49 protein-coding genes and 2 tRNA genes (1 of these 51 running past the window's edge) are annotated in these 57,671 nt (G+C 40.2%); 27 read left to right on the top strand and 24 right to left on the bottom strand.

Features of this window, described 5'->3' with window-relative positions:
• The 8 genes from proS to ABDZ97_RS07205 form a co-directional block, all read left to right on the top strand.
• A protein-coding gene (gene proS / locus ABDZ97_RS07240) for a proline--tRNA ligase (protein WP_343786011.1) crosses the window boundary here: on the top strand, nucleotides 1-551 show its 3' portion. It extends 925 nt beyond the left edge of the window; only the last 551 of its 1,476 coding nucleotides appear in the window; its start codon lies off the left edge, out of view; its stop codon occupies nucleotides 549-551.
• A gap of 9 nt (nucleotides 552-560) precedes the next feature.
• A complete protein-coding gene (locus ABDZ97_RS07235; RefSeq protein ID WP_343786009.1) occupies nucleotides 561-1,238 on the top strand; it encodes a hypothetical protein in 678 nt (225 codons plus the stop codon).
• Nucleotides 1,239-1,329: 91 nt separating this feature from the next.
• A tRNA-Glu gene (locus ABDZ97_RS07230) sits at nucleotides 1,330-1,401 on the top strand.
• Nucleotides 1,402-1,430: 29 nt separating this feature from the next.
• Nucleotides 1,431-1,502, top strand: a tRNA-Glu gene (locus tag ABDZ97_RS07225).
• Nucleotides 1,503-1,539: 37 nt separating this feature from the next.
• Nucleotides 1,540-1,791 carry a 30S ribosomal protein S20 gene (gene rpsT / locus ABDZ97_RS07220; protein ID WP_343786007.1) on the top strand — a complete coding sequence of 84 codons (252 nt, stop codon included), beginning with the start codon at nucleotides 1,540-1,542 and terminating at the stop codon, nucleotides 1,789-1,791.
• A 58-nt stretch (nucleotides 1,792-1,849) separates the two neighbouring features.
• Entirely contained in the window at nucleotides 1,850-2,518 is a 669-nt protein-coding gene (gene ung / locus ABDZ97_RS07215) for a uracil-DNA glycosylase (RefSeq protein ID WP_343786005.1), read from the top strand.
• A gap of 28 nt (nucleotides 2,519-2,546) precedes the next feature.
• Nucleotides 2,547-3,578 carry a uroporphyrinogen decarboxylase gene (gene hemE / locus ABDZ97_RS07210; protein ID WP_343786003.1) on the top strand — a complete coding sequence of 344 codons (1,032 nt, stop codon included), beginning with the start codon at nucleotides 2,547-2,549 and terminating at the stop codon, nucleotides 3,576-3,578.
• A gap of 10 nt (nucleotides 3,579-3,588) precedes the next feature.
• Entirely contained in the window at nucleotides 3,589-4,755 is a 1,167-nt protein-coding gene (locus ABDZ97_RS07205; protein ID WP_343786001.1) for an OmpA family protein, read from the top strand.
• Nucleotides 4,756-4,892: 137 nt separating this feature from the next.
• On the opposite strand, the gene ABDZ97_RS07200 is transcribed toward ABDZ97_RS07205, so the two are convergent.
• Both ABDZ97_RS07200 and ABDZ97_RS07195 read right to left on the bottom strand, forming a co-directional pair.
• Nucleotides 4,893-5,927, bottom strand: a complete 1,035-nt coding sequence (locus ABDZ97_RS07200; RefSeq protein WP_343785999.1) for an LIC11966 family surface protein — start codon at nucleotides 5,925-5,927, stop codon at nucleotides 4,893-4,895.
• Nucleotides 5,928-5,930: 3 nt separating this feature from the next.
• Nucleotides 5,931-7,931, bottom strand: coding sequence for a S41 family peptidase (locus ABDZ97_RS07195; protein ID WP_343785997.1), 2,001 nt, complete (start codon nucleotides 7,929-7,931; stop codon nucleotides 5,931-5,933).
• A gap of 322 nt (nucleotides 7,932-8,253) precedes the next feature.
• Between ABDZ97_RS07195 and ABDZ97_RS07190 the strand changes: the two genes are divergently transcribed.
• The 6 genes from ABDZ97_RS07190 (at nucleotide 8,254) to ABDZ97_RS07165 (ending at nucleotide 14,678) form a co-directional block, all read left to right on the top strand.
• A complete protein-coding gene (locus ABDZ97_RS07190; protein WP_343785995.1) occupies nucleotides 8,254-10,575 on the top strand; it encodes a TonB-dependent receptor in 2,322 nt (773 codons plus the stop codon).
• 11 nt (nucleotides 10,576-10,586) lie between these two features.
• Nucleotides 10,587-11,372 carry a DUF4249 domain-containing protein gene (locus ABDZ97_RS07185; RefSeq protein ID WP_343785993.1) on the top strand — a complete coding sequence of 262 codons (786 nt, stop codon included), beginning with the start codon at nucleotides 10,587-10,589 and terminating at the stop codon, nucleotides 11,370-11,372.
• Nucleotides 11,373-11,442: 70 nt separating this feature from the next.
• Nucleotides 11,443-12,822: a tRNA uridine-5-carboxymethylaminomethyl(34) synthesis GTPase MnmE gene (gene mnmE / locus ABDZ97_RS07180; RefSeq protein WP_343785991.1), complete on the top strand. Its 1,380-nt coding sequence runs from the start codon at nucleotides 11,443-11,445 to the stop codon at nucleotides 12,820-12,822.
• A gap of 157 nt (nucleotides 12,823-12,979) precedes the next feature.
• Nucleotides 12,980-13,267, top strand: a complete 288-nt coding sequence (locus ABDZ97_RS07175) for a hypothetical protein (RefSeq protein WP_343785989.1) — start codon at nucleotides 12,980-12,982, stop codon at nucleotides 13,265-13,267.
• Between the two features lie 81 nt (nucleotides 13,268-13,348).
• Entirely contained in the window at nucleotides 13,349-14,143 is a 795-nt protein-coding gene (locus tag ABDZ97_RS07170; protein WP_343785987.1) for a hypothetical protein, read from the top strand.
• A 76-nt stretch (nucleotides 14,144-14,219) separates the two neighbouring features.
• Nucleotides 14,220-14,678: a PaaI family thioesterase gene (locus ABDZ97_RS07165; protein WP_343785985.1), complete on the top strand. Its 459-nt coding sequence runs from the start codon at nucleotides 14,220-14,222 to the stop codon at nucleotides 14,676-14,678.
• Nucleotides 14,679-14,763: 85 nt separating this feature from the next.
• Here ABDZ97_RS07165 and ABDZ97_RS07160 read toward each other — a convergent pair whose 3' ends face one another.
• From ABDZ97_RS07160 to ABDZ97_RS07130, 7 genes are all read right to left on the bottom strand, one after another.
• Nucleotides 14,764-15,138, bottom strand: a complete 375-nt coding sequence (locus ABDZ97_RS07160; protein WP_343785983.1) for a GreA/GreB family elongation factor — start codon at nucleotides 15,136-15,138, stop codon at nucleotides 14,764-14,766.
• Between the two features lie 336 nt (nucleotides 15,139-15,474).
• A complete protein-coding gene (locus tag ABDZ97_RS07155; protein ID WP_343785981.1) occupies nucleotides 15,475-22,767 on the bottom strand; it encodes a PKD domain-containing protein in 7,293 nt (2,430 codons plus the stop codon).
• A gap of 205 nt (nucleotides 22,768-22,972) precedes the next feature.
• Nucleotides 22,973-24,391, bottom strand: a complete 1,419-nt coding sequence (locus ABDZ97_RS07150) for a TlpA family protein disulfide reductase (protein WP_343785979.1) — start codon at nucleotides 24,389-24,391, stop codon at nucleotides 22,973-22,975.
• 38 nt (nucleotides 24,392-24,429) lie between these two features.
• On the bottom strand, nucleotides 24,430-24,897 hold the full coding sequence (gene coaD / locus ABDZ97_RS07145) for a pantetheine-phosphate adenylyltransferase (RefSeq protein WP_343785977.1): 468 nt from the start codon (nucleotides 24,895-24,897) through the stop codon (nucleotides 24,430-24,432).
• Entirely contained in the window at nucleotides 24,884-25,426 is a 543-nt protein-coding gene (rsmD, locus tag ABDZ97_RS07140) for a 16S rRNA (guanine(966)-N(2))-methyltransferase RsmD (protein WP_343785975.1), read from the bottom strand. The genes coaD and rsmD overlap by 14 nt, the downstream gene beginning before the upstream one ends.
• The gene (locus ABDZ97_RS07135; protein ID WP_343785973.1) at nucleotides 25,417-26,166 is read right to left on the bottom strand and encodes a DUF3822 family protein; all 750 of its coding nucleotides are present in this window, start codon (nucleotides 26,164-26,166) and stop codon (nucleotides 25,417-25,419) included. The genes rsmD and ABDZ97_RS07135 overlap by 10 nt, the downstream gene beginning before the upstream one ends.
• 13 nt (nucleotides 26,167-26,179) lie before the next feature.
• Nucleotides 26,180-27,064, bottom strand: coding sequence for a hypothetical protein (locus ABDZ97_RS07130; RefSeq protein ID WP_343785971.1), 885 nt, complete (start codon nucleotides 27,062-27,064; stop codon nucleotides 26,180-26,182).
• 279 nt (nucleotides 27,065-27,343) lie between these two features.
• Here ABDZ97_RS07130 and ABDZ97_RS07125 point away from each other — a divergent pair, with 279 nt between their 5' ends.
• A complete protein-coding gene (locus ABDZ97_RS07125) occupies nucleotides 27,344-28,777 on the top strand; it encodes an ATP-dependent DNA helicase (RefSeq protein ID WP_343785969.1) in 1,434 nt (477 codons plus the stop codon).
• Here ABDZ97_RS07125 and ABDZ97_RS07120 read toward each other — a convergent pair.
• The 7 genes from ABDZ97_RS07120 to ABDZ97_RS07090 all read right to left on the bottom strand — a co-directional run bounded on the left by ABDZ97_RS07120 (nucleotide 28,774) and on the right by ABDZ97_RS07090 (nucleotide 34,558).
• Nucleotides 28,774-29,394 (bottom strand): class I SAM-dependent methyltransferase, encoded by a 621-nt coding sequence (locus tag ABDZ97_RS07120; RefSeq protein WP_343785967.1) that lies wholly within the window; start codon nucleotides 29,392-29,394, stop codon nucleotides 28,774-28,776. The genes ABDZ97_RS07125 and ABDZ97_RS07120 overlap by 4 nt on opposite strands.
• Nucleotides 29,395-29,410: 16 nt before the next feature.
• Nucleotides 29,411-30,319: a WD40 repeat domain-containing protein gene (locus tag ABDZ97_RS07115; RefSeq protein ID WP_343785965.1), complete on the bottom strand. Its 909-nt coding sequence runs from the start codon at nucleotides 30,317-30,319 to the stop codon at nucleotides 29,411-29,413.
• A gap of 151 nt (nucleotides 30,320-30,470) precedes the next feature.
• Nucleotides 30,471-30,821, bottom strand: a complete 351-nt coding sequence (rplS, locus tag ABDZ97_RS07110; RefSeq protein WP_343785963.1) for a 50S ribosomal protein L19 — start codon at nucleotides 30,819-30,821, stop codon at nucleotides 30,471-30,473.
• Nucleotides 30,822-30,941: 120 nt separating this feature from the next.
• A complete protein-coding gene (gene glyA, locus ABDZ97_RS07105; protein ID WP_343785961.1) occupies nucleotides 30,942-32,219 on the bottom strand; it encodes a serine hydroxymethyltransferase in 1,278 nt (425 codons plus the stop codon).
• A gap of 62 nt (nucleotides 32,220-32,281) precedes the next feature.
• Nucleotides 32,282-33,196 carry an NAD-dependent epimerase/dehydratase family protein gene (locus ABDZ97_RS07100; protein ID WP_343785959.1) on the bottom strand — a complete coding sequence of 305 codons (915 nt, stop codon included), beginning with the start codon at nucleotides 33,194-33,196 and terminating at the stop codon, nucleotides 32,282-32,284.
• 7 nt (nucleotides 33,197-33,203) lie between these two features.
• Nucleotides 33,204-33,974, bottom strand: a complete 771-nt coding sequence (locus ABDZ97_RS07095; RefSeq protein WP_343785957.1) for a C40 family peptidase — start codon at nucleotides 33,972-33,974, stop codon at nucleotides 33,204-33,206.
• A complete protein-coding gene (locus tag ABDZ97_RS07090; protein WP_343785955.1) occupies nucleotides 33,971-34,558 on the bottom strand; it encodes a DinB family protein in 588 nt (195 codons plus the stop codon). The genes ABDZ97_RS07095 and ABDZ97_RS07090 overlap by 4 nt, the downstream gene beginning before the upstream one ends.
• Before the next feature lie 205 nt (nucleotides 34,559-34,763).
• Between ABDZ97_RS07090 and surE the strand changes: the two genes are divergently transcribed.
• From surE to ABDZ97_RS07065, 5 genes are read left to right on the top strand one after another with little or no spacing between them, the layout of a single operon-like run.
• The gene (gene surE / locus ABDZ97_RS07085) at nucleotides 34,764-35,555 is read left to right on the top strand and encodes a 5'/3'-nucleotidase SurE (RefSeq protein WP_343785953.1); all 792 of its coding nucleotides are present in this window, start codon (nucleotides 34,764-34,766) and stop codon (nucleotides 35,553-35,555) included.
• Nucleotides 35,552-35,863 carry a hypothetical protein gene (locus ABDZ97_RS07080; protein WP_343785951.1) on the top strand — a complete coding sequence of 104 codons (312 nt, stop codon included), beginning with the start codon at nucleotides 35,552-35,554 and terminating at the stop codon, nucleotides 35,861-35,863. Before surE ends, ABDZ97_RS07080 begins: the two co-directional genes overlap by 4 nt.
• The gene (gene lpxB / locus ABDZ97_RS07075) at nucleotides 35,863-36,990 is read left to right on the top strand and encodes a lipid-A-disaccharide synthase (RefSeq protein ID WP_343785949.1); all 1,128 of its coding nucleotides are present in this window, start codon (nucleotides 35,863-35,865) and stop codon (nucleotides 36,988-36,990) included. The genes ABDZ97_RS07080 and lpxB overlap by 1 nt, the downstream gene beginning before the upstream one ends.
• Nucleotides 36,991-37,025: 35 nt before the next feature.
• Entirely contained in the window at nucleotides 37,026-38,207 is a 1,182-nt protein-coding gene (locus ABDZ97_RS07070) for a SpoIID/LytB domain-containing protein (RefSeq protein WP_343785947.1), read from the top strand.
• 13 nt (nucleotides 38,208-38,220) lie between these two features.
• Nucleotides 38,221-38,451, top strand: coding sequence for a hypothetical protein (locus ABDZ97_RS07065; RefSeq protein ID WP_343785945.1), 231 nt, complete (start codon nucleotides 38,221-38,223; stop codon nucleotides 38,449-38,451).
• Between the two features lie 35 nt (nucleotides 38,452-38,486).
• Here ABDZ97_RS07065 and fahA read toward each other — a convergent pair whose 3' ends face one another.
• Nucleotides 38,487-39,758 carry a fumarylacetoacetase gene (fahA, locus tag ABDZ97_RS07060; RefSeq protein ID WP_343785943.1) on the bottom strand — a complete coding sequence of 424 codons (1,272 nt, stop codon included), beginning with the start codon at nucleotides 39,756-39,758 and terminating at the stop codon, nucleotides 38,487-38,489.
• A 204-nt stretch (nucleotides 39,759-39,962) separates the two neighbouring features.
• Between fahA and ABDZ97_RS07055 the strand changes: the two genes are divergently transcribed.
• The 3 genes from ABDZ97_RS07055 to ABDZ97_RS07045 all read left to right on the top strand — a co-directional run bounded on the left by ABDZ97_RS07055 (nucleotide 39,963) and on the right by ABDZ97_RS07045 (nucleotide 42,445).
• Complete coding sequence (locus ABDZ97_RS07055) at nucleotides 39,963-40,886, top strand: toxin-antitoxin system YwqK family antitoxin (RefSeq protein ID WP_343785941.1); 924 nt, start codon at nucleotides 39,963-39,965, stop codon at nucleotides 40,884-40,886.
• Nucleotides 40,883-42,109, top strand: a complete 1,227-nt coding sequence (locus tag ABDZ97_RS07050; RefSeq protein WP_343785939.1) for a hypothetical protein — start codon at nucleotides 40,883-40,885, stop codon at nucleotides 42,107-42,109. Before ABDZ97_RS07055 ends, ABDZ97_RS07050 begins: the two co-directional genes overlap by 4 nt.
• A gap of 132 nt (nucleotides 42,110-42,241) precedes the next feature.
• A complete protein-coding gene (locus ABDZ97_RS07045) occupies nucleotides 42,242-42,445 on the top strand; it encodes a hypothetical protein (RefSeq protein ID WP_343785937.1) in 204 nt (67 codons plus the stop codon).
• Between the two features lie 60 nt (nucleotides 42,446-42,505).
• Here ABDZ97_RS07045 and ABDZ97_RS07040 read toward each other — a convergent pair whose 3' ends face one another.
• The 5 genes from ABDZ97_RS07040 to ABDZ97_RS07020 all read right to left on the bottom strand — a co-directional run bounded on the left by ABDZ97_RS07040 (nucleotide 42,506) and on the right by ABDZ97_RS07020 (nucleotide 50,265).
• Complete coding sequence (locus ABDZ97_RS07040) at nucleotides 42,506-45,604, bottom strand: efflux RND transporter permease subunit (RefSeq protein WP_343785935.1); 3,099 nt, start codon at nucleotides 45,602-45,604, stop codon at nucleotides 42,506-42,508.
• Between the two features lie 40 nt (nucleotides 45,605-45,644).
• Nucleotides 45,645-46,751, bottom strand: a complete 1,107-nt coding sequence (locus ABDZ97_RS07035; RefSeq protein ID WP_343785933.1) for an efflux RND transporter periplasmic adaptor subunit — start codon at nucleotides 46,749-46,751, stop codon at nucleotides 45,645-45,647.
• Between the two features lie 12 nt (nucleotides 46,752-46,763).
• The gene (locus ABDZ97_RS07030) at nucleotides 46,764-48,074 is read right to left on the bottom strand and encodes a TolC family protein (RefSeq protein WP_343785931.1); all 1,311 of its coding nucleotides are present in this window, start codon (nucleotides 48,072-48,074) and stop codon (nucleotides 46,764-46,766) included.
• A 104-nt stretch (nucleotides 48,075-48,178) separates the two neighbouring features.
• Nucleotides 48,179-48,973 carry a penicillin-insensitive murein endopeptidase gene (locus ABDZ97_RS07025; protein ID WP_343785929.1) on the bottom strand — a complete coding sequence of 265 codons (795 nt, stop codon included), beginning with the start codon at nucleotides 48,971-48,973 and terminating at the stop codon, nucleotides 48,179-48,181.
• On the bottom strand, nucleotides 48,970-50,265 hold the full coding sequence (locus tag ABDZ97_RS07020) for an NAD(P)/FAD-dependent oxidoreductase (protein ID WP_343785927.1): 1,296 nt from the start codon (nucleotides 50,263-50,265) through the stop codon (nucleotides 48,970-48,972). The genes ABDZ97_RS07025 and ABDZ97_RS07020 overlap by 4 nt, the downstream gene beginning before the upstream one ends.
• Nucleotides 50,266-50,487: 222 nt before the next feature.
• Between ABDZ97_RS07020 and ABDZ97_RS07015 the strand changes: the two genes are divergently transcribed.
• Both ABDZ97_RS07015 and ABDZ97_RS07010 read left to right on the top strand, forming a co-directional pair.
• Nucleotides 50,488-51,822: a serine hydrolase domain-containing protein gene (locus ABDZ97_RS07015; RefSeq protein ID WP_343785925.1), complete on the top strand. Its 1,335-nt coding sequence runs from the start codon at nucleotides 50,488-50,490 to the stop codon at nucleotides 51,820-51,822.
• Nucleotides 51,823-51,833: 11 nt separating this feature from the next.
• Nucleotides 51,834-52,115, top strand: a complete 282-nt coding sequence (locus ABDZ97_RS07010) for a GNAT family N-acetyltransferase (protein ID WP_343785923.1) — start codon at nucleotides 51,834-51,836, stop codon at nucleotides 52,113-52,115.
• 131 nt (nucleotides 52,116-52,246) lie between these two features.
• On the opposite strand, the gene ABDZ97_RS07005 is transcribed toward ABDZ97_RS07010, so the two are convergent.
• Nucleotides 52,247-53,485, bottom strand: coding sequence for an NADH:flavin oxidoreductase (locus ABDZ97_RS07005; RefSeq protein ID WP_343785921.1), 1,239 nt, complete (start codon nucleotides 53,483-53,485; stop codon nucleotides 52,247-52,249).
• A 155-nt stretch (nucleotides 53,486-53,640) separates the two neighbouring features.
• Here ABDZ97_RS07005 and ABDZ97_RS07000 point away from each other — a divergent pair, with 155 nt between their 5' ends.
• Both ABDZ97_RS07000 and ABDZ97_RS06995 read left to right on the top strand, forming a co-directional pair.
• On the top strand, nucleotides 53,641-55,254 hold the full coding sequence (locus ABDZ97_RS07000; RefSeq protein ID WP_343785919.1) for a T9SS type A sorting domain-containing protein: 1,614 nt from the start codon (nucleotides 53,641-53,643) through the stop codon (nucleotides 55,252-55,254).
• Nucleotides 55,255-55,391: 137 nt separating this feature from the next.
• Nucleotides 55,392-56,987 carry a hypothetical protein gene (locus ABDZ97_RS06995; RefSeq protein WP_343785917.1) on the top strand — a complete coding sequence of 532 codons (1,596 nt, stop codon included), beginning with the start codon at nucleotides 55,392-55,394 and terminating at the stop codon, nucleotides 56,985-56,987.
• A gap of 82 nt (nucleotides 56,988-57,069) precedes the next feature.
• On the opposite strand, the gene ABDZ97_RS06990 is transcribed toward ABDZ97_RS06995, so the two are convergent.
• Nucleotides 57,070-57,671: T9SS type A sorting domain-containing protein (locus ABDZ97_RS06990; RefSeq protein ID WP_343785915.1), on the bottom strand; the 602-nt coding region annotated here is incomplete at its 5' end.

Below are 57,671 nucleotides of genomic sequence, written 5' to 3'. Positions count from 1 at the left end.
AGTCGCAGGAAGATTTGGACGCTATTTCGTTGAAAGTAGCCGAGCTAAACGGAAAGCTTCGTGTTAAAGGGATTTCTGTAAAGTTTGATGATGACGACCAGAAACGTCCGGGATGGAAGTTTGCGGAATACGAAGCAAAAGGAGTTCCGGTTCGTGTTGCTATCGGGCCGAGAGATCTGGCAGAAGGGAAAGCGGAAGTAGCCCGTCGGGATACGAAAGAGAAGAGTTCTGTTAGCTGGGATGGAATCGAAGATTATATTGAAAATCTATTAGAGGAAATTCAGACTTCACTTTTTGAAAGAGCAGCTAAATTCAGAGAAGAAAATATACGCAAGGTAGATTCATACGATGAGTTTAAAAAGGTGATTGAACAAGAAGGAGGTTTTATTCTTGCTCATTGGGATGGTACAGAAGAAACAGAAGAAAAAGTGAAGGCTGATACACAGGCGACAATTCGTTGCATTCCATTAGAAATGCCAAAAGAAGAAGGGAAATGTATGGTGACAGGAAAACCCTCGGCTGGACGTGTGATTTTTGCAAAAGCTTATTAAACCGGAAAGATGAAAGAAGAAAACCCACATGAGCGTTTGGTGCATTTGTTGAAAACAAAGTCTGCTTTGAAGCAGGATGTTTTTCGGACAACGCATGAGCAGTTTGCTATGCTAAAGACACTGATTGAAGAAGAAATCGGTATCCTTCGTGCACAAATCGATGATGATCGGGTACGTCTTTCGGTAATGAATTCAAGTGAATACGAAATACAGGTGGCAGTGGGAAGTGATGTGCTCATTTTCCACATGCACACCAATGTCTTTCGGTTTGATGATAACCATCCGATCTGGAAAACCTCTTATCTGGAAGAAGATAAAGATCTTGGATTCTGTGGTATCATTAATATTTACAACTTCCTGTATGATTCTTTTCATTACAGCCGGCAGAATGACCAGGGGTACCTTATTGGGAGGTTGCTAATAAATAAGGAAAAGCATTATCTGATGGAGGGGAAGGGAGAAATCGGTTACCTGTTCCGGGATTTTGTGAATGGTGTTTTAGGGCAGGATGAATTGCGACAGATTATTCAGCGTACTTTCTGTCATGCTCTGGAATTTGATATCTATACACCTCCTTACGATTTGGTGAGTCAAGTGACTGTTTATGACATGCAAAACCTGATTTCTGATTTGAAATTGAAAACCGGTAAACGTTTGGGATTCAGGTTTGAAATGGATGAGGATTAAAAAAAGTTTATTTTTTTTTGATTTCTGCTTTGCGAATTCAAAAAACTCAGTTATATTTGCACTCCCAAAATTCACGAGGGATTGACATATTGGCCCATTCGTCTAGTGGTTAGGACGCCAGGTTTTCATCCTGGAAACAGGAGTTCGATTCTCCTATGGGCTACGATATTTTAGAATTGTTCATTGATTTTTGGCCCATTCGTCTAGTGGTTAGGACGCCAGGTTTTCATCCTGGAAACAGGAGTTCGATTCTCCTATGGGCTACAGAGTTTTACTCAAAATAAAAATTAGTTTAGAAATTATGGCGAATCATAAGTCAGCATTAAAGAGAATTCGTTCAAACGACGCGAAGAGAATTAGAAACAAGTACGTGCACAAAACAACACGTAACGCAGTTAGAAGTCTTCGTTCAATGACAGACAAGAAGGAAGCAGAAGCGCTTTTACCATCCGTTATCGGTATGTTGGATAAATTAGCAAAGAAAAATGTTATCCACAAGAATAAAGCCGCTAACCTTAAGTCAAGTTTGACGGTTCACGTTAATAACTTGTAAGAAAAAGAAGTAACGATATTCGGGAGATCTGTTGATCTCCCTTTTTTGCTTTGTACCTATGGCTTTTAACGATGTAGCACCCGACTGGAAAGAGTTTATTGAGACGGAGTTTGAACAACCCTATTTTAAGAAGCTGTCTTCTTTTCTGAAAGAAGAGTATGAACAGCATACGATTCTTCCTCCGAAAACGAAAATATTTGCTGCTTTTGAAGCAACACCTCTTCACAATGTGAAAGTAGTAATTCTGGGGCAGGATCCCTATCCGACACCCGGACACGCACATGGCTTGTGTTTTTCTGTCCTTCCGGATGTATTTCCACTACCAAAATCCCTGAATAATATTTATAAAGAAATTAGTTCAGACCTGAATCAGAACCCTCCAAAAAATGGCTATCTGATGCACTGGGCAGAACAAGGTGTTTTTCTGCTGAATACGGTACTGACGGTTCGGAAAGGAGATCCACAGAGTCATGCTAATCAGGGATGGGAGGAGTTTACCGACAAGGTAATCGGAAAAATAAACGATTTACCACATCCGGTTGTCTTTCTTTTATGGGGAAGTCGGGCACAATCCAAAAAGATATTGATCGATACTAAAAAACACTATATCCTTGAAGCTCCGCATCCTTCTCCGTTAAGTGCGCACAGAGGATTTTTCGGTTGTCGCCATTTCAGTAAAACAAACGCTTTTTTGTTAGAGCGTAATTTAGAGCCAATCGCTTGGTAAATCAAACAAAGCATTATTTTTGCATAGTATGAACTTGAAGAATGATTTGATACTCCGGGCTGCAAAAGGAGAGATGACGGAACGTTATCCCGTGTGGCTGATGAGACAGGCAGGAAGAATTTTACCTGAATACAGAGCGGTAAGAAATTCGCTTTCCGGGTTTAAGGAACTGGTAGAAACACCGGAACTGGCGGCAGAGGTGACTATTCAGCCGGTGGATATTCTGGATGTGGATGCAGCCATTATTTTTTCGGATATTTTAGTGGTTCCTGAAGCGATGGGGCTGGAGTACCAGATGATCGAGAAAAAAGGTCCCTGGTTTGAAGAAACGATACGTTCAATAGATGATCTGAAAAAAGTAGACCTTACTATCGATGTGGAAGAACGACTGTCCTATGTACTGGAGGCAATCAAAATCACAAATAAAGAGCTAGGAGGACGCGTTCCTTTAATTGGTTTTGCCGGAGCGCCCTGGACAATCTTCTGCTACATGACCGAAGGTCAGGGATCGAAAACATTCTCAATAGCACGAAAAATACTGTATACAAATCCGGCTTTGGCACACGAATTGTTAGAAAGTATAACAACCGTGACAATTGATTACCTGAAAGCACAGGTAAAAGCCGGGGCACATATGCTACAGGTTTTTGATTCCTGGGCAGGTATTTTGGGACCGGATCAATATGAGGAATTCGGTTTACGTTATTTGAAAAGAATTGCGGATGCGATTACGGAAGTGCCGCTGACTTTATTCTCGAAAGGAGCGCATCATTCGTACACAGCACTGGCTCACCTGGATTGTAATACAATAGGTGTAGACTGGCAAATAGATATACGAAAAGCCAGAGAACTGACAGGAGATAGCAAAACCTTACAAGGTAATCTGGATCCATGTGCGTTGTATGCTTCGCATGAAAACGTGGCTGAATACACAAATAAAATGCTCAATAGCTTTGAGAATAAAAGACATATTGTAAATTTAGGCCACGGAGTTTACCCGGATGTTGATCCGGAGAAGGTAAAAACATTTGTACAAACGGTTAAAGAATTTAAACGTTAAAATTTGAACTATGAAAAAACTGATATTGACTCTTCCTATGTTCGTCGCTTTTGGACTACTGGCACAGGAAGGTGAAAATCTTGTAGAAAACGGAGGTTTTGAATCGATTGATAAAACGGTCAAGAAGTTAGGATCTATCCAGAATGCGGTTGGGTGGACACATCCTACCGGGGCAAAATCAGATGTTTTCGTTCCAAGTAAAAAAGTACCGGATGTAGATACGGAAAATAACCCATACGGAGGAGAGATTGCTAATGAAGGATCAAACTACGCTGGGATTATAACGTATTCGCACAACAATAAATTACCAAGAACTTACGTAACAACCAAGCTTTCTTCCCCGATGAAAAAAGGGATGAAGTATTGTGTTAAATTCTACGTTTCTCTTGCTGAGCTTTCTAAATACGCATCCAATAATATTGCTGCGAATTTCAGTAAAAAAGAGTTTGGTACGAGTGAGAAAACATCGATTATTGATGAATCACACGTAGTGGATTGGGAAAACAAGATTTTCAATGCTACTTTCGGTTGGGATCGTGTATGTGGAACCTATACTGCTGAGGGAGGAGAGAAATTCATTACAATAGGAAACTTCAAGAGTAATGAGGATACAAGAACTGAGCGCGTTAAGAAAGCAGCAGGAGTAAGAGGTACGCAGACAATTTCGGCATACTATTATCTGGATAACGTATCTGTACAGTTATTGGGGAATGACGAAAAATGTGATTGCGGAGTTGATAAGGGAATAGATTTCGGATCGACGGTAATCTTCTCAAAAAGTGATTACTTCCGTGATAACATGACGCTCGAGGAAAAAGTAGAAGCGAGTACGATCTACTTTGGTTTCGGTCAGGATATGGTTACAGGAGCAGCAAAACGTGACCTGGATCGTCTTGTTAAACTTATGGAAGAAAATCCATCTATGCGTTTGAAAATAGAAGGACACTCTGATGTTGAAGAAACAGCAATGGAAGAAGAGAAACCGGGAGTTTTCAAAGGGATTTCTCAGAAGCGTATCAACGCTGTGATCAAATACCTGATGGAACAGGGAGTTAATGATCTTCGTCTGGTTGGTTCAGATAGTGGAGATCGCAAGCCTTCGGATAGTTCTGAAACTTCGGATGACGAATTGAAACAGGCCAAGAATAGAAGAGTAGAGTTTAGAGTGATTAAATAAATTCCAGACTTTTAGATACTAAAAGGCTATCGCATCGCGGTAGCCTTTTTTGATTACACTTTGTATGAAACTTGAGGAAATAAAACAGCCCGTAGATTTTTCTACGGGCTGTTTGCATTGTAAATTCTGAATTCCTATTACTTCACGTGCTTTGACGTAAAACGGGAAGTTGATTTGTTCCAGTTGTCCAATTGTTTTGAACGCATACTGTTTAACTTCTCATTGGTTGCATTATAGTTTTGTGTGCTATTGTTGTAATCGGTAATCGCTGCATTGTATTTTTCAATAGCTTCTTTGGTCTGTTCTTTCTTGGATAGCTTTTCAAAGGCTTGCTGCGTTTTTTCGAATAGTTCTTTTTTAAGATAGAAATCCGTTAAAACAGGGAAATGCTTCTCAGCTTCTTCCTGATAAAATTCAAGAATAGCTATACAACTTTCTTTTAGTGAAGCATCACCATCAAAGTTGCTGATCGATTTAAGTTTTTCAAGTCCTTCCTTTGCAAACTCAGCAAGAGAATTTTTGTTTTGTTCCATGGCATTTACATCTCCTCTTTGTACAGCATCCATGAAATAAGCTTCCTGCTTGTAAGGCTTGAAGAAAATCAGGTAGACTTCGTTGTAGTACTTCCACATACGGTTTGCCTGGGCTACACGCAATGACATTTTGGAAGCTTCTCCTTCGATAATCTGAATGTCATATTTTTCTCCGAAAACATGAAGCTGATTATTCAAACGATCAGAAGCCTGTTGCATTTTTTCATTCGCAATTTCCTGTACCTTCAGATACGCTTCCATTAAATCATACGATTCTTCTGCTACAGTTTCCATATCAACAATTTTAGAGTAATCGTCAACGAGAACAGCTTTGTTCATTTCAAGGAAAGCAACAACTGAGTCGCGGTAGGAAGCATCACCTTTATAAGCAGGCGTGTTTTTAACGTGTTGAATGGCTCCATTCATTTCACTAATCAAACTACTTCTCTTTTTATCAATTTTTCGAGCTCCTTTGTCCTTCGCTACTGCACTGGTGTATTCCCAGGTTTTGGTAGTAATCGGGTTATTGATACTGTTAAGAGTGTTTAGGTGCTCTACAGCACCGTTGTCCTGCGCAAAGAGACTGTTGCAGGAGATAGCGGTAACAAAAACCGCCGTAGAAAAAAATGAACTTTTCATAATTTACTTGGCTTTTATTAATTGTATGTAATCGACTAAAATTGCATAGGATTCCCGAATAGAAATATCGGAACTTAGTTCCTCCCGGGTTAATTTATTCTGTTCTTCCAACTCCGAATTAAACAGGAATAGTGTTTCGTCAAATCGGTGATTTGAAACTTTGAAAGAAGTATCTTCAACCTCCGGAGAGGTGTTGAGTAGAGAATCAAGTTGTTCAATGTGCGAATAGTAATTTTTAAACCCGTCGAAACTGAGTGGTATTTGTTCAATGTTACGAAATTGTAGCATGGCCTCATTTACTTCTTTATGATAGGCAACGATTGTACTGTTATTTTGTCGTTTCGAACTTTTTTCCTGCAACTCTTTCACCGGAAGAGGCGGGAAGGGAGAAAACGTAACTTTTTTATCAATCGAATCCGGATAAATGGAATTTAGTAAATCCTTTTCTCTTGTGTGAAATCCTTCCCACATGCTAAAGAGTTCAATGTCCGGTTGAATACCTTTTTGTTGGTACGAAATCCCATTTAACCGAAAGATCTGGCTCAGCGTTAACTTAACAAATCCTTCGTGGTCATCGTCAAATACAACAGGTCGGATGCTTTGCATGGAAGCTTTTCCAAAGGAAGAACTTCCGATGATAATCGCCCGGTTATAATCCTGAAGAGCCCCGGCAAGGACCTCGGATGCCGAAGCCGAACTTCCGTTTATTAAAATCCCAAGTGGTCCGTCGTATGCAAGTCCGCGGTTGAAATCTTTCATTACGACTACATTCTTTTCAGAATCTGCTAACATTGTCAGCGGTCCGTGATCAATAAAAATTCCTGCAAAATCAATAGCTTCTTTCATGGAACCGCCTCCATTATAACGGAGATCAAGAATAATCCCTTCGATACCGTCCGATTTAAGCTTGAGAATTTCTTTAGCGACATCATTGGCACACCCATTCCAATCTTCAAAACTCCAGGAAGTATAAAAAGAGGGGATCATTATGAAACCAATTTTTCCGGAACCATTATCTAGGATGTAGCTATTGATCGTATTGTCTTCCGATTCGAGTTTTCCCTTTTTTAAAGTAATACTTTCTGTACTGCCATCATTTTTTTCGACAGTAAGCTCTATTTTACGGATATCAGTCGCGCTGAGTTTTTTGAAAATTCCGGTTACTGACAGGCATTGTAAATCCAGTGTATCCGATTCGGCGATTAACTGTGTAATCTTATCATTTTCATTAATGTTACCCGATTGCCAGGCAGATGACCCGGGAACAATGTGCGAAATAATAATTTCGTTTTTCTGATTCTTGTCGATTGAAATTCCGAAACCTTCAACTTCGGTTGACAACATTTCTTCAAAAATCTTCATCTCAGTCATATTGAAATAACTGGAATGCGGATCATAGGTAGTAGTGATCGCATTGAAAAAGAGATTCAGAATACTGTTGGACAATCCTTCATCAGGTGTCAGTAATAGTTTTAAACGACACCTTGTACTGGTAATGAACTGGTTCTTTTTTGCTGTAATTTCAGTTTCTGTAGGAATCGAATCCGTTTCAAACAGGGAGTATAGTATATGAAGACTCCCACGTTGTTGCCATCTTACTTGTAATTCTTTCAGGTCTTTTGGGAATGCTTTTCTGAAAGCAATTCGCGTATAAATCTGATTGTTCTGTTCAAAGGAAACAGGGGCTATAAGCTCAGGTAAAAGTGAGTCAATAAGTTGAATTCGATCTTCGTATATCGATTCTGTCTGTCTCAGAAATTCACAAAACTGATCATCATCCTTCCACCACTCTGAAGGGTATGAATCTTTGATCGTACGGAGGTCTGACTCTGTAAAGAACTTTTTTTCTTCATCTAACAAATCAATAAAACGATCCACTATTTTTTCAGAAAGAGAATCTGTAATTGGCTGTTTCGAGTAATGTTCCTGCTCGAAGAGTTCCAGTAAAGGGGTTATTTTCGCGCATTGCGAATAGAAACTTCCGGCAGCAATAAATAGTAGCATGCAGGTAGTTAGAAGTGGGGTGATAAAGTTTGGTAAATTCAAAACAGTTTCCAATAAAAAATGCAAAGGTAATCATAAAATGAGGAACTGTTTAGCTGTTATATCGCTTTTAGGATTATAATAATATAGTATATTGTTTATTTTGTTGTAAATGATTTGTTTATAAGAATTTGTTAAAAATGTAGTTTGGAATCAATTACTACTCAGATTACTATAAATAGTGTTTTCCGGTCATACTTCTTGCTTACCATTCATGTAAAATTCACATTGGGCAAACTTATTGTCCTTTCATTTGTAATACTTTTGAGAAAACTAAATTCAAATGAACAAATTTACTCTACTAGTAGTTTTTACACTGCTATTATGTTTAACAACTGTTTCAGCACAAGATAAATATACGCTTAGTGGTTACGTTCGGGATGGAGGAACGGGAGAAGAACTAATTGGAGCAACCGTACGGATTCTCGATCTTGAAAATACGGGCGCAGCTACAAATGCCTACGGTTTCTTTTCGATTACCTTACCAGAGGGTGAATACAGGATAGCTGTTCAGTTTGTAGGATTTGTTACAGTCGAAGATACTATTCTGCTGACAGAGGATAAGCGTTTGGATTTTAATTTGATAGATAACACAACGTTGAATGAAGTTGTGGTTGAAGCAGAACGCCAGGATCAGAATGTAACCGATATCCAAATGGGAGTGGACAAACTGGACATGCGGGAGATTAATAAAGTCCCTGTTTTAATGGGAGAAAAAGATGTCCTGAAAACCATTCAACTCCGGCCGGGAGTAAAGAATGGCGGAGAGGGAACCGGTGGTTTTTTCGTTCGGGGAGGAGCTGCAGACCAAAACTTGATTTTGTTGGATGAAGCAACGGTATACAATGTCTCTCACCTTTTGGGCTTTTTCTCCGTATTCAATTCAGATGCGCTCAAAGATGTTACCTTGTACAAAGGAACTCAGCCGGCGGAGTTTGGAGGACGTCTTGCCTCGGTACTGGATGTACGGATGAAGGATGGAAATATGAAACGTTTCGGAGTAAGTGGTGGAATCGGTTTGATTTCGGCCCGCCTTAATGTAGAAGGTCCGATTGTAAAGGATAAAGGTTCTTTCAGTATTGCAGGACGAAGAACATACGCGGATTTGTTCCTAAAACTATCCCGGGAAGAAAGCCTGAAAAATTCACAATTGTACTTTTATGACCTCAACCTGAAAGCAAATTATAAACTCAATGAGCGGAACAGGATTTATCTTTCGGGTTATTTCGGAAGAGATGTACTGGGCTTTCAGAAAGTCTTTGGACTGGACTGGGGGAACGCAACGGGAACTTTACGCTGGAATAGCCTGGTGAGTGAGAAGCTGTTTTCCAATACGACTTTTATCTTTAGTGAGTATAATTATAAAGTGTCTATTGATTTTGCCGGAAACAATGCTGAAATTGTTTCGCGAATCCAGAATTATAACCTGAAACAGGATTTTCAATATTTTATCAATTCGGAGAATAAAATCAAATTCGGAATTAACTCCATTTTCCACCGTATTCTACCCGGTAAACTGGCACTTGAAAACCAACCGATAGCTAACTCGAAAGAGAATAATCGATATGCATGGGATAATGCCGCCTACATAAGTCACGAGTGGAAACCTTTCAAACGGGTTGGTTTCGAATACGGTGCACGATTATCGACGTTTACACTGGTTGGAAGAGGAGACTTTTATAGTTACAATGAAGCCGGAAATGTGACCGATACAACTCGTTTGGGGAATGCGGAATTTGGAAAAACCTATGTTAATATTGAGCCAAGAGTGGGGATCAATCTGTTACTTTCGGAGAAGAACTCCCTGAAAGCATTCTATGGAAGAAATACACAGAACCTGCATCTTCTGTCGAATTCTACGACAGGTAGTCCCACTGATCTCTGGATTCCGAGTAGTTACAACGTACGCCCAGAAATTTCTGACCAGGTGTCTCTGGGGTATTTCAGAAACTTCCTGTCAAATAAGCTGGAACTGTCTGTTGAAACTTACTACAAGTGGATGCAAAACCAGATCGACTATAAGGACGGAGCTGAGTTAGATTTTGGAGAAAACGTAGAATCTCAGCTTTTGACGGGAACAGGACGTGCTTACGGTATTGAGTTTTTGTTCCGGAAAAAAGTTGGAAAAATAACCGGTTGGGTAGGGTATACACTGTCTCGCGTAGAGAAAAAGATCGAAGGAATTAACAATGATGAATACTATCCCGCAAGACAGGATCGTACGCATGACATATCCATTGTCCTGATGTATCAGATTTTGCCAAGACTGAGTGTGGCAGCTACCTGGGTATATTATACTGGAAACGCGGTGACCTTCCCGAGCGGAAAATATGAAATTCAGGGACAGGTAGTGAATTACTATACCGAACGAAACGCCTACCGAATGCCGGATTACCACAGAATGGATCTGGGGATTACTTTTGACGGAAAGAAAAGAAAACGCTTTGAGTCAAGTTGGAACTTGTCTTTTTATAACCTGTATGCAAGAGAAAATGCATTTACCATAACATTCGAAGAAGATCCGAATGATCCGTCAAAAACACAGGCTGTTCAGACATCACTGTTCAAAATCATTCCTTCCATTACCTATAACTTTAAATTTTAATTCTTTACCCTATGAAAACGATCTTTCGAAATATACTTGCAGCCGGGTTAGTACTACCTTTTGTAGCTTGCGAAAAAGTAATTGATATCGACTTGAATGATTCGGATCCATTGTTGGTAATTGAATCGAATATACACGATGAGGGTGGCCCCTATCAGGTGCGATTGACAAAAACAGTGAATTTTGATGAATCCAATTCGTTTCCGGGAGTGAGTGGAGCTGTGGTTACAATTATTGATAGCGACGGAGCAACGGAAGTTTTGAACGAAGTGTCTCCCGGAACGTATGAAATGACTACAATTACGGGAGTTCCTGGAAAGTCTTATACCTTAACCATCGACGTGGAAGGCGAATCGTATGAAAGTACTTCGGTAATGCCTTTGTTAACGGAAATAGATACCGTTCTTGTTGAACAGGGACTTTTCGGACCATTCAGGTACCTTACAGTTCTATTTCCAGATGATCCGAATGTGGAGAACTATTACCGGGTTCTGTATGTGCGAAACGGAGAGCCTGATGATGGTATTAATGTCGTGTCTGATATGCTGGCAGAAGGAGGGGACATGGAGGTTCCGTTGTTTTTCTTTGGCGATGATTCGCTGACAACGGGGGATGTGGTTGAAGTGATTTTACAAAATATTGATAAAACGAATTACGAATATTTGCGATCGCTTAACGGAACAATTAACTCAGCTGTTTCTGCCACTCCGGCTAACCCGGTTTCTCCTTTCTCTCCTAATGCACTGGGATATTTTAGTGCACACTCTGTTCACCGGAAAACGATTACTGTTCAATAAACGGTTGCAAGGAGAGAACTTGTTCGTCAATTTTGCAAAGTAGTATCATTAGTCGTCTTATCTTTGCACTATGAATTTCGGGGAAAATGCAGATACAATTTGCGCGCTTTCGACAGCAAACGGTATGGGAGCTATTGCTGTTATACGTGTTTCCGGACCAAAAGCGCTGGAAATAACTTCAGGAGTTTTCAGTAAAGATCTTACCGGTAAAACTTCTCATACGGCTCATTTCGGGTATATAAAATCTGCAGACGGGCAGTTAATTGATGAGGTATTGGTTACGGTACTTCAAAAAGGGAAGTCCTTTACAGGTGAAGCAACAGCAGAAATAGCCTGTCATGGTTCGGTATATATCCAGCAGCAGATTTTACAACTCTTACTCGAAAACGGATGTCGTATGGCCGACCCGGGAGAGTTTACCATGCGTGCTTACATGAACGGTAAGATGGATTTGGTCCAGGCAGAAGCAATTGCTGATTTGATCGCTTCCCGTTCCTCTATGGCACACTCGTTGGCTATGAAACAGATGCGGGGAGGATTTTCCCGTGAATTGCAACAACTTCGTGAACAATTAATTCAGTTTGCTTCATTGATTGAACTGGAACTGGATTTTTCAGAAGAAGATGTGGAGTTCGCAGACAGAACACAATTGAACAATTTGGTTCGGGAAATTATATCAGTAGTAGCTCGCCTAAAAGAATCTTTTTCAACCGGAAATGCGATTAAGAATGGCATTCCTGTTGCCATTGTAGGTGCCCCCAACGTAGGAAAAAGTACCTTGTTGAACGTGTTGTTGAACGAGGAAAGAGCGATCGTTTCAGATATTGCCGGAACGACAAGAGATGTCATTGAAGATGAAATCGTTCTGGACGGGATCAGTTATCGTTTTATTGATACAGCCGGGTTGCGTGAAACAGAGGATGTAGTGGAGAGCATGGGGATTGAACGCTCATATAAAAAAGCGAAAGAAGCCCTGATCGTTTTATACTTGTTGGACGAAAGAAATACAAATGCGGAAGCAACGTTGAATGAACTTACTGATTTCAGGAGTAATTACCTGAACGAAGGGCAGCAACTCATCGTTATAGTTAATAAGCGGGATCTATTATCCGAAGCTTTTGACTTTTTAGCGGAGTACAGTCCTGTATTTATCTCTGCAAAGGAACGTTCCAACCTGGAAGAACTGCTCGGACGACTTCGGGAATCAGTTACAATCAGCGGAGTAGGAGAGGAAGATGTAATTGTCACGAATTCACGTCACTTTGATGCGCTTCAAAAAGCCCATTCAGATCTGTTAAAAGTTCTGGAAGGATTGGAAAATGGAATCACAGGCGATTTTGTTGCAATGGATATCCGTCAGGCAATTCACCATCTGGGTTCCATTACAGGCGAAATCTCAACAGATGACTTATTGGGGTCTATTTTTTCTAAGTTTTGTATCGGAAAGTAATTACGTTTATTTTGTGTCCTAGTTGTACCTGAGAGTTGAGACTTTCTCGAAAAAAACTGTTGACTGTTTAAGGAAGGGGACAATTTTACTAGGCTAAATTCAAATTCTTATCAAAAAATATCCAAAAAACTATGAGTATGAAACAGGATTAATTGGCGTGCCGAAAAATAAAGAAAATAATAATCGTATTTATTTTATAAGTGGAAGTTGTATCTTTTTAGATGACTTTGAAACTGTTTTTTTCGAAAAATATGGCATAACTGACTCTACTGTTGAGTTAATGATTAGATTAAAATTCTGGCGTTATAATGTAAAGGAGTTTGATTCTAGAATAGAAGAATTGAAAAAAATAAAGAGTAATAAGTGGAGGATATTACTTAAAAGTGAAACAAATGAAGAAACTGTGGTGTTGAATGAGAAGTTGAAAAGACTAGTGATAAAGTAATGTGTTGATAGAGAGTTTACTGATCCGGATGTGCTTAAAAGGCACACCCTTCTGAATTTCCGAAAGATGGTAAATAAATTTATGAAAATTCCAGATAGGTTAGTTTTAAAATATTCGTTTATTTTAAATGTTGTTATACTACTTTATTCATGTGAAAATGTAGATAATAAAAGCAGTAATAATTACAAAATAAAGAATACTAATTTAGAATTAGGTAAAGAATCAATAGATCAATTTAATAGAATATTTGAGGGTTTTTATTTCAATGACATATATCAACAATTTAATAGTGGTTATTTAATTCTCCACCCAAAATTGAATGAAAAATATATTAATTATTCTGATACAGCACATTTCGTTTTTTTTGCTTTGGAAGGTGATAGTATTGAAGATCTTATAATTACTGTGAATAAAAAAGGATGCTTTGCCAGTATAGTGTATAATTTAGACGGGTACTTATATCCTAATCAGAGTGTTATATTTCCTGGTGATTATTCTTTTTTAAACAAGGATCAGTTACCCGTAAACTTTGACTGTATAAATCAAGATAGCTTGAGTTTAAGAGAAGTAGCTTTTGATGCAAATATGCTAGGAGTTTGGTATGTTGACTCTATTTCGTCAATTAGAAGAAATTTCAACCAATCTTTTGATATAAAAAACATTACGATAGAGAAACAACGTGTAATTGTTAATGATAGCCTTGACTTTGAATATTATCATTCTGGGTATGATTTTCAATTAAACGGAACGAACTATTTCTTTTATAAAGTACTTGTGAATGAGGATCACATGATTATGATTAATACGTATAGAAACTCCTATGAAGAATTTTATTTTGTAAAAAGAAATGCTACAAGAAAGTGCTTCGGTGAATAAATCATCAATAACTATAATCTGTAGTATTCAGAGATATTGCTTTTCTTTAGAGTAAATAGCATCAAAAAGTAAAAACATGGCAAAAGCAATTCAGGATCTGTACCCCGAAAATTTATCGCATTGTTACGGTTGTGGACGAAATAATCCGGAAGGGTATCAACTTAAAACCTATTTAGTAGGAAATGAGACACGAGCCACATTTACTCCCGAAGACAAATATACGGCCATTCCTGGAAGTGTTTACGGAGGACTGATAGCGTCTTTGCTGGATTGTCACGGGACTGGATCTGCTGCTGCGTTCTTGTGTCAGAAAGAAGGAATTTCACTAGAGGTTGGTCCCATTCCCGTTCGCTGTGTTACCGGTTCGTTAAAGGTGGACTTTAAAGCCCTTACCCCCATGGGAGAGGAGTTGGAATTAAAAGGTGTGCTTAGAAGTATCGAAGGACGGAAGGTTTGGGTAGATATGAGACTAAGTGCACGAGGTATAGTTTGTGCGACCGGAGAGATTTTAGCCATTCGCCTGAAGGAAGAGTAGGAAACATTTCTTCTTTTCAAGATCAGAAGGGATGAAATACAACAACTCCCCAAAGCACACACTGTTTGGGGAGTCGTCAGAAAGGTTAAACAACTTCAACCTTCACAATTTCAATTTTTCGGGTTCCCTCCTTGAAAGGCCATTCGATTACATCTCCGGTTTTGCGGCCAACTGTTGCTAAAGCAATAGCAGAAGCGATAGAGAACTTCCCTTTACTCGGTTTGGATTTTGTCGTTCCTACGAACAGGTATTCGTTTTCTGTTTGGGAAGCATGATCCCGGATCGTTACTTTTCGGTTTACGTTTACAATATCATCCGGCAGTTCTTTTCGGGTTACCTGTATTGCCGTTTTTAATTCGTTCTGGAGTAACTCTTCTTCTACCGGTGTTACACGTTTTTTTCGAAGAAGTTCCTTAACCATATCATAAATTCCTGTAGTTAAAATAATTGGTTCTGTCATGATGCTTTCATGTTGTGAAATCTTTTTGACCTGTACTTTCGATCCGCACAATAAAAGGGGTACGCAACAAACTTTTACTGCAAAGCACATCTGTAAAGAAGATTCCGTTGTATTGAAAAAAATGATTCTGAAAATGATCCCTGTCCGGAGTCGTGACAGGGGCTACCCAACAAATTCTTTCGAACTTTTCAGGAACATGTCATCATGTAAATAGGTTAACGAAGGCAAAAGGCCTTTTCTGAAATTCACGGTATGTACCAAAAGGTTTTTCATCGTACCGACAAAATTACAGCTTATTTTCTATATCCCCAAACTGATCCGGGAAAGAAAAAAACGTTAACGCAGTACCGAAATATGACCACGGAATAATCGCCACTCGCCATTCATGTCCATCAATTCAACCTGCCAGATGTAGACACCATCCTGAACCGGAGTTCCGTTATAGGTTCCATCCCAGTAATCATCCTGTTGATTGGTTTTGAAAATTACTTCTCCCCAGCGGTTAAAGATTCGGATTTCGAAGATCGTAGTAGCTTGTACTGCCCATTCGAAAGAATCGTTCATGCCGTCACCGTTGGGTGTAAAACTATTTGGGGCAAAGAATGAGAAAAATTCCGTTACTTCGATCGTCTGATAAGCCGTGTCAATACAGCCGTAATTACTTTTTACAATTTGCATAATGGAATAGACACCTACTTCCTGATACGTGTGAGTTGGGTTACCGGAGTTACTGTAATAACCGTCTCCAAACGCATATTCCCAGTCAAGCGCCCCTACCGATTCGTCAGATACCTCAATATGAGGGAAGGCGATTGAGGTAACTGTTGGGGTTACACTAAAGCCAGCCTGAGGTTTAGGGTAAACATCAATTGAAAAAGGCATTGGCATAACAAATTCGCAGTCTGTACTTGTGACAACGGTCAGCTCCACATCATAACTTCCCGGATCAGCAAAGGTATGTGCGGGACTTTGTACAAAGCTGTAATAGCCGTCTCCGAAATCCCAGTGCCAACTGATGATAGTTGCAGCTCCCGAGGTGGTACTTTGATCTGTAAATTGTACTTCTACCGGCTGACAACCTGCCGTTCGGTCAGGTGCAAAATTAAAGTTAACCACCGGGTGAAGATTGACCTGCTGAATTAATGTATCTGTACAGCCTTCATCAGAAGTGACGACCAGCTGAACATCAAAGTTATCTGCATATTCTTCAAAAGTATGTTGAGGATTCGGACTGGACGAAACCGCTTCGTTAGTACCAAATATCCATTCCCAGGAGACAATCTGACCATTCGAAAGTGTGGAAAGATCGGTGAATGAGGTAGCTTCTCCCCAGCATTCAGTTGTACTGTTAAATGCAGCAGTAGGAGAAGGGTAGACAGTTACCGTTTGAGAGACATTTGCCGAGCAGCCGTCACCGGAAGTCACCGTTAGTGTGACCGTGTATGTACCGTCATTTGTATAAGTATGTACCGGGTTTTCCAGTACAGAACCGTTTCCGTCACCGAATGTCCATGCCCAGGATGTATTAGTTCCCGGAGAAAGATTCGTAAAACGGGTGGTTTGACCTTCACAGGCAAGTGTAGCTGAAAATGCCGGAGCAGGATTCGGATTGACAATAATCTGTTCTGTAGTAGTATTGCTACAACCGTCCGAAGAAGTAACTGTTAGTGTGATAGTGTACGTTCCGGCCTGGGCATACTGATGTGTTCCAGTGGCAGTAGAATAAAGTGTCCCGTCACCCATATCCCAATTGTAAGTTGTGATAGTACCGTTGTTGGCTACACTGTTATCAGCAAAATTAAATGTACCACCTTCACAAACAGCAGTAGGAATTGTCATTCCTGCAGTTGCCTCTTCATTTACCGAAATAATATGGAACGTTTGATCGTTACAAATGCCTTCTCCTCCTACAACAAGTAAAGTAACAATGTAATTCCCCGGAGAAGTGTAAGTATGTTGTTCTATTGCTCCTCCGTCAACAACAGTTCCGTCGCCAAAATCCCACACCCACTGAGTTGGATTTCCGGTTGATTGATCTGTAAAGGTGGTGGGGGAACCAAAGCATACAACATTCGAAGAAAAGTCAGCTGTGGGAATTTCAGAAACATGAACGGGAGCAACAATACTGGAATCACATCCATTCACATTCGTAACCTGAAGAGTTACATTAAATACGCCCGGAGTTTGATAAATATAGGTGGGGTTTTCAGCAAACGAGGTATTCCCGTCACCGAAATCCCAGAACCATTGCGCAATGGGTGCAGTATCTGTTGTATTATTCGTGAAAGTAGTGATATTGAACAAACAAACAGTATCCGCTGTAAATGCAATTTGAGGGATAGTGTATACCTCGATTGTTTCTTCAAGCGTATCTGCACAACCGGCTGAATTTTCAACAATAAATGTAATAGGATACGTACCTCCCACACCATAGGTATGCGAAGGGTTTTCAGAGGTTATTTCAGGTGTCCCGTCTCCGAAATCCCAAGAGAAATTGATTGGAGAACCGGAAGAAGTATTTGTGAAATTTACCTGACTTCCGGCACAAACAGCTGTATTGTCAAATGAAGCAACAGGCTGAGGAAGTACCAGAACATCCTGAGTTTGTTCATCCGTACAACCAAAACTGTTTTCAACGATCAGAGAAACAGCAAAAGTACCGTCCGTACTAAAAGTATAAGTTGGATTTTGTTGGGACGAGGTACTACCGTTATCATCATAATCCCATGACCAGCTAACAGCATCTGTAGAAAAATCTGTAAACGAGGTTAAATATGAAAAACAGGAAGTATCGGCTTCCCAGTCAGCTATCGGATTAGGACGAATAATAACCGTTTGTTCCAGTGTATCTTTACAACCATGAATGTTGGTTACAATTTGTGTGACTGAAAAGCTTCCGTCGGAAGTGTACAGATGCGTGGGAGAATCAGCCCCCGTGGTAACTGTTGTACCATCTCCCCAATTGTATTCCCAATCTATCGCATCTGTAGAAAGATCGGTGATTTGGGTAGCGGTATTGAAACACACTGTATCGAATGTGAAGTTGGCAACCGGTAAAGGATAAACCTCAACAGTAATCGAAGTAGTATCGCTACATCCAAACGCATTTTCAGTTACCAGCCGGACATCATAAAGACCAAAACTAGTGTAAGTGTAAACCGGGTTTTGTAAAGTCGAAGTTCCTGTTCCGTCACCGAAATCCCAGTTCCATTGAACAGGATTTCCTGTTGTCTGATCTGTAAAGGAAGTTGCTTCTTCTAAACAGATGGTAGAAGCAGAAAAGTTGGGACTGGTTCTGGGGAAAGAGGTTACCGTTTGTGAGATCGTGTGGCTACATCCGGAGCTTGTAAATGAAGTAGTTAATGTAACTGTATAATCTCCGTTCGTAGTATACACCATCCAAGGGTCAGTATCTGTAGCTGTTTGTCCGTTTCCGAAATCCCATGCATAGCTATCCGGATTCCCTGTTGTCTGATTGATAAAGAAAGTGGTGTCGTTTTGACACACATCCGTGAACGTAAAGTCGGTTACGGGAACTTCGGTGATGGAAACTGTTTGTACCAGTGTGTCCGAACAGCCAGATCCTCCGAAAGCAACGAGCGTAACCGAATAATCTCCAACTGCTGTGTATGTATGCGTAGGATGAGTTACCGTACTGACTGGACTCCCATCTCCAAAATTCCATTCATAAGCTACTGTAGCACCGCTGGTCAGGTTATTAAACTGCGTAGCATCTCCCAAACAAAAATTGGAAGCAGAAAAATCAGCAGTCGGAACTGTATTTACCAGAACGGATTGTGCAATTGATGAGCTACAGGAAAAGCTGTTTTCGACGGTTAATGAAGCGGTAAATGAACCGGCAGCTGTATATTGATGCAGAGGATGTTGATCAGAGGATGTGTTTCCGTCTCCAAAGTCCCAACTCCAGGAAACCGGATTGCCGGTACTTTCATCTGTAAACTGTGTACCATATCCCAAACATTCGGTTGTATTACTAAACAGTGCTTCAGGGATAGGATCTACGACAATTTCGTGGGAAATTACATCCATACATCCAAAAGCAGTTTCAACCTGAAGTGTTACTGTATAGGTTCCCGGTGTGGTATAATTATACGAAGGTGCTGTGGCAGTTGAAGTGTTTCCGTCACCGAAATCCCAGCTATAACTATTGGCTCCTATGGAAGAATTAATAAGCACCATTGTTTCATTCAGACAGATTGTATCTTCAACGAAGTCAAAGTCTGCAACCGGAAGTGGATTTACAATCACCTGACGTGTCAGTGAATCAGAGCATCCGGAACCGGAAGTTACCGTCAGGGTAATGTCATAAATACTATCATTGGTAAGCGCGACAAAAAGTTCATCCGCAGGAGTATAGTCGGAAGAGGTATTTCCATTGTCAAAGTCCCAGGTAAATGTTTCCGTTCCGTTATCAGGGGAGGTGTTGGTAAAACTTACTGTCAATGGATTACATCCACCTGACGGATTGGTTGTAAAAGCAACAACCGGAAGCGGATATACATCAATATATACCGTATCTGCTGATGTACAACCATTTTGTTCTACCTGTATAGAAATGGTTTCCGTTCCCGCAGCACTGAATTGTACAGTTCCGGGGTCAAAAGCCGTTGATGCAGCGGGGGAAGCATTGGTGCCAAAATTCCAGGAATAGTTGGCTCCTGAAGTTGAATTGTTGGTAAATGTCATATCCAGAATCTGACACCCGTCCGGAGCATCAGGACTAATATCAGCTACAGGGTAAGGATGTACAACTACCGTTTGTTCAAGGGTATCATTCGGACAATAACCTGCTGCGATTAATTGAATGGTATAAGTCCCGTCCGAAGCATAGTTTAATACATGAGGACCTGCAGTTGTAGCGGTACTTCCGTCTCCAAAATCATAATTCCATTGTAAATTTTCGCCCAGAGAATTGTCGGTGACAGTAACGGCATCGCCCAGACACACTTCATTAGGTAGTACGGTGAAATTTGCCTGATTCGGAGGGTGTACGATAACAGATTGATCCATGGTTTCTGTTCCGCATGTCCCGGTTACAACGAGTTCGATGATGTGTGTCACCGAAGACGATCCGGGGACTTCCGTAAATGTTATCGGCGCAGGGCTTTGCTGATTTGAATAAAAGCCACCGTCTACTGTCCATTCATACGTCAGACCTGTACCCGAAGAGTTATTGGCTAAAGAAACCGTAACGGGAGAACACCCTTCCTGTGGTTCGGGAATCGTGAAATCAATTACAGTTAAAGGATTGACAGTTACAATTGTTTCAAGTGTATCTCTGCCGCAATATCCGTCAGCTATAAGCTGTACCGTATAGGTCCCCGGGGTTGCATACGTATGTGTATGTGGTCCTTGCGAACCGGAAGTCGTTCCATCCCCGAAGTCCCATTCCCAGGTCAGATTTTCACCGAGAGAGGCATCTGTAAAGGTGAAACTGTCTCCTTCACAAACACTGGATGCGGACGTCGTGAAATTAGCTTCTGTAGGCCTGTGTACAATGATTGTATCCTGAAAGGTTTCCGTTCCGCATGCACTGTTTACAGTCAGTCGAATAATATGGTTAACAGGAGTGTTTCCAGGTGTTTCAGTGAAAGTGATAGGCGGAATAGTTGCCATTGTTCCTGAATTGACTCCGTCTACTGTCCAGTTATAACTTAAACCAACACCAGTCGAGTTGTTTTGAAACTCAACGGTCAGAGGAGAACAGCCTTCATCTGGTGTAAGTAACGAGAAATCAGCCACTGTTAGCGGATTGACAGTAATTGTATGTTCTACAGTATCCGGACCACAGTATCCGTTTGCAATAAGTTGTACGGTATAGGTTCCCGGAGCTACATACGTAACACTTCCCGGAGTACTGCTCGTTGAAGTGGTACCATTACCTAAATCCCATTCGAAAGTCAGGTTTTCACCCAGCGACTGATTGGTAAAAGAAACAGCAGTTCCCAGACAAACAGTTGTTGCTGATGGTGTAAATCGGGCGAGTGTCGGACGATGTATAGTGATGGTTTCTGCATCCGAGCTGCTACCACATTGATTTCCAACCGTAAGACTTATGTTCTGTGTGACAGGAGTATTTCCTGCCGGATATGAATACGTGAAGGGACCTATATTCACGGCGCTGCTATAGTACGAGCCATTGCGATACCAACGGTAATAATTTATATTTCCGGTTGATAAATTATCAATGTCTACGGTCAGAGGAGAACATCCTTCAATTGGATCTGCAATAATTTCTGCAACAGGAATCGAATCAATGACCATGTTAAACGTATAACTATCACTACCACATGCATTATTGGCAGTAACCGTTATCGGATAGGTTCCCTGATTGGTATAGTTCTGAGGGGGAGGATTTGAAATGTTGTTGTATACGTTTCCGTTCCCCATATCCCAGGTGTAATTATTGGCAGGAGAAGCGCCGGTTGACGTATTGTTGAAAGAGATTCCCTGTGGTGCACATCCACTGCTTACCGAAGGGTTAAAATTGGCAACGGGAGCGCCAACAATTTGTATCGGGCTTATCGTAGCGTTGGCAGAGTTACAGCTATTGGAAGCTGTCAATGAAATAGTATAACTTCCCGGCGTGTTGTATATGTGACTGGGTGGGGTAAGCGATGTTGTTGTAACAGAAGGAGTCCCGTCTCCGAAATTCCACACAAATTGAGTGGCGTTTACAGATAAATTCTGCAATGAATTCAGTGTATGCGGCAGACACCCGCTGTATTCGGTAATATCCAGTGTCATAGAAGCTGAAACGAAACGTTCGAAAACAATATCAATCGTTTGTGAGAATGAACAGCCATTTGGTCCGGTGGCAGTCATTGTTACCGGGAAAGTTCCATACGTACTGTAGGTGTGCGAAGGTTCAAAACTTGTACTGGTGGTTCCGTCTCCGAAATCCCAGTGGTAACTGACCGCCCCGGTGGTGAAATTACTGAAATTGACAGTCTGGGATGTTGTTGGATCTCCAGGTAAAAGACAGTTTGTCGTGTTACCGTCTCCGTCATCCCCGGAAATAAACACGTTCGGGATATCCTGATTGGTAACTGTTTGGCTGGTGGTGGATTCACACCCGGCTATATTGGTAACTGTCAACGCTACGGTGTACGTTCCCCCAAAAGCGTACGTGTGAGAAGGGTTTTCGTCGGTTGACGTTACGCCGTCTCCGAAACTCCAGTTGTACGTTGTCCCAGAAACCGTTCCAGTACTGGTATTGGTGAAATTTACCGGGATTCCTGCGCAATCTCCCGAAGGTGAATGTGTAAAGTCTGCAACGGGAGTCGGAAAAACTTCAACAGATAAATCGAATGTTTGCGAACATGCCGGGGGAGTTCCCACAGCTGTTACTTCCAGCGTATAAATTCCGGGAGTAGTTAACGGAGGGACAGTTGGTGCACTAAGATCATTTGTTGTAGCAAAATTACTTCCGTTAATGGTCCATTCATACTGCGTGGTGCCGGCATCTGTTCCGGTACTGGTATTGGTAATGGTAAGATTGTGAGGCCCATTACCACAAAAAGCAGTCTGATCAACTGAGAAAGAAGGAGTGACATCATCACACTGACCGGAAGCCACGAATGCCAGTGAGACAATGCATATAGTCAAATAGAAAAATTTCATAATAAGCTGTAGTCAACTAAAAATGGACGAAAATCTTGCGCTAAAGTTGCGTCTTGTGGATAAAAATAACGATATTTTTAGTGTCAGCTATAACCGGATGAAATAATTACATCCTGATGAGATGAAATACGTAAACTTTCTTATTCTTCGGGTATACTACTTAGAAAAGGTAATACTGAATAGCCTTTTGTTAATCAGGTATTTTCATCATTACTTTATAAATTTCGAAAAATGTTTTGTCTATGGTTTCATATTGCCCGTCTGGGGAGGGACGCTGAGCAGGATTTCCGACGATAAATCCATCCGGATCTATCAGAACATAATGCGGAAATGTCCTCAAATTAAATTGCTCTTTAATATCGGATTCATTTTTGGGTTTGGCGAGAGTCCATGAAATGGTACTTAATACAGGATCTTTTTGCAGGGTTTCCGCATCGGGTTCATCTACAAGAACAGTTATGAACTCTACATAGTTACCGTATTTGGTGTACATAGGTTTCATTAATTCTACTTCATTTTTCCCTGTAACACTTTCCGAAAGGATAAACTGGATGTATTTGTATTTTGCCGGAAACGAAGAAGGAGAGATCTCTTCACCCGCATAATCAACAACCGCAAAGCGGGGAGAAGGGCTACCCGGAACAAGGTTGGTAAGTTTTTGTTTCAGATTTTTGGCAATGATTTTATTGTGCGCAAAAAGAGCATGATTGGAAAGACTGTCCAACATACGGGATATGTTCGTTTGCGGGTAGTCGGGGTTGTAATAAAGTTCGCCTAATCCCTTAATCATAACCATTTCTCTGAGTCGCAGATTTTTCATGCGATAATCCTGTCCGAGCGCATTAAACAGCAGTGTTGGACTTGCTTTTAGCACGCCAAGATAAATCCGGTTATTGATTTCCATACTGGTGCGCTCAAAAAAGTCCTTGAAAAATTTATTGACGTAATCCATATAAGCATCATTGTCATAACTGACAGGGTGATGTAATAAATAGTGATCAAAGCGTTCTAATTCACTCCGTGCACCATAATAACTCGCCTCATCGAGTTCTGCCAACCTGAACATGATAGTGGTTTTGAAGAAAGAAGAAGTGTCTTTACTATAATACTTCTGCATGTTCATCTTCAACGTATCCAGTTTTTGACCGAACTGTCCGTCTGCCATGGATTTTGTGTGAAAATTTTCCCCGATAAAAGCGGTTAACCACCGGTCAAATTCCAGAATTTTGTAATTGATATCCTGTTTGGGAAGACTGCGGAATAATAATTCCATTTCACTTCCTTCCGGGTGAACCGGATCATATTTACTACTTCCCGGAAAATAAATCTCGTAAGAAGCACCCGGTTGTAAGTAGAGGAAAGCATAGTTTTTTCCTACTTGTAAACGCACTTTTTCCGTTGAGGAAAAAAAGAAGTTGAGTTCAAAAATACTGTCCGTTTTTACTTCGGCTCGGGCAATAACTTCTTCATTGTAGGAGATGTAATCGACAATTTTACTCAGGGTAACTTCTTTCCCGATATACTCGGGAGCGTACCCTTTTAGTTGTATCAATTGAGCAACTGATAAAAGAGGCAATACTACTAAAAACAGGAAAAATGCTTTTCTCATGGATTGGGTCTTAAAACTATGCTACATGTTTTCTTTCTTTAAACGAGAAAGTGAACATTGGTTACAAAGTCATCAATTTTTGCGCCATTTTTAAAAATTTCACGTACAATGGTTGAATTGATGGCTCCGAATTCGGGTTTTGTTAACAGGAAAACACTTTTAACCTGCCCCATTTGATCATTCATGTGTGCTATCGCCCGTTCGTATGAAAAATCTCTGGAGTCACGGAGTCCCCGGATCAGGAACTGAGCATTACATGCCTTTGCAAAGTCAACCGTAAGTCCTTTGTATTCGCGCACACTTACTTGTGGATAATCTGTAAATATGGAGGCAATGTGCTGTTTTCGTTTTTCCAGATCAAAAAGATATTTCTTGGTTTCATTAACTCCAATGCCAATAATTATTTCATCAAAAAGGGTTAATGCCTGTTCAACAACATCCTGATGGCCTTTTGTAAATGGGTCAAAAGAGCCGGGAAAAAGACCTGTTTTTTTATTCTGTGACATACTCGAAAAAGCTAAAGTTTACACCTCCGTAATTACGAAGGTACATGAATTCCGGGACATTCGAAAAATCATTGTTTTTGTCGTGCTCCAGTATTAACAGCCCGGTATCATTCAGTAATTTTCGTTCAAATACCAGTTGTATGATACTTTCATATTCCTTATACGCAAAAGGAGGGTCTGCAAATATTAAATCAAATGTTTGTTCGGTTTGTTTCAGAAAAGTGAGCAAATCCTGTTTGCGGGTTTGAATTTGGTTGAGTTCATGTTTTTTCGCCGTTTTTTCAATGAAATTCAGTGAAGGACCATGTTGGTCAACACTGGTTACACTGATCGCATCACGGGAAGCAAACTCAAAAGAAATACTGCCGGTTCCTGCGCAGAGGTCTAATACGGTAATATTATCAATATTAAATTCGTTAGCGATAATATTGAACAACGCCTCCTTGGCAAAGTCAGTTGTCGGACGCGAGGGAAATGACTTTGGAGGAGAAAAACGAATGCCTTTTAATTTACCGCTGATTATACGCAAAGTAACTGATGTTTTATTTTGGTTTGGGTGTCAAACTTTAGAGAAGATTCGGGTTTAATTCGTTGAAATTTATCCCGTACTTCTTCTTCCAGTGCGTCAAACTTACCCGACGAGTGAATGATGATTTTAAGTTCCTTGGGATCTATTTCTTTCTGATCGAGTACGAATACGGCATGGTAGATAATATCTTCAGCAGCCTTGTATTCGAAAACATTATAGAATTCAAGTTTATTCTTTGAAGTGATAAACAAAGAAAAATAATCCTGTTCAGGAATAATATGAACGATCGGAGAAAAAGTAGACCCATTGAAAATGCCGCGTAGTACGTGAGTATTCTCATGTTGAATCACAATTCTGGGATAGCGGATAACAAAAAAGGATTTGACCCAATCCGGAGATAAGTAAACGTTCACCAGCCCTTGTTCAGGGAAACGATTATAATCAACATCTCCATGAGTTGCATCACCAAAACACAGACGGAAAATATCCTGCGCTGAACTTTCTCCAAAAATATTTTGGGGTACGAGCGTAGTTTTTTCGCTTTTGATTGCCAAGGTGACTTCATCTGTAAAGGACAAGAGCCCCTGCTTTTGCAAGAGCTCTTTTATTTGTTCCTTTTTCTCTTCCGGTGTTCTTCCGGTTAACGGGAGAATTCCGGCGTCTGAAATGGCTTTTGAGTCACGATTAACAATTGAGTATACAAATTCCTTTTCGGAAACTTCCAGGCACAATTGCTGCATGTCTATTTTTGAATTAATCCCAGTTTGCTGACAGGTTCGGAGAAGTTAATGATCCGAACATCAATGTGTCACGCTTTCCCTTGTATTCAACCGGATGAATACCCATTACTTCGATTACCGGAACTTTTGATCCCTGGTATTCAAGAGAGTCCATCGTTTTTAGAGAATACATATCGGAAGTAGTAGGGATGTACACCAATGAATCTGCATTAAATTCAGGGAATCCCATACGTTTTCTTCTGTCTACATAGCTGGTGTTCTTAAATGTTCTTTCGAAGTAAGAAACTTCAACCGTATCACGAACAAAACCAGTCAGATCTGCCGGAGGTGTTTCACTTTTTGCAAGTGCATACGCTTCAAGCTCTGTCATATTATAATCTAGTGCACGGTTATCCTTCGGTCCGTAAATAATAGCTCTTTCCTCAGGCGTAAGACGACGGTTTGGAACACCACCTTCTTTTACAACTTCCTTAATTGTTCCGCTTTTAATGAAGTGGATCAATTTATTCCAGTCGCTGGCATATTTTCCGTACTTATCACGATAAGCAATCTGAGCAGCTTTGATATCGTTCAGATTCTGCTTCATGAGGTTCGTAATCTCCTCTTTCTTGATCTTCTTATTTTCTTCAGCTACAACTTCTGATCCCATCTGGTACAAAACATATACGGCAACCAAAGCAACGGGAATCCCGATGAATAAACTGATTTTTCCGGGGATGATTCCCGAAACATATATGATCGAAAGTACCCCGGAAATAGCAAGTAAAGATGAAGCCATCATCCAGTCAGAACCCTGATTGTTGGATACTCCGAGAATAATAAGAGCAAGACCGATTACTAGCAAAATTACAGGAATGCTGTACTTTTTAAACAACACTGATAATGAGTTTCCGTTCATGGTATAAGCGTTTATGCATTTTTCAATAGTTCACAAATCTACAATTTTTTTATTATCACTATCAGACGTACACTACTTTTTTTCAACCGTTCAATCAATGAACTGAATGCTTTACAGTCGTGACTGTTACGATAAAAGGGATGTGATAAGATGGTCAGAATAGGAGTTAAGAGCAGTGAACCACTGGAATATCAGTCCACTTTTCACATTTAGAGACAAGAATCATATTTTATCCTGACTATAACTCATGTTCAATGATTAACTTTGTGTTAACCGGATATGAGAAACACAATATCGCATACAATTCGCACATTTTTACCCTTTGAATTAACAACGGATCAGGAGAGTTTACTTGTAGATTTCGACGAGTTTGTCCATACAACAGGACGAAAGCAATGTTTGATTGTCAGAGGGTATGCAGGAACAGGAAAAACGACGCTGTTAGGGGCTTTTGTCAAATCTCTGTCATCGTTTAAAATGAAAAGTGTTCTGATGGCACCTACGGGAAGAGCAGCGAAGGTCTTGTCAATGTCTTCATCGCGTCCTGCGCAAACCATACATAAGAAAATTTATCGCAGGCAAATTGCTCCGGATGGAAGTATGCGTTTCATGCTGTCCCCTAATCTTCATAAAAACACCGTCTTTATTGTTGATGAAGCTTCTATGATCGGCGATTATACCATGACAAGAGAAGGAGGGATCAGTTCCCGGAATTTATTAGAAGATTTGGTAACGTATGTGTATTCGGGAGTGGATTGTAGCTTGATTTTACTGGGAGATGAAGGACAGCTTCCTCCGGTGGGTGCTGATACCAGTCCTGCTTTACAACGGGAGTATATGGAGTTTCATTTTCCGGAGCTTTATTTCCTGATGACCCGATTGACGCAGGTGGTTCGTCAGGCAGAACACTCCGGAATCCTCTACAATGCTACCTATGTTCGGAATCTGGATGAATTTGAATGGCCCGAACTGAAGGCAGATGCTTTTCGGGATGTCAGAAGAATTACCGGAGCTGAGTTACAGGAGGAGCTGGAGAGTTGTTATTCTAATTTTGGAAGTGACGAGACGATTATAATTTGCCGCTCGAATAAGCGGGCTAATTTGTTTAACCAGCAGGTAAGAGGACGTATTCTGTGGATGGAAGAAGAGATCAACGGGAGTGATTATATGATGGTGGTTAAAAACAACTATTTCTGGGTGGATGAAAAAAGCCCGGCGGGTTTTTTAGCCAATGGAGAGATTTTGAAAATTAAACGGATAGCAGGCAGAGAAAGTCTTTATGGGTTTAATTTTGTTCGGGCAATTATTGAGCTGGTGGATTATCCGGAGATGGATGAATTTGAAGTGCTGATTAACCTGGAGGTAATCAATGCGGATTCTCCGAATCTTTCAAGGGATCGGATGAAGGAGTTATTCTTTGAGATCGAAAAAGATTACCTCCACGAAAGAAATAAGCGAAAACGGTATGAGTTGATTATGAAAAATCCTCATTTTAATGCACTACAGGTGAAGTTTTCGTATGCTGTTACCTGTCACAAGGCGCAGGGGGGACAATGGTCTGCAGTCTTTATTGATCACGGTTTTCTCCCGGATGGAGCGGATAATCATGAGTTTCATCGGTGGTTATATACCGCAATTACCCGGGCTACCGAACGGGTTTATTTTGTGAATTTCGATAAAGCTTTTTTTGGAGAGCAGGAGGAAGTGTTTTAATGCCTTTTTCTCCCGATAAAACGAATGACTTTTGCTGTCCCTTTATGATATTTCCCTTCGTTTAGTTCGACGGTTTCTTCAGCTAAATGAAGTATTTCGAAATCAGGAAAGTCTTCACGGATTTCATCTGTATTGTACAGAAGATGAATTGAATCGGGGCCCCCGATTTGAGGATTCTCAGCACGAAGAGCCAGATTGTTTTTACTGAAACCTTCTACTAGTATATATCCTCCCGGCTTAATTGATTCGGCTGTTTTGATGTGGATTTTTTTTCGGACTTCAGAAGGGAAGTGGGCAAAGATTAATACCGCCAGATCAAACGATTCTGGTTGGGGAGCGAGCGAGAAAATATCACCGACATAGTAGGTGAGGAGAGCTCCCTTTTGTTTGGCAAGTTGCAGCGCTTTTTCTTTACCTGAGCTACTGATGTCAAAAGCAGTTACTTCAAATCCGCGTTCGGCAGCGTATACAGCATTTCTCCCTTCTCCTTCGGCAACGAATAAAGCCTTACCTTGCGTTAGATCCAATCGATTGAGTTCTTCTCGTAAAAAGACATTTGGTTCTGTTCCGTAAGCGAACCCTTCTTCTTCATAGCGTTTGTCCCAAAATTCTTTCATGTTCGTCTATTTTCTTCTAGTGTACCCAATGAATCAGTCTGCGGTCATCACTTGCGCTAAATAAACCGGATAGTGTCCATTTGATCTTATTAACGGAATGAGAATGCCCTCCTGTTTTTGTCTCTAATTTCTGTAACACTTGATAGGAGGCAGTGTCCCATATTTTGATGGATTTATCTCGGCTTGCCGTGGCAAATGCTTTACCATCCGGAGAAAAAGCTATTGCATATACAGCATAATTATGAGCGGGTAGTGCTTTTATCTTTTCATTTTTATCCAGGTCCCATATTCTCAGGTATCCGTCTTTACCACCTGACAGAAGGAGCGATGAGCTTCCGGGGAAAATGGCTAGTGCATTTACTCCGTCTTTATGAGCATAAAAAGAATCAATCTCATTATAAAAATCGGTTGTAAATATTCTGATTTTTCCGTCCTGTCCTCCGATGAAAAGCTGTTCGCTGTCCGGAGAGGATATGATCGATCTGATTTTCCCGCATCCCAAAGGAAGATAAATAAGTATTTCCCAGCTTTTTGTGTTCCATACAGCCATATTTCCATCGGCATCTCCGGTTATGAGTACCGATTTCTGAGGAATAAATAATTGACTGAAAAGTGCAGAAGTATGTTTTTTAAAAAAGCGGATTTCCTTTTTGGAATGAATGTCTATAATATGTAAATCTCCATTATTTAATCCTACAGAGAGCAGATCTTTTTCTACAAGCTCAATTGAGTACACAGGAAAGTCGGCTTTAATCGTAAAGCCTTTTTGTGTTCCGGAAAGGAGGTCCCACGTAGCGATAAAACAGTCTGCACTTGCTGTGATAACAGTATCAGTTACCGGAATAGCAAGATCATAAATAGCCATGCTATGCTGGCGGATTTCCAGTTTTTTATGAAAGGGGGGAGTAGAATCTGTTGTACTCATGTTCTTTGTATGTCTTGTTATCTCCCGAAAGAGGAAAAGGTCTTCTTCAGACTACAAAGTTAGGTAAATAGCAGTGAGTTTTTAGTGACTCAAGCTACAAAAGCAAAAAAGCCCACCGGAAGGTGAGCTTTTCACATATCTTGATATCAATCTAGAATGATCGCTTTTCTTTAATACGAGCTGATTTACCAGTAAGTTCACGCAAGTAGAAAATACGTGCACGACGAACTGAACCGGATTTGTTCACTACGATATTCTCCAAAAACGGAGAAGAAATAGGGAAAATACGCTCAACCCCGATGTTTCCTGACATTTTACGTACTGTAAAAGTCTCTGAGGGACCTTGACCGCGTCGTTGTAAAACAACTCCCTGGAACTGCTGGATACGCTCTTTCGAACCTTCCTTAATTTTGTAAGAGACAGTAACTGTATCCCCTGCTTTGAATTTTGGGAATTCTTTTACTTCTACCAACTCGTTTTGTATCTCTCTAATGTAATCCATGACACTAATTTCTTTAACCTTTGCCGAAAATTCGGGCTGCAATATTACGAATAATTTCTGAATCAGCGAAAAAAAATAAAATATTTACAACTTTTTTTCTACTGTTACAGGTATTTGAGTTTAAAACTGAAACAAAGGACGTTCTCCCATCAATGCATTTACATCTGCCTTAACACTTGTAAGTACAGAATCATCATTGATATTAGTGATTACTTTGTCCATAAATTCAACAATAACCGGGATTTCATTTTCCTGTACTCCCCGGGTTGTGATAGCGGGTGTTCCTACACGTATACCGCTGGTAACGAAAGGAGACTCTGTATCAAACGGAACCATGTTCTTATTGACCGTTATATCTGCAAGCACAAGACGGTTCTCAGCATCTTTACCGGTCACTCCTTTTGAACGGAGGTCAATTAACATCGAGTGATTATCGGTACCGTCAGAAATGATTTTATATCCTTTTTTTACAAATTCATCTGCCATTACAGCTGCGTTACGTTGCACCTGTTTCATATAAGCAGCGTAGTTTTCTGTAAGGGCTTCACCAAAAGCAACTGCTTTTGCTGCAATTACGTGCTCAAGTGGTCCTCCCTGAGTTCCTGGGAATACAGCAGCATCCAGCAATGCACCCATTGATTTTAAATTGCCATTGTTCCATTTAAGTCCGAACGGATTTTCAAAATTATGACGCATCATAATGATTCCACCGCGCGGTCCGCGTAACGTTTTGTGTGTTGTTGATGTAACAATATGACAATGCTCCAATGGATCGTTCAGTAATTTGGTAGCAATCAAACCGGCAGGGTGAGAAATATCTGCCAGTACCAAAGCACCTATTTCGTCAGCTACTTTACGAATACGTACATAATCCCAGTCTCTGCTGTAAGCTGACGCTCCGCAAATGATCATTTTGGGTTTTTCCTTTCTTGCAGTCTCTTCCATCTGGTCGTAATCCACAAGTCCGGTTTCTTTGTTTACACCGTAGAAATAAGGACGGTAAAGCTTTCCTGAAAAGTTGACAGGAGAACCATGTGTAAGGTGACCACCATGTGAAAGGTCAAAACCAAGAATCTTATCTCCGGGTTGTAAACAGGCAAGCATAACTGCTGAATTGGCCTGAGCTCCTGAATGAGGTTGAACATTTGCCCATGTCGCACCGAATAATTCTTTAAGACGGTCAATAGCCAGTTGTTCTACCTGGTCTACTATTTCACAACCTCCGTAATAGCGTTTTCCCGGAAGTCCTTCAGCATATTTGTTGGTAAGAACGGAGCCCATAGCTTTCATTACCTCTTCACTCACGAAGTTTTCCGAAGCAATTAACTCTACTCCGTGCAGTTGACGTTGTCTTTCTTTTTCGATCAAATCGAAAATTACCTGATCTCTGTGCGACATAGTTTTAAGTTATTTCTGTTCTAATGAGCCACAAATGTAGAAGTATTCTATTCCGAAACCATCTAAAAGGTCGAATAAATTTTTGTAAGCCCTTCCTGCAAATTGGTATCAGGTTTATAACCTGTTAGTTTTACAAGTTTTTCAGACGATCCAACGCGTCTTTCAACCTCATAATCGTATCGCTTTTTCGGAGCATCAATGTATTTAATTTCCGAAGATGAATCTGTTATTTTCAGGATGATCTCGGCAAGATCTTCAATACACCATTCGTGCTCGTTAGCAATGTTGACAATATGTGTTCCTTTAACCTGCATTAAGCGGACACAGGCTTCAACTGTATCGTCGATGTATGTGAAGTCACGAGTTTGTTTTCCAGTACCGAATACGGTGATCGGATCGTTTTTAACCGCTTGTTCAAAGAATCGGGGAACCACCATCCGGTTGTCCTGATTGTGACCGTAAACATTGAAAAAACGCAGGGAAATAGAATCCAGACCTTTTTCTTCGTGATGTGAAGCCAGATAAATTTCATTGTATCGTTTTGCCATCGCGTAGGATGTTCGCGGGTCTACAAGTACTTCTTCTGTTAAAGCCGATTCAATAGCAGAGTGTCCGTATATTCCTGAAGTAGAAGCGTACATAATCTTTTTTACTCCGTTTGCTTCTGCAGCTGTAACAATGTTACGTGTACCAATGACTTCAACATCCATCGTTTCAACGGGGTTGTCCGCTACGACATCTACTCCGAGAACGGCAGCAAAATGAAAAATCATATCACAGCCGGAAACCGTTTTGTTTACCAGTTCAGTGTCACGTACATCTCCTTTAACAAATTCTATTTTAGAGAAGGTGTTTTTGTCGATTTTGTTTCCACGAAGAAGATTGTCTAAAACGACAACCTGATGTCCGTCATCGACAAGTCTTTTTGTCAGGTTGCTCCCAATAAATCCAGCTCCTCCGGTAATTAGTATTTTCATAGTGTTCTTATTTGAAATAGCGACGTATTAACGTCAGGTTGTGTGTGTATTTGTTTAGATCTTTCCGAAAAATGCCGGATTGATCGAATTGGTCTTCCCGGACTTTTCCGCTGGCATGCAGAATGGTTCCTGTTCCGGTTAGAATACCAACGTGTATGATTTTCCCCTTTGTGTTGTGAAAAAAAGCAAGGTCTCCGGGTTTTGAGTCAGCAAAATCGACTGTTTCTCCCTGCGTAGCTTGCTGCGAAGCATCCCGTAACAAATCTACTCCCATAAAAGCAAAGACGATTTGTGTGTACCCCGAGCAGTCGATGCCGGTAACACTTCTTCCTCCCCACAGATAAGGGGTGTTGAGGTAGCCCATGGCTGTTTCAATGCTATTGGTGTTTCTGGCGAGTTCCTTAGGAAAATGAAGAACTTCGTATGATCGGCTTCCCAATCGAAACCCCGATTCTGGAGAGGACGAAGGAAGGAATGCACCTCTGAAAATCCATTCCGGACCGTCCGGAGATTGTAACTGAATACAATGCTGCGTCAATCGTGTTTTTGGAAGAGTTTTCCAATGTGTGTATTCCGAATCGGACAGGTATTCAATTTGTTTCGTATCCATGTAGCCCTCATATCCATCATGCTGGCAACGAATCTTTACCCAGGGATTACCGTCAGCTATAAGCTCAATGGCTTCACCAAATAACAATTGGGTAACAATTTCAGCTGTGTCCGAATCACTTGCGCGAACCGGAGCTGCGGCAACCTGTATAAGTCCGAACTTTTTCATTTCAAGGGAAATCCTCTGTGTTTTGTTAGGTTGATGGCCTGATAAAGGTGTCGTTCATTATGGAAAACAACATATTGAAGACAATCTCCCAAACGTAGTTTAACCATCTTCGATATGGATGTTGGTATTTTTACTTTTCGTAAATCAACTTCTTCTGATTGCTTGAGAATGACCAGCATTTCTTCCTGGGACTTTAAAAACTCGGCAACTTCATTTTCCAGAAGTTCTTTGTCAAATGTGTCCGGATTATATTCTTTCTGGGCTCTGAATTTACGTTTAACATTTTTTGCATTCCCCAATTTCATTGATTTCCAGGCGGACCGTCCTAAAGGAGAAGAAACAAAAATATCTCTTGGTTCTCTGAATTTTGTCTTTTCAATCCTGTTGCGCAGTGCCGGGTGATAGTATCCTGAAAAAGCATTGAGGTGAGCAAATATCTGGTTGATGCTCCATGTTTCAGGATTGGGTTTCCAGTTCAGTTGTTTCTCACTAAGCCGGACAAGTGATTTTGAAGCTTTGGAGATCATCTCTCTCGTAAGTCCGGATAAGTCATTCAAAAGAACTGTCGCCTGCGTATTTTTCATGGTTTTCTAAACTAAACTTCCCGCCGTATCAATCGTCTGCGCTGAAAATTGAATTGTTAAACTGAAAATTATGTGTTCAAAGATAGGACGTACAGCTATTAAATCAAACCATTTATAAATGAAATTACAATTTTTTTTTGGCTGCTATTTGTGCCTGCAATTTGATTCCGTGGTTTCGCTTAAAAATAGTTACTTTCGCAGGAGAATGAATTCAGATAACAGTATGGAAAATCAGCGCCCGCTTATTTTAGTAACGAATGATGATGGCATAACAGCAAAAGGGATACGGTCTTTGGTTGAGGCGGTCCAGCCATTTGGAGAAATTCTGGTAGTGGCACCGGACAAACCACAGTCAGGAATGGGGCATGCAATATCTGTACATGATCCGCTTCGTTTGAAAAAATCGTCGGTTTTCCAGGGAATTGAAGCTTACGCAAGTTCCGGTACCCCGGTAGATTGTGTTAAACTGGCCATTTGTGAATTATTGAAAAACCGGAAGCCTGATTTGTTGGTTTCGGGAATTAATCATGGAGATAATAGTTCTACGAACGTTTTGTATTCAGGAACCATGTCAGCTGCTGTGGAAGGAGCAATGGAAGATATCCCTTCCGTAGGGTTTTCACTTCAGGATTTTGCGGCAGATGCGGATTTTACAGCGAGTCAGTTTGTTGTGAAGCAAGTGGTGGAAAAATGTCTTTCTTCCGAATTTCCGCATCATGTTTGTCTGAATGTGAATATTCCGAAGGTAGACGAAAAAGAACTGAAAGGAATTAAGATTTGTCGCCAGGCAAGAGCTTACTGGCGGGATTCTTTTGACCGGAGAATAGACCAATTCGGAAATCCATACTATTGGTTGACTGGTGAGTTTGAGAATTTTGATAATGGTGAAGATACAGATGTTTTTGCCTTAAATAACGGATATGCCTCGATTGTTCCCACTCAGTTTGATATGACCGCATATCACGTGATGTCGGACTTTAATAACTGGAAATTATGAAACCCTATAAGTCAAATAAAAATAAAGGGATAGGATTAGGAATCCTTTTAGGGATTACGTCTCCCTGGGTAATCATGCCGGCATTTATTTTTTTCTATTCCAGGTTAGAATCATTACCGTTTAGTCGGTTGTGGTACAATTTTTTTCACTTGAATACGACGATGAGTCGTATACTTTCTCTTTGTATGATTGCTAATCTGGTGTGGTTTTATTTGTTTCTGAATAAGGAAAGGTACGGAATTGCGCGTGGTGTAATTCTGGGTACACTGGCTTATTTCCCTCTATTCATTTACCTGATTTATTTTTAATGAAGTTATACGTAATAGCAGGTGAGGCTTCGGGTGATTTACATGGGAGTAATCTTATGAAAGCTCTGAAAGTACAACGTCCGGATATTGAGTTCCGGTTTTGGGGTGGTGACAGGATGAAAGAAGTAGCCGGTGAACCTGTAAAACACATCAGAGATCTTGCCTTTATGGGGTTTGTTGAGGTGCTATTGAATCTGCGAACCATTTTGGGGAATATATCTTTTTGCAAAAAGGATATTGAAGATTTTCGTCCGGATGCTCTCATTTTGATTGATTACCCTGGATTTAATATGCGGATTGCAGAATGGGCGAAAAAAGAAGGTATCCAGGTGCTCTACTATATTTCTCCCCAGATTTGGGCATGGAAGCAGGGACGTGTTCACAAAATTAAAAAGGTTGTCGATAAAATGTACTGTATCCTTCCTTTCGAAAAGGATTTTTACGCCCGATTCGAAGTGGATGTTGATTTTGTAGGCCACCCGCTACTGGATGCAATTACTGATTTTAGAAAAAATGCATTTGATAAAGTGCAATTTTTGCAAGAAACAGGCTTATCTGATAAACCTGTTATAGCGGTGCTTCCCGGAAGTCGTAAACAGGAAATTTCCGTTAAACTTCCAATTATGCTGGAAGGAGTGAAAAGTTTTTCTGATTATCAGATCGTAATTGCTGGTGCTCCGGCAATAGAGGCTTCTTTTTATGAGACGTTTATAGAAAATGATAAAGATGTCTCAATTGTGTTTAACAGTACGTATGAATTGCTTTCTGTTGCCGAAGGAGCTGTTGTGACAAGTGGGACAGCAACATTGGAAACAGCTTTGTTCAGAGTTCCGGAAGTTGTTTGCTACAAAGGATCGGTTGTTTCTTATCACATCGCCCGGAGATTAATTAAAGTAGCTTATATTTCGTTGGTTAATCTGATTATGGATAGAGAGGTTGTGCGGGAGTTAATTCAGCAGGATTGTACACCAAAAAATATAGAAAACGAACTGAAAGGATTGATAAAAGGCGGTGAGAAAAGAGAGAAACTTCTGCAAGATTATGACAGATTGATTGAGAAGTTAGGAGGAGGTGGAGCCAGTGAAGAAACGGCTTCAAGGATGTTGAAAATTATTGAAGAACGGTAAGGTTTTTGCCAGTACATACTGTAAATTTGTGTGTTATGCGTGCATTTCTGTTGATAATCATGGTGTTGTTGTCCCTGGGACTAAATGCTCAGAATGTTCGTATTGGAATTCTTCGGAACACAAATTGTTCCCGTGTTTTGTTCTCTTATTTTGAAGGAAGTTATCTGATCTATGGGGATGGAAGTCCGTTTGGAGCGATTTTACCCACGGAGTCGGTCTCTGTGCAGGTGATTCCAGGTGGAAAAGTAAAGTTGAACAAAGGTGTTGTATTGATTGGGGAGTTTAATAAAGTCGAATTAAAGGCAACGGGATCCAATCATGCGCTACGTATTAAGAGCCTATCGCCCTCTCTGAAAGAGCGTAAGCACGACGATGACTTTTCCATAGTAGCTTCAGGAAATAAGCTGACTATTATAAATCATGTTTCCATGACAGATTATCTGGCAGGCGTTGTTGAATCGGAAGGAGGCGGAGGTCGTGCAGAGGAATATTACAAGGTTCAGGCGATCATGAGTCGAACGTATGCTGTGAAATATAGTACAAGACACCGGAAGGAAGGTTTTGATTTGTGTGATCAAGTGCATTGTCAGGCGTATCATAACCGTTTAACTTATACTCCTGAAATTTACAAAGCAGTAGAAGAAACGACTAATCTGGTTATGGAAGATGAAAACAAAAAGCTGGTTGACGGCTTTTTTCATGCCAATTGCGGCGGACAAACCAGTGAGCCTCAGTTTGTCTGGAATGAAGCTATTCCTTACCTGAAGTCATTCAGGGATACGTTTTGTATTCATACGCGGCAGGCTACCTGGGAAAAACGGATTCCAAAAAAAGATTGGAGAGCGTATCTTGTAGCGCAGTTTGCTTATCCGGAAAATGATTCTTTATACAAGGAAAAATTGTACTGGTTTGCGCAACCGGAAAGACTGGCTTTCTTTCATGGTCCTGAGTTAGGGATTCCACTGCGGGATATTCGGACAAAGTTTAATTTGAGATCAACTTTTTTTAGTTGTTTTCCCGAAGGTGATGAGGTGGTTCTGAAAGGGAGGGGATTTGGGCATGGAGTAGGACTTTGTCAGGAAGGTGCAATGCGCATGGCGAAAGCAGGTTTTGCAGCTGAACAAATACTGAAATTTTATTTTCCCGGAGTAGTGATTCGGGAGCGGAATGATAATTCATATTATGAACAACCGGAAAAGTCACCGTTTGACTTTTAAATTATAGTTGATTATGAGGTTAGCAATTGTGTTTATGTTTTTTGCATTAATGGGAGTAATGATTCTGTTGTTTTTTCAGCAGGGAAAAATGAATGGGCTTCAGGAAGAACTGGAGACGGAAAAACGTCTGTTTGATGCCCGTTATGGAGAAATTGTACGATTGAAAGACAAGATCGGAGAATACCAGGATTCTTGTTTCATCTATCGAAATGAAATTGAAAAACTAAAAAACGGGGAGCAATAATTGCTCCCCGTTTTTTTATCCTGATCCGGCAATTTCTATTTTGCCTGAAGTAATTTCGTAGAAACTTCTCCGAATCCGATTCTGACACCATCAGCCTGACAATAACCACGCATGATAACAGTATCTCCATCGTTGATGAACTTTCGTTCGCTACCGTCATTCATGGTAAGCGGTTTTGTCCCTTTCCAGGCCAGCTCCAACATAGAACCGTACGAATCAGGTGTAGGACCTGAAATGGTTCCGGATCCCATCATATCTCCCCGGCGAATATTACATCCGTTTACAGTATGGTGAGCAAGTTGCTGTACCATCGTCCAGTACATGTACTTGAAGTTGGAGTTACAAATTACTGTTTCGGCAGCATTTTCCGGCTGAATAGCAACCTGTAAAGCAATATCGTAAGATTTTTTTCCTTCGTATTTCAGATAAGTAAGAACTTCGGGATCTTGTTCCGGTCCTTCCACCTTGTAGGGTTCCAATGCATCCATAGTAACAATCCATGGAGAAATAGAAGATGCAAAGTTTTTCGCCAGAAACGGCCCTAGAGGAACATATTCCCATTGTTGAATATCCCGTGCCGACCAGTCATTAAATAAACACATACCAAAAATATAATTTTCGGCTTCTTCGGTAGAAATTGAATCTCCAAGAGGTTTTCCATCAAATGTGATGAATGCCATTTCCAATTCGAAATCAACCCGCTGAGAAGGTCCGAAAACCGGATTTTTTTCCGGGTCCGGCTTGGTCTGTCCTTTAGGACGGTGAACAGCTACTCCCGAAGGAATAATAGACGAAGAACGACCGTGATAACCTACCGGAAGCCAAAGCCAGTTGGGGAGTAACGCATTATTAGGATCGCGGAACATTGTTCCTACATTGGTGGCATGTTCTCTGCTTGAATAGAAGTCTGTATAATCACCAACTTCGATCGGAAGAAGCATTTCAACTTTATCTGCATCAATAAGAACCTGCGAAACATGATGGTCATTCTTTTTCAGATCTGTGTGTGTTGAGTCAAAAAGTTTGGAAATTCTATTCCGTAGATCACTTGTTGCTTTTTTCCCATGTCGCATCAGGTTATTTAAAGAAAAGGTATCAAAATCCTCTGCTGAGAAGGGAAGATTTTCGAAATAACCCAATACAAATAAACTTTTCAGATCAATGATATAGTCCCCGATGCGTGATCCCACGCGCGGACTCAGTGTGTCTGTTTTAAATACCCCGAAAGGAATATTCTGAATCGGGAAGTCTGAATTTTCCGGAACATCAATCCAGGAAGTTAATTGCGGGTCATTGGCTCGTATCATATTTTTTCTATTTAACTGTTCAAAAAATGTGTGATTACAAATATAGTTATTTGCGATAAATCTATGAGTCCGGGAAATGCAGCAATGAATTGTGATAGTAAGTGATTTTTGAGTTGATGACGGGAAGTAGAGTGACTTTTAATTTTTATAATTGCATTTCAATCTTAACTTTGACGTGATTAAACGGTTATACAGATCAACAGAATGAATACAAAGGTTCTATTTCTCGTTATTTTATGCTTCCAACTGTTACATACAGCCGATGGATTTGCTCAGAAGATTCCGGATATTTCGAATTTCAGAAGTATCAGAAATAATGGAGAATTTTTTCAGTTTCATGTGCTTGACAGAGATAAAAAAGAGCCGAGAAAATTTGATAAAGCAAAGAGATATTTCTGGTATAAATCCCAGGAAGTAATGAGTACGCAAGGTGGTGCGGGGGGGCAATTACTGCACGGTGTGTACGAGCAGTTTTATTCGAACAAACAATTAGCGGCCCGAGGTTCTTTTTCCAGAGGATTAAAACATGGAAAATGGACCTACTGGTATGAAAATGGGGCTTTACAGAAGATTGAGCAATTTTCCAAGGGCGAAAGTAAAGGGCGTCTGGAGGTATTTGATACGCTGGGTAAACTTGAAAAACAGATAGAGTTCAAAGGGAATAAAAAAATTATTCAGGATTCTGTATCTGAACAGGTATTGGATCGCACCGGATCGGTTGTATATAGTCAGGTAAAAACAGAAGACGGACGTATTGTTACTGAGCGATTTAACGAGGGAGAATTGCATGGAAAACGCACTGTAATTAGTGAGAGTGGGACAAAGACCACACAACACTATAAAAAAGGTAAGCTGCATGGTAAACAGATAAATGAAGAAGGCACGATAGAATTTTATAAGGAGGGACAAAAGACGGACCGGAAACCATTTTCGATGAAAGAGTGGTTTAAGAAAAAAGAAAAAAAAGAAGAAGAAAAGGAAAAGGGCACGAAAGATAAAGAGAGTAAGAAAAAGAAGCGGGAGGTAAAAGAGAAGGGGAAAGAAAAGCAACAGAAACCAAAGAAAGAGGACAAGCAGCCCACAAATAAAAAGAGCCAAAAGCCCGGAAAAAAAGAGAAGAAGAAATGATTCGTGCCTCAGCAATGACCTATGCTGTGCTGCTGATGCTATTTGTAGCATTGTTTTGTTTTGCTATTATCATGATTGCTTCCGGGAGCCGATGGTTAATAACCACTCAGCAAAATAAGGAACAGGTACTCACCAATCTGTATTCGGGGTTAAGTTACGGACTGGCGAATCCTTCTGAAGGTACTGACCAGATTCTTATGGGGCAGGATACAGTTTCCATTACGGACAAACCCTGGGGGATTTTTCGTATTATTTCAGTAACATCCGGAAGAAATAATTATTCCCGAACCAAATCATTTCTCATCGGAAGCCGACTGGATAACACTACCGCCTTATATCTGGCCGATACCGATCAACCACTAAAAGTAACAGGTACGACGAAAATCAGGGGAAATGTTTTCCTGCCAAAACGCGGCATAGAGCGTGCTTATGTAGAAGGTAAAAACTTTAAGGGAGATAAATTATATTACGGGAATAAAGAGATCTCGGACAGATATTTACCTGAGTTATCAGACGTCATAGCACAGATTGATGTACGCGATTTTTTCAGAGAATATGACTTTGATATGATCTACCAAATTCCGGATGATACCATAGTTGAGTTTACAAATAATACCGTTTTATACGAGTCTGTCAACCCGATACATTTGGAAAATATTAATGTTTCCGGAAATATGATTTTCAGTTCTTCCGACTCAATTTTCGTGGGGAAATCATCGAAACTGGATAATATTCTGTTGATTGCGCCTGTTATCCGGATCGAAAAAGGATTTTCAGGTAGTTTACAACTGTATGCAACAGAAAGAGTGGAGATTGAAGAACAAGTAGACTTACATTTTCCTTCGTCTGTTTTTTTACAGGACAGAGACGATGCCAGAAGAAGAGTATTTGAAGCAGCCGTCAATATAGCCGGTAAAGCACGTGTAAACGGTAGTATTCTGATTACTTCCACGTCTCCGGATTACCGGAATCCTGTTAAAATCAGGATAGATGAGGATGCAGTCGTTGCCGGGATGGTTTATAACGAAGGAGAAACGCAACTAAACGGGTCGGTCTTGGGTACACTTTATACGAAACGCTTTTTCTTAAAGACCAAAAGTTCTTCCTATGTTAATCATATTATTGATGGTACCATTGACCGGACAATATTACCGGATTTCTTTGTTATTCAAAACTGGTTGAAGTCAGATAGAAGTAAACGGGTTGTGTTAAAAGGATTGTAATAATTTTCTTCTTTTTTTAGCTGAAAACTGCATTTACGTTAATAGATTATTTTTTTAAAAAATGTTAATTATTATGCTGATGTGCATAATAATTGCTATACTGAATGGAGTTAAACGTAAAAAAACAAGGTTATGAAAAAGGTACTTATTTTAGTTGTGGTGGGAGGATTTCTTGTTTCATGTAAAAAAGACTGGGCGTGCGAGTGCGAAGCCGGTTCGTTGACATATACAGAGACAATTGAGAACAAAACCTTAAAAGAAGCTCAGGAACAGTGTGATGATAGCGGAAGTGTTCTTGGGGTGGATTATTCATGTGAAGTGAATGTCTTTGAATAAAAGTAAAATTATTGAATAGTTATTACAACCCTGCCTGAAATCGGGCAGGGTTGTTTTTTATTATTTGCTTTTCTCTTCTTTCCGGTATACCATGTAATAGACTTGAGGAAGAACGGTAAGTGATAATAACATACAAACGATCAGACCTCCTACAATCATTATTGCTAATGGCTTTTGAATTTCAGACCCCATACCGGATGACAAGGCAGCGGGAAGTAGTCCCATAGATCCCATCAAAGCGATCATTACTATAGGACGGATTCGACTGTAAACAGCTTTGGAAATAGCATCTTTGAGAGGAACGCGCCTGTCCAGATGTTGTCGTATGTTTCCGATGAGTACAATTCCGTCAATCGTGGCAACTCCGAATAGGATAATAAATCCGATTCCTGCAGAGATACCAAAGGTCGTTCCTGTAATCCACAGCGACAGATAACCACCGATAAAGGCAAAAGGAAGGACAAGAAAAGAAACCAGTGTGTCTTTTCTGTTACCATTAAAGTTCAACCATAACAGGAACATAATGAGCAATAATGATACGGGAACAATCATGGCAAGTTGTCGTGTTGCCCTTTCCTTGGATTCAAATTCTCCGGCCCATTCCATTTTGTTAGCTTCCGGGAGCTGGACATCCTGAGCAACTTTTGCCTTGGCTTCAGTAATAGTGCTTCCCAGATCACGCCCTTCTATACTAAATCCAACGGCAATATAGCGACTACTCCCTTCTCTGTAAATGAATGTAGGTCCGGTGATGTACTCAATCGTTGCTATTTCTTTGAGAGGAATCTTACGATTGTCTTTCGTAGGAATGAGGATTTCCCCGATTTTTGTTTCATCATCTCTATACTCCTTAGAGAAGCGTAACCGAACGTCAAATACCCGTTCGTTTTCATAGAAATGTGTAGCGGCTCGTCCTCCGATGGTCATTTCTACAACTGCCTGTGCATCGGATATATCAACACCATAGCGGGCAAGTTTGTGATCGTGTAGCTTGATGCGCAACTCCGGTAAACCGATATTTCTGTAGACGTTCAAATCCTCTATTCCGGGAATATCTTTAATTGCATCAGCTACCTGCCCGGCATATTCTTCCAGTTCAAAGAGGTCTTCTCCAAATATTTTAATAACAAGTGAGCTTTTTACCCCTGCTACATATTCTTCAACGTTATCCTGTATGGGTTGGCTGAAACCGAATACAATTCCCGGATACTGTTGCAGCGTTTTTCGCATTTCTTCAATAAGATCGTCTTTTCCGATTTTTCTGTCCCATTCATTTTCCGGATACAATTGAATATGAAATTCAATATTAAAGAACCCGGTTGGATCGGTCCCGTCATTCGGACGACCGACCTGATTCAGTACAAATTTTACTTCTTCAAATTTGCGGAGATCAGTTTTCATTTCCCGGGCCAGTCGTTGTGATTCTTCGATATTAACACTGTTTGGCAAGGTAGCCCGGATGTAAATAGCTCCTTCATTTAGTTTCGGAAGAAATTCGGAACCGTGATGCATAAAACCGAAAATACAAATGAAGAGAAGCCCTATAAAACTGAGTATGGTTGCTTTTTTATGCTTGTTGGTATAGAGATAAAGTTTAAAGAGACCATTGCGAAATGTTCGCGTGATAAGGTTATCTTTCTCGACGATGTTTTTTGTTAAGAGCACTTTACACATGGCGGGTACATAGGTCAGACTGAGAATGAGTGAACCCAGTAATGCAAACCCAAGTGTATAGGCCAGGGGAGTGAACATTTTTCCTTCTACCTTTTGAAACGAAAAAATGGGGAGTAGCGCGATAATAAGAATTAACAGAGCAAAAAAGATATAGGAAGCAACACTACCGGCACTTTTTTTAATAATACCGGACTTCGAAATACGGTTAAAGCGTTCCATTCCCAGTTGGTGCGCTCTTTTTTCCAGTCCTACAAAGACAACTTCCGATACGACCAGAGCTCCCTCAAGCAGAAGCCCGAAGTCCAGCGACCCCATAGAGATGAGGTTGGCTGGCATTCCCATAATGCGAAGCATGACTATTGCAAATAAAAAAGCAAGGGGAATTACTGAAGCTACAATCACGGTCAGTCGCCAGTTGTAGAGAAAGATAAATACAATGATGGAAACGAGAATGATTCCCTCGATCAGATTCTTTGTTACCGTACTTACAGTCGTGTTTACAAGTTCCGTTCTATCTATAAAAGGCTCAATTTTCACATCCTTGGGAAGAATACGGTCATTGAGATCTTCAATTTTCTCTTTCAGCCGTTCAATGACATCTCCAGGATTTTCTCCCCTGAGCATAATAACGATTCCCTCAACCAGATCTTCTTCGTCCTGAAGACCAACGACTCCTAATCGTGGCTTAGCCGAAACTTTGACTTCAGCAACGTGTTTTACCAGTATAGGTGTTGTTCCTCTTACTTCAATCAGGATATTTTCAATATCCTCAATACTCTCCAGTAATCCGACACCGCGAACCACATACGCCTGATCTCCACGTTCAATAACATCTCCTCCGACATTGATATTACTTTTCGAAACAGCTTCAAATACTTCCAGAGGGGAAAGATCATAATTAAGAAGTTCAGTGGGATTAATTTTTATTTCATAGATTTTCTCTTCTCCTCCGAAACTGACGACATCGGCAACTCCCGGGACGGATACCAATTCACGTTCAATTACCCAGTCGTGGAGGGCGGCAAGCTCCTTCACCGGACGTTTACTTTTAAGTACATACCGGAATATTTCGCCCGTAGCTCCGTAGGGTGGTTCTATTTCAGGATCTGTTCCTTCCGGAAGCTCTATGCCCTGTAAACGGTTCGCAGCATATTGTTGTGCATAAAAGTCGTCCACATCTTCGTCAAAAATTACAGTTACGACGGATAATCCAAATAGTGAAATAGAGCGAACTTCCGACTTTTTAGGAATGGTGTTCATCTGTTTCATCAGGGGAAGCGTGACAAATTTTTCAACTTCCTCAGCACTTCTTCCCGGCCATTGGGTAATGATACGAGCTCTGGTGTTTGTAACATCAGGGAATGCTTCTATCGGAGTATGAATGTAACTGTAAATCCCTGCAATAAGTAATAGTGCAGTAAAGAAAAATACAATGACAGAATTTTTCAGGGAAAAGGCTACTATGCGTTGGACAAACTTTTGCATATCAGTAATTGAAAGTTAACGACCGGGTGTGGAAATGAAATTACCGATCCATAAAATTTTTGAGTTGCTCGTATAGTAACAACTGGTTTTTAGAGAGAACCTTTTCGTGCTCAAGAACACCTTCCGAAATAAAGCTCGTTCCGTTGTTTTTGGAGAGTAGGTCAATTTCCCGTATCTCCAGTTCGCAATCTGATTTGTAAATGACAACGTAGTTTTTATTGTCATCAAAAACAATAGACTGTGTGGGGATGCTCACGGCTTCTTTTTCCAACTGCCGGATAGCAATTATGTCAACGGGCATGCCGGGTTTTAATTTTAACTCAGGATTCGGTAAAATAATACGTGCTTTCAGAACGCGTGCTTCATTGTCATATACTTGTGAAATAGCATTAACCTGGCCTCTAAAAACCTCGCCCGGGTAGGATAGGGTTCTGATCTCGACAGGAATTCCGGTTTCAATATTCTGTACATTTGTTGCATATACGTTAGCCATCACCCATACTTCACTCAAATCTGAAATGGTAAATAAAGGTTCCGATTCTGCTGATATCTGGGTTCCTGAGGCAATTGATTTGGCAGTGATAATTCCCGATACAGGAGCTTTAATTTGAAAAACGTTTTTCTCAGGACTGGCACTGAAGAGATTTAAGTTTGCCTTCACTTTTTCTCTCTCGGATTTCAAAATATCCAGTTCACTTTGCGCTTCCAGCAGTTCTTTTTGTGACGAGATCCCATCACTATACATCGATTGTGTGGCCTCCAGTTTTTGTTGTGCAACACGAATAAGAGCTTCCAGATTTTTTTGTTCAGCCTGCAAACTGCTTAATTCAGGACTTCGCAACTCGGCCAGAACTTGTCCTTTCTTTACTTCGTCACCTAATGAAAAGGAAGTGTTCGTAATGATACCTCCTACCAGACTGACAAAGTGAATGACTTGATCCGGGTTGGATTCTACAGATCCGGTCAGATGAAGTCCTTCGGTAACCTGTTCTTTCTGAGCCTCCGAGAATTCTGATTTTTTCTTCATAGCCGCATTCAGACAGAATGGTTCCTTGTGGGATGGTGTCAGCCCTGTTTTTTCATTTCCACAACCTGTAAGGACAATAGCCGAGAGAATTATATAGTGTATTATTTTTTTACGTTTCATGTGATTTGTTTTTTATTTCACAAGGTCTTTTCCAAGAACATAGTTGAGTTCTTCCGTTTTTTCATGGAGTTCTTTTCCGGTTTCAAAAATGATTTGTTTGTTTTCCAGATAACTATCTAAAAAATCAAGGTATTCGAGAAGACTGATATTGCGATTCGAAAAATTTTGAGTGTACCCGGTAAGCAGGTCATCGAGTATTGTCTCAAAACCGGGGTCAATTGTATTGGTGAATTCAACGGTATTCATAAGGTTGCGATAACATAGAATGATTTCATTCTCTATCGTGTTATTGAGGTGTCTGAATTGAATTGCAGCGATTTCCCTTCCGAATTCTGCCTGCCTGATGTTTCCCTGATTCCGGTTAAAAAAAGGAAGGTCGACAGATAGCCCGAAACCGATGAAGTTATACATGAAGTTTCCTCCTCTGTCGTATCCTCCTTTTAATGTGATGTCAGGGATACGTTGTGCACGTTCATAGGTATATAGTTTGTCCTGAAAAGTAATTTCAAGCTCGGCAATTTTTAAATCCGGTCGATATTTTTGCGCTTCTTCCAATAGTGATGAAGCATTTACACTCTGATAAATTTCAGTATCTACAAAAAATCCTTCCGGAGTGAGTTGTAAAGTGACATCAGGAGGCAGATGCATCAACACCTTCAACTCAGTTTGTACTTCGTTAATGATAGAGTTTATTGTGTGAATTTCTCTGGAGATTTCCAGCTCAAGCGCTTTCAAACGAATGTATTCTCCTTTAGGGAGATGACCTTGTTCAACCTGATGTTGATACGCCTTTGTAAGCTGACGTATAGAGGATAATTGTCTACTATACGTGTTTTTGAGTAATTCCTGATACTGGAGCTGTGTAAGTTGTTTACGGAATTCCAGTTTCAGGTTACGGATAACATCTTCAAAATATTGTCTGCTTTTGTCTACATTAACCTGCTCCAGTGCGATGAGCTTTTTGCGCTTCCCCGCGGTCTTTATAACCTGTTCCAGAGAAATACTAATTTGTTGATTTCTTCCAAAGTTTCCTGCTAAGGGTGGAAGCTCATCTCCAAAATAACTAAGGTTATTAGTTCCTTTTTGTGAGGTCCATAAATTGATTTCATCTAACTCAAGTGTTGGGTTTGGCCATAGTTTTGCCTGTATCACCTGCGCTTCGGACTGAGATATCTCTAGCTGTTGAGCCAAAAGTGTAAGGTTCTCTTTTAGTAGAATAGCCTCACATTGCTCACGATGAAGTCGTAGTGTATCCTGTGCATGTACAACTGAAAAGGAAAAAAGTAGAATGAACAGAAATCGTATGTGATAAGGTATTGCCATTTTCTTCGCTTCTATGCGGCGAAGATCAGAATGGTAACCTTAAAAAGACCTTAATACGAATAAAATTTTGCTTAAGTAATCTCTGAAAAAAAAGTGAACGTGACTTAGATTTTCTGGAAATCAATATGATAATGATCATCGTGGAGATTATTAATGAGAGGAGTTAAACTCTTCACGATATAAATAGAGCTGTTTTTCAGTTTTTGTCCGTGACTGGTTTTGAACAGCTCATCTTTAAGAGAAACTTTAATAATCACTTTTTGAATTTTGTACCCCAACTTGTTTGCATTTTTATTTAGCGAAAGGATGTGTTCAGCTACAAGATCAAAATCAATTTTTATACTAGTATCTTCTACGTATTCACCCTGATCGTTAAATTCCAGTAAATAATGACTTTTTCCTAATGAATCCAGTGTATAACAGGGAAGTCCGTTTTTGAGTTTTGGCATCATAAAATCGACACTCAGCCCATTTTGGTGCGTTCGATGAGGAAAAATTTCTCCACCCTCTTTTCGGGACAATTCCATCAAAAAGAACTTCCGATTCGGATGGGTTTCTAAAAGATCGGCATAAGAATCAAGAATAATAGAGTAGATTTTTTCATGAGTAAAAGCACGGGAAGCCAGATAACTGTCTTTATCAAAGTAGGTGTAATTTTCACCATAGAAAGGAATTAGTTTTCCATGTTTAAGCTTTCCTTCTGCAACCGTCCCTATACTTTCACTTGCTTCTTTTGGTGTGTGATGATTTGTAAAAAACTCCATGATTTCAAGTGAGTCCGGGTTGAGACTCTCCTTATTATTGGAAATTTCAGTAAGGGGCGTATTGGAATTATTCTGCTTGAAGCAAGAGAGAATAAACAAGGAGAAAAGTGTCAGTAGAATACTTGAATTTATCATGTGTTTTGGTCTGTTTGATGGTCGTTATTCATCTTTTTCTCCGAAGATTTGATAATTAACCGTAAGGAAGGATCGTATGTAAAATACTGCCAAACCCAGTTCACAAAAATAAAGAGGCGATTTTTTACGCCAACAATAGACATCAGGTGCACAGCCATCCAGATAAACCACGCAATGAATCCTGAAAATTTCATTTTTTTAATTTCTGCTGTAGCTTTATTTCTACCTACAGTAGCCATACTGCCTTTATCCACATAATGGAATGCTTTAAGAAGCTTATTGGATTGAATTCTTATCAGGTTATCAGCAAGTAGTTCGGCTTGCTGAATGGCTGCCGGAGCTACCTGAGGGTGTCCTTTCGGAAATTTTTCGGAACTCATTAATGCGATGTCACCTATGGCAAAAATGTTCCCCATTCCCTTAACCCGGTTAAAAGTATCAACTAAAATCCGTTCATTAGGAGCATATACTTCCTGCGGTAATCCCTGAAGCCGGCTACCTTTTACTCCGGCAGCCCAGATCAGGCAATTACTGGTAAGTGTTTGATCATTACTCAGGTGTGCATGTTCCCCGTCATAGTCTTTTACGGCTGTATTTAACCAGACATTTACCCCCAGTTCTTCTAGATATTCAAAGACGGTGCCTCCTGATTTGGAAGACATTCCCCCTAGTAATTTGGGACCGGCTTCAATCAGGTAAATATTCATCTCCTGAAAATCGATTTCGGGGTAATCTTTAGGAAGTATTTTGAGCTTCATTTCAGCGACAGCTCCTGCCAGTTCAACCCCTGTAGGTCCCCCGCCAACAATAACAACATTTAATAACGCACTTCTCTTTTCTTTATCAGTCTCGTTGAGTGCTTTTTCATAATTCATCAGTAAGGTATTTCTCAGGAGTAGTGCTTCTGAGACTGATTTCATAGAGAAAGAATTACTTTCTACCTGTTCATTATTAAAGAAATTGGTAGTTGCACCATAAGCTAATATTAAATAATCGTACGAAATGCTACCTATGGTTGTTTCTACTGTCTGGTTATCTTTATCAACAGCAGTGACCTCTGCTACACGGATCGAAACATTGGAGTATTTCTGAAAGATCTTCCTGAGAGGGAAACTGATACTGCTTGGTTCCAGACCACAGGTAGAAACCTGATAAAGCAGGGGTTGAAACTGATGATAGTTGTTTTTATCCAGTAGAATAACCTGGAAAAATTTAGGGGAAAGTTTTTTGGCTAATCGCAGACCTGCAAATCCTGCTCCTACGATAACCACTTTCTTTTTAGACGTGTCCATTTTGACAGAAATTGTATTGTAAATATAAAAATATGCGGGAGTCTAGAGGGATATTTTACTTAGAAAAAAGAGAAATTTAGCATTCTTTAACGGTACAAGAAAGACACTTGTCGAAATAGGCTTGTTTATTGGTTGTAAAACTTGAAAATTGTACATTAGTACTTCTGTTTTATAATTAAAAGCAGGATGTAAAGTTTCCTTTGACTTTTAGAACAACTACAAATGATAAGAATAATGAAGGTTTTACAAATACTTTTTACAATCTGTTTATTGTTAACAGGGCATTCTGTAATTGCTCAGGAGCTGAACACAACAAAACTGGACCGCTATTTTGATGCTTTGGAGGAGAACAATAAGTTTATGGGAAGTGTTGCCGTTTCCAGAGGAGGAGAATTGATTTATAAACGAACGGTAGGATATTCGGATGTTGAAAGTTCTGTAAAAGCAAATGAAAATACAAAGTACAGAATTGGTTCTATATCAAAAACATTTACGACGATACTGGTCTTTAAAGCTATTGAAGAGGGGAAGCTAGAACTGGATCAGACAATCAAATCTTTCTTTCCTAAAGTAAAACATGCAGATAAAATAACGATTGAAAACCTGTTAAACCACCGAAGCGGAATCCATAGTTTTACAAATGATGAGTCGTATCTGGAGTGGAGTACGGAAGCCCGATCCAGAAAGGAAATGATAAAGATTATTGTTGATGGAGGAAGTGATTTTGCTCCAGACACTAAAGCTGAGTATAGTAATTCCAATTTTGTGCTTCTGACCTATATTCTGGAAGATATATACGGGCGTTCGTATAGTGCGTTGGTCAAGGAATATGTAGCAGATCCTTTGCAGTTAAAGCAAACGTATGTAGGAGAAGAATTGGATACTTCCAAAGGGGAAAGTAAATCGTATTGGTACAAAAGAGGTTGGGAGCTTGCTTCTGTGACAGATATGACCGTTCCTGTGGGAGCAGGAGCAATTGTTTCGACACCGGCAGATCTTGTAGTATTCAGCGATGCTCTTTTTTCAGGTAAATTGATAAGCAAGAAAAGCCTGGAGAAGATGATGTCACTGAAAGATGGGTTTGGAATGGGGTTATTTACGGTTCCTTTTGGTGAAAGAACAGCATATGGTCATACCGGAGGGATTGATGGATTTGGTTCCGTTTTCTCCTATTTCCCGGAAGATAACGTTTCTTTTGCAATGGTCTATAATGGCCTTAATTATGAGTTCAATGCCATTTCCATAGCTGTGTTAAGTGCTGTGTTCGACCAACCCTACGATATTCCGGAGTTTACAATATATGATATTAGCTCTGTTGACTTAGAGATATATACCGGAGTGTATGGATCGGAGCAGATTCCTTTAAAAATTACGATTTTGAAAGAAGATCAGGGATTGACAGCACAGGCTACCGGTCAATCGGCTTTTCCTTTGGAACCTGTAGATGAACACATCTTCTCATTTGATCCGGCGGGAGTTGTTCTGGAGTTTAATCCCGGAGAAAAAACAATTGTATTAAAACAACGGGGAATGGAGTTTCAATTTTCAAAAGAATAAAAGAGATAATTATGGAAATAAAGCAGTTTGACAGGGAGAATAAAGGTTTTTTTAAGGCGGAAGAAGAGGGGAAGGAAGCAGGAAGAATGACTTACTCCTGGGCCGGAAAAGAGAAAATAATCATTGATCATACAGAAGTAAATCCTGAATTTAAGGGAAAGAGTGTAGGGAAAAAAATGGTTATGAAGGCGGTAGAATTTGCCCGGGAGAATCAAGTGAAAATTGTACCGCTTTGTCCTTTTGCGAAAAGCGTATTTGATAAAACTGAAGAGATTAGGGATGTACTTGCCTGACAAAATTGAAAGTATCAAAAAGATTGACTTTGAATTCAAATACCATCATACTTTTTTTAGTTGGCTTTTTTTTGGGATTACTTTTGTTTAAGTTGTTTATGGGTAAGAAAAGACCTCGAAAATAAGGGGCTTTATTTTTCCGTATGCTCCCATTCGGGTAATACACAATGAATCCCTTCAGGAGCATTCATTAAGGGAGCACAACGATTGCAGTGATCACATCCGTTACTATATTTCATTCCTAATTCAATGAGGTGCTTAGGCATGGCAGGGTCTCTGAGAAGAGGTCGCCCGAATTGAATAAAATCGAATCCCATATTCATGATTTTTTCCATACTTTCGGGTTCCGTAGCACCGCCAATATAGATCAGGTTACAATTGACCGAATCTCTGAATTTACGGGCGGCATCCAACAAGTAGAGTTCATGGTAAGGGTAGTCCTTAAACATCGATTTTCCAAGCATTTTCATACCTAGTCGGATCAATGGGTTTCTTTCATATTTTAGTAAGTCCTTCAAAATAGATTGACCGTGAAATAATAGCATGGGGTTTTGACTACTGGTCCCGGCACTTAAAATGACCCCGTCAATTCCTGCCTGATCCAGTAATCGGGCAGTAGATAGTCCGTCTTCGAGACTGATACCTCCTTTTACATCATCATACATGGTAATCTTTCCGAGAATAGGAAAGTCAGTTCCGACTTCCTTTCTGACGTATTCCAGTACCTGTAGAGGAAATCGCATTCTGTTTTCAATACAACCGCCATATTTATCCTTACGTTTATTGGTAAGCGGACTGATAAACTGACTGAGCAAGTATCCGTGGCCAAAATGAATTTCGACAGCATCAAATCCTGCGTTTTTTAGTATGCCGGCAGCACGGGCAAAGCTGGTAGCAACCTCTCTCATTACTTGTTCATTCATGCCCCGGGTAAGGAATGAGCCGTATGGTATGCCAATAGGATTGAACATTGTCGTTGGCCCGATCGGACGTTTTCGGGAGAGTTTTTTGTTCCTACTGAACGCTCCGCAGTGGGCAATTTGTCCCGATAGTTTGGTTCCGTGTTTGTGAACTGTATCTGCTAGTTTCTTTAATTGTGGATGGATTTCTTCCCGGATATACATATAGTGCTCCATCATTCTTCCATCAGGTTCAGGAGCGCAATAAGCTAATGTCGTCATCCCAACTCCTCCCGAAGCAAAACTCTCATGAAATTCAATACACCGGTCACTAATCGTATTAGCTGTATCCAGCATGGACTCGAAAGTAGCTGCTTTAATGATCCTGTTCTGTAAGGTAACTCCGTTTAATTTTGCTTCAGTTACAAGTTTGTTTAATCCATTGGTATGCCCCGAAAGAAGATTGTCCATAGAGTAAAAGTACAATTTATTACAGATAGTCTCACCAAACCCTGATAAATAAAGGTGGTGTTGCAATTTGTTGATAATCTGCTGTTTATTTTTGTTTCGAGCTTTATTTTTGCTGTAAGATATTTTTATATTTGCCCCACTACAATAAAATAAAAATGAAAAAATTATTACTACTTTCCTGTAGCTCTATAGTCAGTGTTGGACTTATGGCTCAGTTTAATTTAACGCCTCAAAACTGGACGATCCCTGTTGTCGAGGATTATGCACAATCATTGGATCAGGTGAATTCAACGAACTACAGTCTGATAGATATGAACGGAGATGGTAAACCGGATATGGTTGATGCGCAGGACAATGCATCTGGGGTTGTATGGTTAACCGGAGGTTCCGTACCGTATTGGAAGGTGTATTTGAATACAGGATCAGGATTTAGCAGTACGGCACAGAACTGGACGATTCCTGTCGTAGAGGATTATGCACAATCATTGGATCAGGTGAACTCAACGAACTACAGTCTGATAGATATGAACGGAGATGGTAAACCGGATTTGGTAGATGCGCAGGACAATGCATCTGGAGTTGTATGGTTAACCGGAGGTTCTGTACCGTATTGGAAGGTGTATTTGAATACAGGATCAGGATTTAGCAGTACGGCACAGAACTGGACGATTCCTGTCGTAGAGGATTATGCACAATCATTGGATCAGGTGAACTCGACGAACTACAGTCTGATAGATATGAACGGAGATGGTAAACCGGACATGGTAGATGCGCAGGATAATGCATCTGGGGTTGTATGGTTAACCGGAGGTTCTGTACCGTATTGGAAAGTGTATTTGAATACAGGATCTGGATTTAACAGTTCGGCAGAAAGTTGGACGATCCCTGTTGTCGAGGATTATGCACAATCATTGGATCAGGTGAACTCGACGAACTACAGTCTGGTAGATATGAACGGAGATGGTAAACCGGATATGGTAGATGCGCAGGACAATGCATCTGGGGTTGTCTGGTTAACCGGAGGTTCTGTACCGTATTGGAAGGTTTATTTGAATACAGGATCAGGATTTAGCAGTACGGCACAGAACTGGACGATTCCTGTCGTAGAGGATTACGCACAATCGTTGGATCAGGTGAATTCAACGAACTACAGTCTGATAGATATGAACGGGGACAACAAGCCGGACATGGTAGATGCGCAGGACAATGCATCTGGGGTTGTCTGGTTAACCGGAGGTTCTGTACCGTATTGGAAAGTGTATTTGAATACAGGATCTGGATTTAACAGTTCGGCAGAAAGTTGGACAGTTCCTGTAGTAGAGGACTATGCACAATCGTTGGATCAGGTCAATAGCACTAATTATAGTGTAATAGATATGAACGGAGACAACAAGCCGGATATGGTAGATGCGCAGGACAATGCATCTGGGGTTGTATGGTTAACCGGAGGTTCCGTACCGTATTGGAAAGTGTATTTAAATGAATCAGAAACACCTAGTTATGCCGGACTTGACGAGGAAAGCGGACTTGGAAAAAGCTTAGTGGTTTACCCAAATCCTACGTCAGGTGTAGTAAGGTTGAATTTAGAGCATTTTGAAGGGGATAACCAAATTCGTATTGTTGATGGATTGGGAAGAGTTGTGCTGGAAGAAATGATTTCTGGAGGAGGAATTCATAAAGTTGATTTGGGGGAATTCGAAACTGGAATTTATTTTGTCTCGGTTTTGAATGAGAATAAATCATATACATCAAGAGTGATCAAAAAGTAAAATTATTTTTCTGTATAAAAAGCTGTGCTCAAACTTGAGTACAGCTTTTTTTATCATTTATTTTTCTGAGAGGAAAAGAATTGAAAATAAATAGATTCGATTATATTTGTTAAGTTAATTATTTGAGATACAACATTATGAATAGACTATTACTAGCTATAGCATTAGTGTGGTGTAACCTGCCGCTTATAGCCCAATCCGAGATTAAATATGACAACCCACCAAGTGTAAAAACAACGGATTACAGAATAGATGCGGTGGATATTGTAGCAACCGAAGATTACTGTAAATTAAAACTGATTATCCAGAATACAACTAAAGATGCTTATTTTCTTTTTGCTTCGGATGAACTGGGCTTTGATTATGATGGAATTGGTACTTACTGGACAAAAAGGAGTAAAGAACTGGTAGTTTTTCCGGGAGACAAAGAGTCTCGTGTAATTAAAGTTGCAGGTGATATGGATTACCGTAAAGATCATTTTAATCTGTTGGTAAATGGTTTGAAAAAAGGCTTTTTCGGAGAATATCTTTCAGGAAGTCCTTTTTCCATCAAAATGGATCAGGTAACAACGGTTGATTCGGATGGAATAAAATTGAATGTAGTGAAAGCTACATCAAAAAAGGGTAAAGTTAGTTTGCAAATAGAGGTGTCTTATGAAAGTGATAATGATGACATGATTGTTTTTACACCCTCTTCAGTACAATTTAAGGCAAACGGAGAGCTTGTTACAATCGAAAGTAGCGATACTAAACCGGTAGCTTTGCGTCCGGGTGATACGGAAAAACTGAAGTATTCGTTATTGTCTGAAGCAGATGAGATTACGTGTCAGACTGACGGGGTTTTTGGTAGAGTAGATTTCACACCGATCGAAGTAGATCCTGTTCGGGTTGGTTATCCGAAAGATGCTGTTTTTGTAGATGCTGTAAGTACTCCGGCATGCGATCCGTTTATGGGAACTCAAACCGGGATGATGAAAGTTAAGGTGTACAGCCCGGATGGAACTTGTTTCCGATTGGATATTGATGGTTTTCCTGTAATTAATAAAATGACCGGAAACGCTATAATCTATGTAGATAGCGGAAGGAGAAGTTATAAGTTAACAACATCAAAAGGAACGACGTATGAAGGTAAAATTATGGTGCCGTCAACACAATCGTATTCACAAGTTGGATATAAAGTGAAACCAACTAAAGATGGAGCATATAGTTTGAAGTATGCCGCCAACGATCAGGTGATGACACAAGCAGCTATCCAGGAGAGACAGGACTTTTTTGATAAAGCTGATCGTGAAAGGGAAGAACGTTTTGATAATATGTTAAAGAAAGAGGATGAGGAGAAGGAAACACAAAACGCTGGTTCCGGTTCTTCTTCCGGAGGAAATTGTTTTGGAGAACCAAGTACTGGAATGACAGAGCTTAAATTAAAAGTAACCTGGAAAGGAAATCCGGTTGCAGGACATGAAGTAGAAATTCGTTATGGAGGTGTTGCAATTGGTAATTCTGTAACAGATTCGGAAGGTGTTGCAAGGATTAAGTCCAGTAAATATGATGATAAGATGCCTAAGGTAGATGTATATGGTTGCAAAGGAAGTACAAACTGGTCAGTTAAAGGAGACTGGGTTGTTTTTAATAGTTCGGAATATTTTCATTTGGAATTGGATGAAGTAGCAAAAGTAATGGCAGAATTGATGGGAATGACGATTGACGAAATAGGAGCGGGTTGGGGAATGTAAATTCTTTCTCAAAACCTAGAATAAAATAAAACCGGAGCCTAAAGCTCCGGTTTTATTTTGGGTTTATAGCTACTGCTTACTACTAACGAATTATTATTTTTCTGGAGAATTCGCTGATAGAATTGGGACGGATAAAATAAATCCCCGGGGATAATTGATCCACAGAAATTTGTGTTTTTTCCTGAGCCTGAGCTGAAAAATGAAGGATTTCAGCACCAGTCATATCTAACAGTGTAAAATCAGCTGATTCATTTGTTACAATTTCAAAATAGGCACTTGCAGGGTTGGGGTAAATCGAAAAATTAATTTTCTCTAAATCAGAAATTGAGTTGGTAGTGCCTGAAGTAAGTGTTACACACTCTGAAGTGTCAGAGCACATGCCTATTGTAATAATTAAAGCATATTCTCCGGATTCTGTAGCAGTATATGAGTGGGTAGTCGCTCCCTCAATCTCAGTTTCATCTGCACAGTTGATCCATTGGAATGCGTCTGCTATAATTTCTGATGAGACTGTTTCACCATCTTCTGATACAGAGATAGTTGTGTTGATTTCCTCACAAACGGTAAGGTAAACACAGTCTGAAGTGTCCGAACAATAGCCGGTTGTGGTCATGAGTGCATAATTTCCGGATTCAGATGCAGTAAAAGAAGCAGTAACAGCACCTTCAACCAATGTCATATTAT

Source organism: Wandonia haliotis (assembly GCF_039523435.1).
Classification (GTDB): domain Bacteria; phylum Bacteroidota; class Bacteroidia; order Flavobacteriales_D; family Crocinitomicaceae; genus Wandonia; species Wandonia haliotis.
The sequence above is the reverse complement of the archived record's forward strand: the minus strand, read 5'-3'. Positions and strand labels throughout refer to the sequence as shown.

Bases quoted from the DNA above. Each gene is read 5' to 3' on its own strand.
- ABDZ97_RS07235 (WP_343786009.1), top strand. From the start codon at position 561: ATGAAAGAAGAAAACCCACATGAGCGTTTGGTGCATTTGTTGAAAACA.
- rpsT (WP_343786007.1), top strand. From the start codon at position 1,540: ATGGCGAATCATAAGTCAGCATTAAAGAGAATTCGTTCAAACGACGCG.
- ung (WP_343786005.1), top strand. From the start codon at position 1,850: ATGGCTTTTAACGATGTAGCACCCGACTGGAAAGAGTTTATTGAGACG.
- hemE (WP_343786003.1), top strand. From the start codon at position 2,547: ATGAACTTGAAGAATGATTTGATACTCCGGGCTGCAAAAGGAGAGATG.
- ABDZ97_RS07205 (WP_343786001.1), top strand. From the start codon at position 3,589: ATGAAAAAACTGATATTGACTCTTCCTATGTTCGTCGCTTTTGGACTA.
- ABDZ97_RS07200 (WP_343785999.1), bottom strand. From the start codon at position 5,927: ATGAAAAGTTCATTTTTTTCTACGGCGGTTTTTGTTACCGCTATCTCC.
- ABDZ97_RS07195 (WP_343785997.1), bottom strand. From the start codon at position 7,931: ATGCTACTATTTATTGCTGCCGGAAGTTTCTATTCGCAATGCGCGAAA.
- ABDZ97_RS07190 (WP_343785995.1), top strand. From the start codon at position 8,254: ATGAACAAATTTACTCTACTAGTAGTTTTTACACTGCTATTATGTTTA.
- ABDZ97_RS07185 (WP_343785993.1), top strand. From the start codon at position 10,587: ATGAAAACGATCTTTCGAAATATACTTGCAGCCGGGTTAGTACTACCT.
- mnmE (WP_343785991.1), top strand. From the start codon at position 11,443: ATGAATTTCGGGGAAAATGCAGATACAATTTGCGCGCTTTCGACAGCA.
- ABDZ97_RS07170 (WP_343785987.1), top strand. From the start codon at position 13,349: ATGAAAATTCCAGATAGGTTAGTTTTAAAATATTCGTTTATTTTAAAT.
- ABDZ97_RS07165 (WP_343785985.1), top strand. From the start codon at position 14,220: ATGGCAAAAGCAATTCAGGATCTGTACCCCGAAAATTTATCGCATTGT.
- ABDZ97_RS07160 (WP_343785983.1), bottom strand. From the start codon at position 15,138: ATGACAGAACCAATTATTTTAACTACAGGAATTTATGATATGGTTAAG.
- ABDZ97_RS07150 (WP_343785979.1), bottom strand. From the start codon at position 24,391: ATGAGAAAAGCATTTTTCCTGTTTTTAGTAGTATTGCCTCTTTTATCA.
- coaD (WP_343785977.1), bottom strand. From the start codon at position 24,897: ATGTCACAGAATAAAAAAACAGGTCTTTTTCCCGGCTCTTTTGACCCA.
- ABDZ97_RS07135 (WP_343785973.1), bottom strand. From the start codon at position 26,166: ATGCAGCAATTGTGCCTGGAAGTTTCCGAAAAGGAATTTGTATACTCA.
- ABDZ97_RS07130 (WP_343785971.1), bottom strand. From the start codon at position 27,064: ATGAACGGAAACTCATTATCAGTGTTGTTTAAAAAGTACAGCATTCCT.
- ABDZ97_RS07125 (WP_343785969.1), top strand. From the start codon at position 27,344: ATGAGAAACACAATATCGCATACAATTCGCACATTTTTACCCTTTGAA.
- ABDZ97_RS07120 (WP_343785967.1), bottom strand. From the start codon at position 29,394: ATGAAAGAATTTTGGGACAAACGCTATGAAGAAGAAGGGTTCGCTTAC.
- ABDZ97_RS07115 (WP_343785965.1), bottom strand. From the start codon at position 30,319: ATGAGTACAACAGATTCTACTCCCCCCTTTCATAAAAAACTGGAAATC.
- rplS (WP_343785963.1), bottom strand. From the start codon at position 30,821: ATGGATTACATTAGAGAGATACAAAACGAGTTGGTAGAAGTAAAAGAA.
- glyA (WP_343785961.1), bottom strand. From the start codon at position 32,219: ATGTCGCACAGAGATCAGGTAATTTTCGATTTGATCGAAAAAGAAAGA.
- ABDZ97_RS07100 (WP_343785959.1), bottom strand. From the start codon at position 33,196: ATGAAAATACTAATTACCGGAGGAGCTGGATTTATTGGGAGCAACCTG.
- ABDZ97_RS07095 (WP_343785957.1), bottom strand. From the start codon at position 33,974: ATGAAAAAGTTCGGACTTATACAGGTTGCCGCAGCTCCGGTTCGCGCA.
- ABDZ97_RS07090 (WP_343785955.1), bottom strand. From the start codon at position 34,558: ATGAAAAATACGCAGGCGACAGTTCTTTTGAATGACTTATCCGGACTT.
- surE (WP_343785953.1), top strand. From the start codon at position 34,764: ATGAATTCAGATAACAGTATGGAAAATCAGCGCCCGCTTATTTTAGTA.
- ABDZ97_RS07080 (WP_343785951.1), top strand. From the start codon at position 35,552: ATGAAACCCTATAAGTCAAATAAAAATAAAGGGATAGGATTAGGAATC.
- lpxB (WP_343785949.1), top strand. From the start codon at position 35,863: ATGAAGTTATACGTAATAGCAGGTGAGGCTTCGGGTGATTTACATGGG.
- ABDZ97_RS07070 (WP_343785947.1), top strand. From the start codon at position 37,026: ATGCGTGCATTTCTGTTGATAATCATGGTGTTGTTGTCCCTGGGACTA.
- ABDZ97_RS07065 (WP_343785945.1), top strand. From the start codon at position 38,221: ATGAGGTTAGCAATTGTGTTTATGTTTTTTGCATTAATGGGAGTAATG.
- fahA (WP_343785943.1), bottom strand. From the start codon at position 39,758: ATGATACGAGCCAATGACCCGCAATTAACTTCCTGGATTGATGTTCCG.
- ABDZ97_RS07055 (WP_343785941.1), top strand. From the start codon at position 39,963: ATGAATACAAAGGTTCTATTTCTCGTTATTTTATGCTTCCAACTGTTA.
- ABDZ97_RS07050 (WP_343785939.1), top strand. From the start codon at position 40,883: ATGATTCGTGCCTCAGCAATGACCTATGCTGTGCTGCTGATGCTATTT.
- ABDZ97_RS07045 (WP_343785937.1), top strand. From the start codon at position 42,242: ATGAAAAAGGTACTTATTTTAGTTGTGGTGGGAGGATTTCTTGTTTCA.
- ABDZ97_RS07040 (WP_343785935.1), bottom strand. From the start codon at position 45,604: ATGCAAAAGTTTGTCCAACGCATAGTAGCCTTTTCCCTGAAAAATTCT.
- ABDZ97_RS07035 (WP_343785933.1), bottom strand. From the start codon at position 46,751: ATGAAACGTAAAAAAATAATACACTATATAATTCTCTCGGCTATTGTC.
- ABDZ97_RS07030 (WP_343785931.1), bottom strand. From the start codon at position 48,074: ATGGCAATACCTTATCACATACGATTTCTGTTCATTCTACTTTTTTCC.
- ABDZ97_RS07025 (WP_343785929.1), bottom strand. From the start codon at position 48,973: ATGATAAATTCAAGTATTCTACTGACACTTTTCTCCTTGTTTATTCTC.
- ABDZ97_RS07020 (WP_343785927.1), bottom strand. From the start codon at position 50,265: ATGGACACGTCTAAAAAGAAAGTGGTTATCGTAGGAGCAGGATTTGCA.
- ABDZ97_RS07015 (WP_343785925.1), top strand. From the start codon at position 50,488: ATGATAAGAATAATGAAGGTTTTACAAATACTTTTTACAATCTGTTTA.
- ABDZ97_RS07010 (WP_343785923.1), top strand. From the start codon at position 51,834: ATGGAAATAAAGCAGTTTGACAGGGAGAATAAAGGTTTTTTTAAGGCG.
- ABDZ97_RS07005 (WP_343785921.1), bottom strand. From the start codon at position 53,485: ATGGACAATCTTCTTTCGGGGCATACCAATGGATTAAACAAACTTGTA.
- ABDZ97_RS07000 (WP_343785919.1), top strand. From the start codon at position 53,641: ATGAAAAAATTATTACTACTTTCCTGTAGCTCTATAGTCAGTGTTGGA.
- ABDZ97_RS06995 (WP_343785917.1), top strand. From the start codon at position 55,392: ATGAATAGACTATTACTAGCTATAGCATTAGTGTGGTGTAACCTGCCG.